A 57,671-nucleotide genomic window follows, 5' to 3' on the forward strand; every position below is an offset into this window, starting at 1 on the left:
TCCTGGCTCTCTTTAATTCTAATGTCATTTCTAAAGGGATGAAATCCTGCGAATAGACGAGCTTGCGTGAGATAATCAAATCATACCGAGGGAGCGTAATGACCTGTTCTAATTTATGTTACGGTTCACCGTAACATTTATAGGACGAAATCAAAAGGCACCTTCACAGGTGCCTTTTGACTGCCGAGAATGCCTCGATAGTTGCTATTATTTCTCATTTACCCATTCTGCATTCTGTTTGCAAGCGCAGCCGCCCAATAGCGTTCACCGAAAATTTTTGATTTTGCCCTTCTGCCTGTTTCGGTGCTCCTGTTCAGACGAAATAGCGTCTCTTATTTATCATTTAACTAACAGAGGAGTCAAATCACTGTCGATGAAATAATCCTTGTAGATCACATCGCCGCTTTCCGGAAAAATGCCAATAACGAGAATGACGACAAGTTTCCACATAGCTTCATCTCCTTTTTATTAAGGACAGAGTCAGGAAAATAAAGTTACATTAACTGGATATTTTATTATTATTGGTAAAAAATAGAATTCTGAGTAATGGATTCTTTGGCTCCATATCCATATACAACACATTCCATCGATGGCCGTCCAAATCGGCGAATCCGGCACCGTACATCCACCCGTCCTTGTATCCGAGCTCTCCATATACAGTACCACCCGCGTTAACAGCCTTGCGTACCATTTCATCTACTTCTTCCGGGCTTGCCGCATCAATGGAAAACAACACCTCGGTTCCCTTCGTTGTATCGGCAATCTCATTTCCCACAAAACCTTTGAAAGCGGACTCTGGAAAAAGCATCACCATCACCTTTTTATCACCTATGACTAAGCCGGCCATCTCACTGCTGTTCATATGACGCGGATGAAGCGAGAAATCGATTTTGCTGAAAAACTCTTTTGACTTGCTCAGGTCTTTGACTGGCAGATTGATCCATAATTCTTTGGTCATAGTAATTCTTCTTTACATTGGGATTGGTCAACAGTAAGCTTTCAACCTCAAAATTTTGAAGTTTCTATTTTCGCCAACTATTTATTACAGTTATTACATTTATTCTCCACTAAAGCTTTTGGGCCATTCAGCTACCCTGCGACTACTTTCTTCTTCTGACAAATCCTCAATCCTAGTCATAATAGTCCATCTTACTCCAAAAGGATCCAATATACTTCCGAATCGATCACTTGAAACAAAGCTTGCAACCGATCCCCTTACTTTTGCTCCTCTTGCTACCGCATTTTCAAATACCTGGTCAACATTAATTAAGTAAATTCCTAAAGAATAACACGCATTGTCTTCATCTGGCGGCAAGCCCAATTTATAAGTCGGATTCGCTGCTCCCAGCTGTAAAAAACCATTTCCAAAATCTAATTCCGCATGAACAATTATTTTTTTTCCTTTTCCATCAGGATATTCAGTAATATCCTTAACCCGTGCATTGAAAACAGTTTTATAGAACTCTATTGCTTCAGAAGGATTCTTCACTATACCTTCATTGTATTGAATTCATCAACTCATAGTAATATTTAGAATCACTAGTCTTATTAAGGCTATACCAGGCGTCTAATGTTTTTGGAGAAAACACATCCAAAGCTTTCAAGATGTGTACAGAAAATTCCAACGGAGCTATTCCAGATGCTGTGATCAGTTTTCCATCAGTTACAGCAGACTCCATTTTGTAATACTTTTCTCCTGTATAAGTGGGACAGATCATTTTAAGGTATTCCAGATCATTGCTTGTATGCCCACGTGAATTCAGCAATCCTGTCTGGGCAAGTCCCATTGTAGCACCACAAATCGCTGCAACCCATATACCTTCCCTTAAACACCTCTCAGCGATTTTTAAGAGGGGGTGGTGAATGTTTTCTGTCCATGTATCTCCACCGGGTAAAATCAATAGATCTGATCTTTCAATGCTGCACTCATCCAATTTGATATCAGGCAGTATTTTCAATCCGCCCATTGTAGTTACTGGAGTCTTATCAATTCCCACGGTAACTATTTTTGATGGGGCCAGCCCCTTTTTATAATATCTTCCCGAGTTCAGTTCGGCAGTTAAGTAGCCTATTTCCCAGTCTGCCATTGTGTCAAACACATAAAGATATACCGTATTATTCATTTGCAAGTTCTCCTTATTTTACAATTCATCAAGTGATACCAACTATCCATCGGTAATCAATGATTATCATCATTATAAAATGACTTCACTGACATCCGCTGTCAGTGAAGCTATTAAAGTTGATAATATTCCATTAACTCCGACACTACACCAACAAGTTTTTCCTTCAAACTCTGTGGTTCGATTACTTGAATGGATTTTCCGTAGGATAAGAGAAAATTAGGAACATAGGTATGAATTGATTTTTCCTCAAGTAAAAAGATTGCTTGATTTGATGTACGCTCTTTCAGATGATGCCCCAAAAACCAATGCAGGCATAAGTCATCCAACGCCTCTGACCTACCTTCGATAATTAATGCAATTAACCCGTCCTTGCCGACTAAATCAGGTAATAGATTTCGCAAAAAAAATTCCCGAGCCAAAAAAGCTTCGGAACGCTTAAATATGTTTTGAGTACGCTTGATTTGTAAAATCCGTTCTACCCGAAAGCTGCGGATCTCATTTCTCAGGTGGCAAAATGCAACAATATACCATTTATTGTTCCAGTAAACCATTCCATAGGGATCTATCACCCTAGTCTTGGGTTGATCATCACGGCGTGTGCGATAATCAATTTCTACAGAGAATTCGTTTGCTACAGCTTGCTCCAATTCCGCCAATACTGGCTGAATAGAAGGGTCTCCCATACGGTTTATAACTTCAAATCCGGCTAAATGACGGCTGAGAACACTTTCCTGTTCCTGATTCGAATACATTTTCAATTTGGATGTCGCATTACCTAATGCCTCACTCAAAGGGTATCCGGCTTCTTTTGCAAAAACAGCAGCATGAAGAAGTGCTTTTTTTTCTTCAATATCAAATAGCAGAGGTGCTCTGATAAAATTATTCAGCAAGCTATACCCGCCATTATGACCAGTGTCGGATATTATAGGCACTCCACTGGCACCTAGCGCATCAATATACCGATAGACTGTCCTTATATTTATTTCTAACTTTTCGGATATTTGTTTTGCGGTCATTTTAACGCCCGAATTCAGCATCCATAGGATTGCCAGCATATTATCGTTTTTTGGCATCACATATACCTCATCTTTTATTAGGATCGCTCTAAATTATTAGCTTTGCGAATCGCCTGCATCCCTTTATTCATCAATCTTTCAGCCTTTCAATCCTCACGTAGCATTCAATCTGTGTCGACTCCCGTAACTTAAACAACAATCTGCAATTTTTAACATTGCGGCTTCTACTCTCAACTCAACTTTCTGCTTTACCACAACTTGTGATACGGTTCACCGAGTATGATCTTAAACTGTGAATGTGCATCCCTGTTTTCTTACGCAGTACTTTAAATAAGGCGCGTACATCGTGGTCATTCATCGGTTGTCCAACTCGGTTTCCCCGCAGTTTAACAAATACAAAATTCGTATCGATTTCAAGATCATCAATCACGTTGTATAGGTAGTCGTCGTATAAATCCATGAGTCCCTGCGAAACAAACAATTCCCGTTCACCCGTCTTGAGTTTAGCTCTATTCTCCAATTCACCGCGGTCCGTTAAACGTATTCGATGGCCCTTCTTGTGATCGAATACGAAGTCTTCCATGAAGAGTGATAATGCTTCCCCGATACGTAGTCCCGTTTCAAACAACAGCTTAATCAACAATCGATCACGAATGTTCGTTGTGGACTCGTAGATGTGTTCGACCTCCTCCTTATGCAAAGCCCTAGGTTTTCTTCTGGGCTCTTTCAGCTTTAAAACGTTCTTATTCGTCGGTTTTCCTTCATTAATATGATGTAGGAATCCCTTATATTTACTATGACCACCTCTAAATACCTGTCTTATCAGTTTATCTACCATATCGTTTTGGATCTCTTGAATACGGAAAAAGTAATCATATAGGTTTGTTACCACTGTGATTATAAGATTCACTGATTTTTCTGTTCTTTTCGCTTCAATCTGTTGTAATGGAGTAACTTTCCCGCTTTCAAACGGATTACGCAACCAACCTACAAAGTCAGAAAGATCCTTAACTCCTACTTCTTTATAATCTATCTTCTGCTCTTCAAGATAAGTGAAATACTGTTTTAATGAATAGCAATAAGTTTTCAGTGTGTTGTTGCTTTTACCTGTCTGATCGAGGTATTTTAAATACTTCATCACAGGTACAACTGGAACACCTACCTCATCCAACAGCAAATATCTCTTTTTATTACCATTAAGAATTACTTCTTGTACTCTCACAACAACACTCCCAACGAAAGGCTTTTATCCTCAATATATTAAATAATTTATACTAAGCTTTAAAGCCATAGTTAATATTTCTTATAAACAAAAAATAGAGGAGATTAGCTCATATAATGAACTAACCATCCTCTATTTACTTTACTACAATTAACCTAGTCTAACACTTTATTTTTCAGTCTATAATTTTATTTTCTCCTGACACCTGTGAAGCCTTTTGTTCCTGCTGCCGTAATTCTATTCTACGAATCTTACCTGAGTTTGTCTTAGGGAGATCCTTAATGAATTCTATCTTTCGAGGATACTTATAGGGAGCCGTCCATTCTTTGACATAGTTCTGCAACTCTTTAACCATTGCCGGTGAACCTGCTATTTCCTCTTGAAGGACAATAAAGGCTTTGACCACATGCCCTCTGATCTCATCAGGACTAGCTACAACGGCACATTCTTTGACTGCATGGTGCTTCATGAGAGCTTCCTCTACTTCAAAGGGGCCTATCGTATATCCTGAACTTATAATAATATCGTCTCCACGACCCTCAAACCAGAAGTATCCTTCAGCATCCTTCCTTGCCCGGTCACCTGTCACAAAATAATTGCCGCGCGTAGAAGCTAGTTTGCGTTCAGGATCATGGTAATAGTTCTGAAATAATGCTGGCATATCTGAGTGTACGGCAATATCCCCCACTTGTCCCGGAGCTAACGGTGTGCCCGATTCATCTATGATTTCTACAAGACCATCGGCAATAGATCTCCCCATGGAACCGATCCGTGAAGGAGCATCTTTCAAAGTACCGATTAATAGAGTACTTTCTGTTTGTCCGTACCCGTCACGAATGGTCAAATTGAAATGACGCTGGAATTCCTTGATGACTTCCTCGTTTAAAGGTTCTCCTGCGGACACCGCACTTCGCAGGTTAGACAAGTCATATTGTTTCAATCCACTCGTCTTCGCCATTAGCCGATATTCCGTTGGGGTACAGCACAATACCTTAATGCCATAACTCTGGATTAGCTCCAAATAGCGGTTCGGTTGAAATGAACCATTGTATACAAATCCGGTCGCTCCACTTCCAAGAACGGATAAGAACGGACTCCAAATCCACTTTTGCCAGCCTGGTGCAGCGGTTGCCCATACCGTATCCGATTCCTGAATATCCAGCCAGAGAGTTGCAGCGATACGCAAGTGAGCATAACCCCAACCATGCGTATGGACTACGCCCTTAGGATTACCGGTTGTTCCAGAAGTATAGGCAAGAATCGCCATATCGTCTCGGTGTGTATCCACCGTAGTGAAAGTATCCGATTGACTTTCCATCATGTCGTGTATACCTATCCAATTCGCCTTTATCTCAGCTTTTTCTGCTGAAACTACGATGCGGTAAGCCAAGGAAGGTATATCCTCACCAATTTTGTCGACTTCTTGCGTAGCATCAGACCAGACTATAACGGCCCGAGCCTCAGAGTGTCGAAGACGATAAGCTAGATCCTTGGCCCGAAGCATCTCCGAAGAAGGTATAATAGCTAGTCCTGTCTTCAAACAAGCTAGATATATGACGTAAGTGATTATTCTCCGAGGGACCATAACCAGCACTCGGTCTCCTTTGCGAAGACCAAGGCCTTTTAGCCCATTGGCAAGCTGGTTAGCCTGTTTATGTAGTTCACCATATGTGATCTCTTCGTAATCACCATTACCATCTAACCATTTAAGTGCAATTTTAGCAGAATCTGAATGTTCCATTTCTGATGTCAGATTATAATGTTCAGGTGCAATCCATTGTGTGAAATCCAATTTAAATCTCCTCCTTTATTAACCTTATAAATAATTAGTGCAACATCTTATTTCTTATTATAGCATGAATTCCTAGTACCAGGTTCTAATCGAGTTTCCTATCGATAGGGCGAAGTTGATCCCCCTAACCAATTGTGTCCTATTTTGCAATCAATCACACCCTGATCTTGTAATTCGACTATAAAACGTAAAAACCCGATAGCGGACACTTTATTAAAGTGCCCCACTATCGGGTTCTCAGTTCTTTAGCAATAAATACTATGACATTCTAATTGTTAGAATACCTTAGTTGTCCAAGACTCACAATTCCATGTATCTGTTACAACGTCGCGATAGAATTCCGGTTCGTGTGAAATTAATAAGATGCTGCCTCTATAGGCTATAAGGGCGCGTTTCAACTCTTCCTTAGCATCCACATCTAAATGGTTCGTCGGCTCATCTAGCACAAGTAGATTCGATTCGTTATTGATCAGCTTACATAGTCGCACTTTTGCCTTTTCACCACCGCTAAGCACGGCTATCTTACTCTCAATATGTTTGTTGGTAAGTCCACACTTGGCCAAGGCGGAGCGAACTTCAAATTGAGTATAGGAAGGAAACTCCTTCCATATTTCTTCGATACAGGTACTGTAATTGGTGTCCTTCATCTCCTGTTGGAAATAACCTATTTCTAGGTTCTCTCCGAGGTGAACCGAACCCGATAGTGCCTGGATTTCTCCTAGTATGCTGCGCAGTAATGTCGTTTTACCAATGCCGTTCGCTCCGACAAGCGCAACTTTCTGACCGCGTTCCATACGGAGGTCGAGTGATCTAGACAGTGGCTCTTCATAACCAATGACAAGATCTTTAGCCTCAAAAATCAGTTTGCTCGAAGTTCTCGCATCCCTGAAATTGAATTGTGGCTTCGGTTTGTCTTTGGCAAGCTCAATGACATCCATCTTATCTAGTTTCTTTTGTCTGGACATCGCCATATTTCGTGTAGCGACACTTGCTTTGTTCCGGGCAACGAAATCTTTCAGCTCTGCAATTTCTTGTTTTTGACGCTTATAGGCTGATTCAAGTTGCTGCTTTTTCATTTCGTGAACCTGCTCGAAGTAGTCGTAATCACCGACATAGCGGGTTAAATCCTGATTTTCCATATGGTAAATCAGATTGATGACACTGTTAAGGAATGGAATGTCATGTGAGATGAGAATAAAGGCATTCTCATATTCTTGCAGGTAACGTCTTAACCATTCAATATGTTGCTCATCCAGATAGTTTGTTGGCTCATCGAGAAGTAGGATATCCGGCTTTTCGAGCAAGAGCTTGGCAAGTAATACTTTCGTACGTTGACCGCCACTTAGATCGTTGACATCTTTGTCCAGTCCAATATCGGTTAATCCTAATCCGCGAGCGGTTTCATCGATTTTGGCATCGATCAAGTAAAAATCCTGGTTCGTCAGCATATCCTGAATTGTACCCACGTCCTCAAGAAGCTGCTCCAGTTCTTCAGGAGTTACCTCCCCCATCTTACCGTACATATCGTTCATTTCTTGTTCCATATCGAATAGATACCGAAATGCGCCCCGTAGGACGTCACGAATCGACAGACCTTTGGTCAGGACAGCATGCTGATCGAGATATCCTGCACGCATACGTTTGGACCATTCAATTCTACCATCGTCGGGCTGAAGCTTACCTGTAATAATGTTCATGAAGGTGGACTTACCTTCGCCATTAGCTCCGATCAGTCCGATGTGCTCACCTTTTAGCAGGCGAAAAGATACGTTGTTAAAGATCGCCCGGTCACCAAAACCGTGGCTTAGTCGTTCTACATTTAATATACTCATGCATGACACCTTTTCTATTAGAATTATTATCCGTTTATTATAAACGCAAAACTCAACCCAACTCAACGTTGTTTTTAAATTTTTTTATTTTGTAATTAATTTGCTATTTGATAGAAACTATTTCCATATATTTATGTCTTTAATATATAGATATTTAAAGGAGGATAATTAAAATGAAAAAAAAGCTCGTAATTTCACTTTTTGCAGTCGTTTTTTTGCTAAGTGCAGTCGTAGGTTTAGCCTTTGCGAAGGGAACAATTAAGATCGTAGTAAATGGTCAAGCAGTCTCTCCAGATGTAGCACCACGAATGATTGATAATCGAGTAATGGTACCTATAAGTTATGTCTCAAAAGCGTTAGGCGCAAATGTGAGTTGGGATCAAAAAAATCAGACAGTTACAATTAAAGATAGAAATGTATCTTCTCAAGAAGATATATGGGAACAAGAACTTAATATAGGTAGCAGCAGTTGGGCCGGTTTTAGAAATCTCATTGCGATCCATATAGCTGGTTTTGATAATCGTAATGATGAGTTAATCAAGTCCGTTGCCGTGGAAGGATTTGATTTGATACCGATCGGTGGCATGTATCCAGCAATACTTGATTATGAGATTATAGATGCTCAAAGCACAAAAAATGCACTCAAGGTGAGAGTGAAAGTCATAACTTACGAAGATAAATTATTTGGAGAGATTTGGGATTATGAAATCGTTCAAGGCAAAATAAAAACATGGAAACGAGTAAAGTACTTTGATGTAAATAGTTATACTGTTTTCCCTGGACTTTCATACAAAAACAAATAGTAAGCAGTCTTTTTTATTTTGTTTATCGTGTAAAAGAATCATCAGAAGGGATATAGAAAGTCCAATCAGTACTTCACATACGAGCATATCTTTACTTTAATTAAGAAAATAAACATAAAAAGCGCACCGCTTAAATGCCGGCACGCGGTGAATGTCATCTATAGACCTGAAGAGCCTTCTTCGCTTGAATTGTTATTCTTAGCTTTAGCCTCTTTGCGGATTTCACGAACTGATTTTTGGACCCCATTCTCACGTTTCATCGGTTTCACACTGTTAATAGGATTATCGATCTCACTTTTGATTTCGGCCAATACAACTTCTATATGCTGATCAGCACCGATAATTTCAATCGGTTTTGTCGGCACATTCCCTTTACTAGCCTTTGGTGGACCACCATTTCGTTTCCCTTGGTTCCATACTCTTCCTTTACTCATCTTTACACTCCATTTCACTAACCTATTTCTCTGCTACATCTTACGCTGGTGTATTGTATGAACACTACTTAGCTGTATAGCTGTCATACTAGTATATCAACATCTTATAATACATACCAGAATTACAGAGAATAAACGTAAATAAGCTAATACCAGGTTCATTTATGCCGATCCTACGTACCCTCCCATTGAAACAAATAAAATAGCCGCTCCTTATCATAAGATAAGAGGCGACTACCCATGAAATGTATATGTTGTATAGAGATTACTTTATTCGAATACTTTAACGCGTTCTTCAAGAGGTTGAAATTGTTTCTCCCCTGGATCGGAAGTTGGTTTGCCGAACGGCATTTCAGCGATTAGCTTCCAGTGCTCGGGTATGTTCCATTCTGCTTTCACTTTTTCATCGATTAATGGATTGTAGTGCTGTAAGGACGCCCCTAATCCTTCTTGTTCAAGCGCCGTCCACACCACAAGTTGAAGCATTCCACTAGACTGATTAGACCAGATCGGGAAATTATCTGCATATGCCTCATAGTTTTTTTGCATATCAGCAACGATGTTCGTATCTTCGAAGAACAACACCGTACCATAACCACTTCGGAAACTGGCCATCTTCTCTGAAGTAGAAGCAAATGCCTTCTCATCCCCTACAACTACGCGTAGAATGTCTTCAGTCAAGTTCCATAGTTTATCATGTTGTTCATCAAGTAGAAGCACCGCCCGAGAAGTCTGGGAATTAAAAGAAGTCGGTGTATATTTCACTGCATGCTCGACAATTTCTTTAATCCGTGAATTGGCAACCACTTTTTCTTTGCTAATCCCATAGAATGAGCGTCTGTCTTGGATCGCTGTTAAAAAATCTTTAGCCATGATGTTAGATCCTCCCAGTAAGATATAGTTTTCATCGTAGTATACTATACCCTTTCTCACCAAAATAAATCGTATTCGAGAAAATACAAGTTCCTCTACCCAACTATATCCGCAACCTTCTCTTTCCTCCATCTAAACATGATTATGAGAATTCCCACTGCTACTAAACCTATGAAACACAGCGGTTGAAACCACTGTGGTAGCCGAGTATCACTTAACCATTCAAGGAGATACGTTAATCCAACACCAAACATCAGATAGGCAAGCGGAACCAGTATACCTAAGATTGTAATATAATGAACCGTCACACTAGACAGAAAAGCGACGATCGTCGTAATGAATAGTCCTAGAATATAGATGACTGCTACCGTCATGAGAATGTATTGAAAGAAAGTTATGTCGTACCAGAATACATGATAATTAAAAACTGAATTCACATTAGAAGCGAAGAACATGTCTGTTTTATTCCCCGCATACAGGACAAAGATACATCCAAGCTCAACTGTAATGATTAAAAAGACAGCGATAAGTGAAGCCCATAACTTTGATGTAAACAGTTTTCTTCCCAACTTAGAAGTGTATTGTATGTAATGTAATTTTTTTCTGCGATCGCTAATAAAGATGGGTGTGATCATGAACATGATGCTTATTAGAATCACTACAGCTGTGTAATAAATCAAATATTGATAGTTACGAAATACTTGTTCTGGAAATATGGGTGCATATCCTTGTTGATCTTGAACTTCCTGCAATCTTTGTTCTTGACTGGGAGTAATATTGAGATAATAATTTGTAAAGTATCGCTCATACGATTCCATCATCATATCCATTGTTTGTAATACCATGAAAAGATCATATTGATCGGTATAACCCAGTTTCCATAAATTAATAAGGACTGGACTATTTGGATCTGCTTCGATTTCTATCTGTAATTGTGGAAAGCTTGTAATTCCAGCACGTGCAAACCGCTGAGTTGACTGGATATATTGATTTGCAAGTTCCACGTTCTGTTGATAAAGACCTTTAAAGTGATCATACTCTTCTACTTCCATTGTGTTGCCATAATCTTTGATCATTTGTACACTTATATCGTAATCGTAACTTCCTGAGCCGTTGGGGAAATATATGAAATAGAATTGAATAAACATTTGGAAAATAATAAGACATATTCCAGTAAGGATGAGCACCTTCTTCCAGTGGAATATCTTTTTTAATTCATGACATATAATCGACATGGGTTGCCCTCCTATACAATATTCTGTCTTTTAAATCTTCTCAGACATAGACTACAGACGATAAGAAGCAAAACAGACCAAATGCCTATAGTAACGATCTCGTAGTATTTAAAAGTAGTGTATACGTCTCGTAGCATAAACCATCGATGTGAATTGAGGATGAGATAAAACGGGTTGAAAAAAGGAACAAATACGATATTCGTAGTTGGCGGGATAAAAGATGTTATCGTTACAATCACCCCAAACACTAAACCAAAAACAAAAAACACAAAGTAACTATTTCTTATAAATGCAGTAATGATAAAAGCAACCGTTACAAACAGAACCTGACAAATATAAATGAGGACGATGGTCCAGAGTAAATACGCTATGAACGACATATTCCACCACGAGATATAGGGGATATCATACTCCGCATTGAATGCAGAACTAATCGGCACCTGCCATAGTCCTGAATAATTAAATACCATGAAATAGGTCGCAAGCGTCACCCCGACAATAACCGTCGTAACGAGGATACTAGCGGCAATGGAGACGAGTAGCTTATCCAACATCAACTGCCGTCCTTTTCGTGTTGAGTATGTCAGTAGATGGGTCTTATTCTCAAACTCATAATTAAGTAAATGTGCGGTCATCAGAACAACAAGAATCATGAGTTGATAAATGATTAAATTCAATATGTTTTTGAATAAAAAGCTGTGCATCTTATAGACTTTACCCATGAAGAACAAATTTAAATGCTCGCCATTCCCCTTCAATTCAGCTAATCGTACGGACAGATCTGCATATTGCTTTTTAATCGTGTTGGCTACTGGGTTGCTGACTTTACGTGTCTGCATCGCTAGGGCTGACTCCGCGAGTTGATTCATATCTAGTGTGTCGTAATCGGTAATGATCTTTGGAATGGCAGTGTAGTAACTCTCGATAATGGAGAATTCTACAACGGTGTCAATTTCTTGCTGAGTGAAGGGATTGTTGTTATCTTTAAGGACAGGATTACTGGATGTAAATCCAGCTGCACTGTCGTATGTTTTTCCGATTTTCGCCTCGGTTATTTCATTCATCTGGCGTAAAGATTCCGCATACTCTTGGTCAAATGCAAGCTGCATCTCGTCTGTAACTGCATATCCGATGCGGTCCACAAGTCTGTTCAACACCGCAAGATCCTGGGTCATATAGGCTTTGCTAAAGATGAGAAACAAGTTAAAGCCGATGAAAACAACAATCAGACCGAGAATGACTGGAGATCTAAATATTTTTCTGAATTCATGTCCTTTAATACTCATGCTTCCTGTCCTATCCCTTCATCTCTATAGATATGTAGAAACACATCCTCTAGATTAGGCACAACCGCTCGCCAAGATGGATCAGAGGTCCCTTCTGTAATGAAGCGAACCTTCAGCTTGCCCTCTTCTTGTTTTTCCGATAGTGAGAAGTATTGCTCTCTAAATTCCTTGATTTGCTCATATTCAATCTCAGTCTCGTATACCTTTCCAGCGATAATGCTGCAAATATTACGTATGGTGTCTTGGAATAACACTTCTTGGTCTTTGATCATAATAATCTCATTAGCAATGGATTCTACATCTGATACAATATGAGTCGATAAAATAACGATACGATCTCTAGCGAGTTCCGTGAGCAAATTTCTAAATCGTACTCTTTCCTTAGGGTCCAGTCCGGCTGTAGGTTCATCCAAGATAAGAATCTTCGGATCATTTAACATGGCTTGAGCAATCCCCACGCGCTGGATCATACCTCCAGAGAACTTCTTCATCTTTTTGTGAACGACAGCATCTAATGCCACAAGCTTAAGAAGCTTATTGACCCGCTCCTTTGCATCCTTTTTATCGATTCCTTTCAGAGCTGCGATATACAACAAATATTGATATGGACTGTAGTTCTTGTAATATCCGAATTCCTGCGGTAGATAACCCAATAGATCGCGGTATTGTTCGTCCAATGTAATAATATCCTTACCATGGTACAGAATTTGACCTTCCGTCGGAAAAAGTAATGTTGTTAATATTTTGATCATGGTCGTTTTTCCAGCTCCGTTGGGGGCTAGTAGTCCGTATACGCCATTGTTGAACTCAAGATTGATATTTCGCAATGCGCAGAACTTACCGAAATATTTACTCACATTATGCATAACTAACATATTAAATAGCTCCCCCCACACCTTTGTGAACAATTAATTGCTTGAGATGTTTAATATAAATCGCGAAACAAATGAAGATGAATCCAAGATACACATAGATGGGAACACTGTTTAGAAGATGATAGTAGAAAGGTCTGCTATACATGTGTAATAACAAGTTAATTCCCAGCCAACAAGCTACAAAGATTGTCTTCGTAAATCTGACTTGCACCCGCACCATAATAAATAAAAAAGCTGTCGAGAATAACGCCAACGAAGCAAGCGAAATTAGATGGGCATACCACAGATTCAGTTCTTCGTATTGCAAGCCCAGGAAATAAATGAACAATACATTCACAACCATACACACTGCGCTAAATATGAGCATTCTTAAGGATGCAAGTTGATAGACATTGTATTTACAAGTCATTTCTATCTCAAAAGTATCCTTCAACTTGTCATTAGCAAAGAAAAAATAGGCAATCACTAAGTATAGGATGGGTGAGATCATGAAAATGAAGGGATAGATGCTGTCATGATCGAATTCAAAGCTCGATTGAAGCCCCATCGCCATCATCGCCAGTATTGAAATGACTAAACAAATAATAAACACGATCTCCGTTAAATCACGAAATAGATATTTAAAGCCAAGTTGCTTGTACATGGTTGTTACATAAGAGAGAAACGATACTTGGGGTGGTAAACCCTTAGCGATAATTTCGCTAATTTCGATAGAAATGGTACGCTCATCCGGGAACTCAACTGAAAATTGCTCCTTATCCATTCTCCACCTCCATAAACAGTCGGTTAATTTTACGAATCGCTGTATAGTAGTTCGTCTTGATGGTTGATTCGGGCAGTTCTAACTGGACTGCAATCTCAGAGAACGTATTCTCCGCAAATAACTTGAACCTGCAGATATGTTGGGTCCTGACATCCAAAGTGTTGATGATTTCCATCACCTTCTCTACATCCTCCCGGTATTCAAGGCGAATCGTAAAGTCACTATGGTCTGAGAAATCATTCTCTTCGATGGGATCCATCATCCGCGTTGTTTTGTAATATTTGGATCGGTAATAATCCACGATGCGATAGGTAGAAATTTTGTACAACCACGTTCTAAAAGAAGCCTTTCGCTCATCAAAGGACGAGATCGTTTGGAGCATGCTCGTAAAGATTTCCTGTGTTAAATCCATAGCTGTCTCTTTGTTCAATATCTGCTTGTACACAAACGCATAAATCTCCTTATAATACTTCAATACCAGTTCATTAGCGGCTGTCCTATCGGACTTTGTCTTGATCCGCCTAATCCATTTCTGCTCGTTTTCCAAGTCCCACCGCCAATTCCAACCTTCAACCCATGGTTTTCGTATGTATATTCGTAATTAGGACAGCAATAGTTTGAGTAAGACGATCTTTTTTTTAAATAGTGCTGATAAACGAACGCTGTGCGAAGGTTAATCCGTCTGCATAGCAGTCCATATCAACAAAGTTCATTAAGATGCAAACCGAAAAAGGGTTTGTAAATAGCATTTAGGGGCACTATAAGTTAGCTTGAGAAAAAATCAATCTGCCAGTGAATGGAGGAATCAATATGGATCACCAAACGGAAGATCAGGTTCGCAACAAAGAGAATAAAAGTGGCGATTCCTTAGCAGAAAGAAAAAAGATGGAGAGTGGCGTCGATATTGAGCCACAAGCCGATGAGTGGGTTGCTAAACCTGCTGCATTTAGTAGCGTAAAGTCCTCCTCAGAAGAATAACTTAACAAAGCTAAAACCGCTTCGAAATCATTCGGAGCGGTTTTAGCGATGCATTCAATGATATTGTTTAATACTTTGCAAATATCCGGGTAGCAGAAATCATCCACCCGACGTTTTTTCACCTCTAGACTCTATTTAGTTCCTTGTTAAATCTTCTGGACAGCAAACGTAATCGACTGGCAGCGAAATTGTGAGGGCTTTTCATACTTTTCCTCATCAATCGATAGCAGTGTCGTTTTTCGGTCAAGCACATTCCATCCGTCATAGACCTCTTCAAGAATCGAAAAAGCCTTCTCCGTCGGCAAGTTAAGCTCGATTAACGTTTCTAACGCACGACCCGTCTCTCGTTCAACCTCCTGAATATCTGTATTCATCGTGATACAATGGATGCCACCTAAGCGCGTCCCCATCTTCATTCTTTCTAACACCTTTATGAATGCTTCTTCTGAAGAAACGTGTTCTAGACAGCCGCATGCTGCGATGTAATCGTAAGCGTCTTCCAATATATCAACTTGCTCCGCATCGCCCTTCCTAGCTTCAATAACATCTGCCACATCGTATTTATTACTATTTTCACGTAATTTTTCAATGGCCTCTTCCAATAAGTCAATACCCACGACCCTACTGTTTGTCCCTTTAAGCCGCACCGCGAGGGGAATGGTGTTACGTCCAGCACCACATCCAAGGTCAAGAACAGTCACATGATCTTTGTGCTGTAGTATACGTTCTAACAGCTCCATCACAATGGGAACAGGTTTAGACATCCACGTGCCAGGTTCTAGGATCTCATGATCACTATAAAGTTCATTATGGTAGTTCGCTTCTGCTTTGCGAGCCTCGTCAAAATTAGCTTGATTCATACCATCCGCCTCCTGTATCTAAGCTATTACTTTGAAACCTCTCTAAAGTAATACCCCATTTACAGTCATCCTAAAGCCTGAATTAAAAAGTCTGGTTCTTTCACCATAATGGAATACGCGTTGTTATTTACACGTGATGCACACACTGATAACTTATAGTTCTCATCAAAATCAATCCTATGAAATGAATACCGCTCTTGTAAATGTAAAGGTAAAATACGTGCAGTTCCTTCACTATGGAGTTGGAACGAGAATGACTGGAGAGGGTGTGATAATCCTAATCCTATCGTCTTTACATAACTCTCTTTCAAAGTCCATATATCATAAAAATAATGAAGTTGCTCATCGCCCGTTATAGCCTCTACCGTTGCTTTTTCTTCATCCGAGAACACTAGACGTGACAAATCTGTATTCGTCGGTTTAATTTCCTCAATATCTATTCCTATAGGTTGGCTATCTATGGCGCAAACAACCCACGTTCCCGAATGACTAATATTGTAATGGAACTCCGGCATCTCCTCTACGAAAGGTTTACCGTAAGGACCCACATTAAACATAATTGGAACCGTTACTGGATCGATTCGCTGTCCTATCACAGCGCGCACCAGACATTCGGATATTACACTTCGAAGTCTATCCTTGTAGAACATAAATCGTTCGGTCTTCTTTCTTCGCTCATCACTAACGTACGTGAGCATCTGTGAATATAATGGATCTTCTATACCTTCAATAGACATTGCATAAATTTCAATCATAAAATTAAGCCCTCGTCTCCCTTAATATGTGAAGGATCTCGCTGAAACTATACTGGCAGAGTCCCTATCTGTTCAATAAGCTTAACTGCACCTTCATACGTATGTATCATCATTGTGTGTTATCTAGATCTATCATCTGTTTCCATCTCTATTCATTATGCACCTATTATGGTAGTGAATTCCATATAAATTTGATTCGGTCATATACAACCGTCTTAGACCATATACTGTAAGTAGAATATTTATATTATAGAGGTAGTTCAAAAAGCTATTGTCTGGATAAACTCATGGGGGAACCTTCCGGGGTCAGACTCATGAAGGAGGATACGTATGTCCCAGTTCTTCTATAAATTTAAGCAGGGTGTCTCTGACGTTGGCAAAAAGGCACATCACACTGTTGAAGCTGCCACACTCAAAATGCAATTAACTGCAAAAGAAAGAGAAATAGAAAAGAATTACACCGATATTGGACGGGTCATTTATTCATCTATGAAGCGCAAAGAAAGTACAATCCCAACTGTTTCTTTACAGAAATATCAGCAAGCCATTATGCAGTTAGAACATGAAATTGAACAAATGCAACGTAAACTCCAAAACAGTCAAAATTTAAAAGAGTGTGGATGCGGAAAAATGCTTCCAACTGACGCAACCTACTGTCCATTCTGCGGTCAGCAATTTCATCTAATGAAAGTGAAAACTGTTCCTATCACCTCTCCTGACCATTCCGAAATAAACATCAATCACTGTACACATTGTGGCACAGCTTCAGCCTCAACAGACCAATACTGCCGTGGCTGTGGCCAGAGACTTAGCTAGCTTCTCCCACCAATAATAGTAAAAGCACATATCTAGGATAAAGATATGTGCTTTTACTATTTAAGCAACACTATTTAATTAAGGTGAAGTCAAATAATTAATGTTATTAATTATTAATGCAGTATAAACGACTTGTTTCTTCCCAAATCTCTCCTGGTTCTAATCCAATCAAGCCAATCTCTTCAGCACCTTTGCCGCTTATATTGGGTGCATTCACCAGGTTCATTTGCGGTTCTGGGCAGAAGTATTGACCATTAGCACCATTGTTCCAGATCATCCAATGCTTATAAGATGTACCTACATCATAAATGAGCTTGTCGCCTGTTCGTGTATCTGTCAACACCATAGCGTTACGGCCATTTTGAGGTACAGCTGTGTAGTGGTTATCCATCCCATCAAAATAAGGATTCACTCCACTCCCCTTCATTAACTCTTCATCAGGTGTTAAGGGTTGGAATTGACCTAGGGGTAACATCCGTTCGTTCAGTTCATGACGCTCACCAATCGTGATCTTAACACGGTAATCAGATGCTTTACTATCAGGTGCAAAAGGAGCATTGATCGCCGTATGGAATGCAAGTAAATTCGGCATACGCTGTGTTCCTTCATTAATGATTGTAACCTGTTGTTGGAGTCCCGCATCACTCAAGGTGTAACGTAGTTTAATCGTGAAATCAAACGGAAAGTATTGCTTATACAGATGCCCCCCATTTACCTTCTGTGAGAGAATAACAACACTTTCATATGAATCGGAAGTGTAACGTTCAACAGCCCAGGGTAGAGTATGCATATAACCATGTAAATGATTACCTGTAGCCGGCTCATTTACAGGTAACTGATACACTTGCCCCTCCCAAGGAAACTTCCCATCTTCATAACGGTTCGGGGGAAACAACACAGGAATACCATAGACTCCCGGACTTGCCTTGAAATCTTCCATTTCTTCGGCGAGAGGCTCACGTAAGAAATGATAACCCTTTTCCGTATCTCTAAATAGAATTAGATTAGCTCCAATTTCCGGTAATACAGCTGCTTCATAACGGCCATGTGTAAGCCATATAGCCTTTTCTCCTTGAAAGTCTTTTTCAAATGCCGCATATTGATTATTCATTATTTCCTCCTATGTAATCGCTTAATTTGATGTCTTCTATCTATCATACCATGCCATATACATTACCAAAAGGGTTTACGTCATAGAAAAACAGCCTATTTATCTACATCGGTTGATCCAATTCTTACTCTGATTCCATACTCTTTATATACAACAAAGACAAGCTGCTATATCGCACCTTGTCTTTGTTGTACCAGCATTTCAGTATCTTTCCTTATGCTCCCGCTTCTTCAGCCATAAATTGGCTCTTTAGCAGCTGTATTCTCGCGATGCGTTTGTTATCCGTCTCTTCTACGATATATATATAGTTGTCGAATTCCACTGATTGGCCCTTTTGAGGAGGGATCGTCTCGAGTCGTGAATAGAGCCAGCCGCCTATAGTATCATAATCAGTTGTATCCATATCCAATCCGAAACGTTCATTAATTTCATCAATGGGCATTAATCCATCGATAGAATATTCGTCATCTCTTATATTCTCTATGCCGGGTCGTTCTTCATCGAATTCATCTTGAATCTCCCCAACAATCTCCTCCATAATATCTTCCAACGTTACAAGTCCTGATGTACCCCCATATTCATCTATTAATATGGCAATCTGAGTCTTACCACGCTGCATCAGCTTAAGTAATTCACTGATCTGAATCGATTCTGGAACCGTTATAATCGGGCGGATGATGTTGGGATATTCGATGTCATTCGCTCTAAGTAAGTCTTTGATATGAATAAATCCGATGATATTATCCTTATCACCCTCACATATGGGGTACCGTGTTCGCATTCCATCAAAAGCCAGTTCGAGGTTCTCTTCTCTTGGAATATGATTGTATAAACAGATCATTTCCGTTCGTGGGATCATGATCTCCCTAGCAGTCGTCTCCGCAAAGCCAAATATATTATCGACCAGCGCAAGTTCTGTGTTGTTAATGAGTCCATTCTTATTACTTTCTTTCATCAATATACGTATTTCTTGCTCTGTATGAGCTGAATCCTTCTCTGACACCGGTTCAATGTGTAGCATTCGCATTAGACCATTAGCCAAACCGTTAGATAACCATATAAGCGGGTACATGATCTTATAGAATAAAGTCATAGGTGCTGCTGATAATAATGTTACCGTGTCTGACTTCCGAATCGCAAATGTCTTGGGTGCTAATTCACCTAGAACGATATGCACAATAGTAACTAACAAAAAGGCGAGGACAATGGAGATTACCGTTACGATCGTATTATTGAATCCTATAATGCTCAATACAGGTTTAAGCCACCCTGAAATAGCCATTTCACCAATCCAACCGATCCCTATAGAGGCAAGTGTAATACCCACTTGGCAAGCAGAAAGATAAGCATCCAAATTGTTGGTAATCTTTTGAGCAAATAAGGCGCCTCTTCGTCCATCTGTCACTAACGTTTCGATTCGATTTCGTCTTGCGTTAACCATCGCATATTCAGCAGATACAAAAAATCCATTCAATAAAACTAAAATAAATACACATAATAAATAAAATAAACTCGGTAAAGGGTCGTCCAATCTTGTTCCTATTCGCCGTAATCCTTCTTTGACGAATAGGTACACCTCCTTCGTATGATTAGAATGGTCTGAACATTTACATCGATCAATTGTTTAGCCAGCATCAATTTCCCAAGCGACTCATCTCCTTCAATCTAACGTTGACCTTCTTCACTTAATTATATAGTTCTACAATACACAGTCAAACGTTGACGTATGACTATATCCTACAGAAACAATGTGTTTTCATGAAAAAACAGCGTTTTAACACCCCAAAAGGGACGCCTTCGTCAATTGTGACGATAAGAGCGTCCCTGCTTGGTTTAAAACTGCGATGTTATCTACCTGGGTTACCGATTACTCCAGGATACGTATAATTAAGAGGCTCATCAAATGTTACATAATCTAAATTAAGAGTTAAAAGCAAATACCTTTTTCCCGTAGCCCGATCGCTAATAATAATATGGTCACGACCCGCGGCTTCAATTACCCCTTTGAATATCTTCGCATTCCATTCCGAGTTGTTCTCGTATGTCATGTAGAATGTTCCTGTTTTCCCTAAGTTAGCACGTAAGATGTTCTCTACATAAGACTGTTCAAACACCGGTGGAGGCGTACTCACTACGTTTCCTGTTGGCGTCATAGGACTCCCACTAGGGACTTGGGGAGGCATCATTCCCGCTCCCATACCCATATAAGGCATATTATTATTATTATGCGGTCCACGATCACCTCCAAATTGAAAATGTGCCAATTGAGGTTGATAAGGTTGTTGTGTAATCACGATTAAATTCCTCCTTATAATACACTGCAGTCATACTTATCTTTTTGCAATCATCGATTTCAGTTCATCCCTAATACACTGTAGGGCAATCCCCCGGCGTTGGGCTAAAGAAACAATGTGATTTGAATCTACCTGTATTCTGTTGGTTGTACCATGTACTTGGGCAATCTCCTTCAGGTCTGAAGAACCAAAGAGCATTACTAGCAGGCCATACTCGTTCCCCATTGATGACTCGTTGCGCTAGCCTTATATCTCTTTCACGTGCCCTTTGATAAAAATATCCTTTTTGAGTTGCCTCAAATCCTCCAGGGCTTTGGTATACCATTTGCGTAATCGAGCGAATATTGGGAAAGTCCAGACAATCTCCTAATACGCGATTAACGCCAACGTTTCCGACCATTAACATGCCTTGCTCACCTTCACCCTCAGCTTCGGCTCTCATTAACCTAGCCAGTAGCCTAGCTTCTTCTGAATTTGTTTTAATAACAGCCAACTTCCGTTCACCTCCCTAACAACCAGCATTTCGCATTCTCAAACCCATCTTATGTTCATTAGCCCAGTAAGGTGACTCTACAAAAAATAAACACTCCGTTTACAAAAACAAGAATCCCCGCAAACATGTGAATTTTATACTCATCTTGAGAACGAACAGCCGAAAGCGAGGGAACAATATTCATGGATAAAGAGGTTACCTTAAATCCTACTTTCACATCTTCTGTTAAGCACAAAATTTATAAGAAGGCGCTTGGGAATTCATTAAATTTCTAGCTACTCCAGCGACTCAAGCCTACTGGCATGTAAATACAGGTTACTTCCCCATCACGTTAAAAGCTTATGATGAGCAAATTGTAAAAGATAATCTTACGAAATATCCGCAATTTCAGACAGCTGTGGATCAACTTCATGCGACAATACCAAGTCAAGCTACACAAGGAGCTGTAATGGGCGTATTCCCCGAAGCTCGTCAATTAACAGAAACAGCTATTGAAGAAGTGCTTAACAACAACAAATCTCCAGAGCAAGCGTTAGATAACGCTGCCATGGAGATTACACTAAAGATTCAAGAATATAATCAGACCGTTAGTAAATAAATAGGTATATTCTCAACCCCGGTACCCCTGCAATTACAGGGTTACCGGGGTTTTATTCTTCATAAATCATTTGGACATGCTCTATCCTCCTAGAGTAAATCTGCTGTGATGTACCTAAGATAACCAATACAATCATATTAACCTAAGCATCCTCTTGTACTGTGAATTTCTTTCTATGAAACCCCATATAACGTGTGCCTTGGAATGTTAATCGTCCCATATCCCCTTCTGCACACATCCCATATTCTTCACCATCTACGCTGAACTCTATCCGATCTCCGCTCTCGACCTCAAACGTAATATAATAAGAAGTTCGGGTATAGCTGGACATTTGATCATTCTGCTGTTGATGTTGCCGTACTTCATTCCTTTTACTCACAATTTGAGAGCTTACAGTTAGTATTGGCTGTTTGTTGTTCCGAGTCCATTGTCTCACACCCTTACCCATACTTAATAAGAGAATCCCTATAATCACAACGAGAAAGATTGGAATCACCGTACCTACAAAATCAAACATCCAAAATGAATCCATTCCCAAGTGGATATCCCCCTTTCTTCTTGCACAAATCGTTATCTAAGTATCCGTCCTTATCTCTTCTCAATGTATATGCCACTTTTACCGAAAATTGAATACTTCTTATGTATAGATATATAGATAGCAAAGAAGAGACTAGAGGATACTCCCCTAAGTCTCTTCTTATGTACAATCTATTCAATCATTAGTTTCTCAGCTATACAACCAACTAAGCGTGTATCATTTGTAGAAATTTCTGAGTCTCAGACATGTCATCTTGTTCGATTAGCATACCATGTTCTTCCCAACAATTCTGGCATTTCTCTTCAGAATCACAAGTATGAGCATCTTCACATGTATAGCAAAATTGAAGTAATTTTTTACTAGTTAGGTCTACCGTATTATTATCGAAAGTTGTCATCTGTAACACTCCCTCTGGGTTTCTTTCTTGTTTACACACTAAAGATACCATATATTCTAAACAATCATTGTGATTTAATTCACATTATAGCGAAAAATTTTAATTTTTATTTATTTAGTTTTGATATTCTATTTTAAATTCAGGCAGTGTTAACACAATACACACTGCCTTGTAATCATCAGAGCACTTCCCAGGTACTTCCACCATCAATCGTTTGAAGCAAGAGGGAACGCTTAGTATCGCTGTTCTCGAGCAAAATCCAACCTATATTGGAATTGATAAATTCCAATTTGACAACTACGGGATGGATGACTAACTGTTCCTCTAGAATACTACTCTGAGGTAAATGAATCCATGACTTCCCTCTGTCAAGCGTATGGTATAAGAATGCGTCTTGTAACATCCAACCTTCTTTATCGTTAATAAATACGGGCGGAAGGAATTGATTAACACCTTGAGTCCAGTCCAGATTAAATACTGTGAATTCCCAATTAAGACCACCATCTGTGGTGAAATAAGCATTATTTTTAGAAGTATTACCAAGTGAACAGCCTATAGGCATCCAACCTTTTAAGCTAGAACCCGCAAAGAATTGGGGACCTTCTGTATAGAAGCTGGAGCAACTACCAAATTTATTTCTATTGAAAAATTTAGATTCAGACCAAGTCGTACCCGCATCCTCTGTGCGGAATAACTTAGGTACACCGAGATCTTTCGTCGTTATATACCCATGAAGTGAATCTATGAAGTTCAACCCCATCACATAGCCACTATGAGGTATAGATCCAGCGGTATTGCTAGCAATAGCCTTCGGTCCAGCATTCTGCATTACCTTGGTCCACTTGGTTCCGCCATCAACCGTACGGAATAAAGTCTTTTCTTCCTTGCCCATCGCCGTTTGGGAAGATGCCATAATCCAACCATGATCTATAGAGGTGAAAGATATATCAATAATATTCTCCACACCCGGGATAGAGGATATTTTCCAATTACGTCCTCCATTTACTGTTCGTAATAACATCGTTTCTGTTGTCCCTTGAGCATTACGAATGATCCAGCCATTCTGAGAATCCAAGAAAAAAATATTAGATCCATATTTAATATTTGCTCCAAATTTCACATTAGCAGCGGGTGAAATATTAACCCAAGTCTCCCCGTTATCTTCCGTCTGATACATACGTAGTGCGTTTTTTGTTAAACCCCATGCAAGACCTGTAGTTCCATTAATCAGATGAAAATCAGTCAGACGAGTCTGGATTTGATATTTAGGCTCAGTATCACTTGTGGTCGTCACTTTGTCTGGTGTAACTACATTCAGGACTTGCCCTTGTTCAGCCAAGTCTTCTACGGGTTCTGGCGTGGTAACCACTCCAATATTGGAGGGAGACGAAGAACAAGAACTGAGAATGATACTACATAAGAATAGAATCCATAGATGTGTATACCTTATTTTCAAATAGAGTCCTCCTAATCTATACGAATCTCTCTAAGATAATCATTATATCATAATGCAACTAGCCACAAACAAAAAAACAGTCGAACTCCGACTGTTTTTGTATATTTAAGTCTATTAACTTCTCACTTAATTAACAACAATTTCAACTTTACAATACCTATTCTTATCTTTCTCAAGTAGTGTAAAAGATATATTATCGTATTGCCATTGTTCACCTTGTTCTAATTCGGAATTATGACCATACAGCCAACCTCCGATTGAATCCCATTCTTCCGTGTCTAAATCAATGGGAAGAACATTGTTGATATGTGTTAACGATGCTTTACCATCAGCAATAACATGGTTATTATTGACACGAACAATCTCTTGCTCTTCGTCACTATCAAATTCATCTCGAATTTCGCCCACAATCTGCTCCAAGATGTCTTCGATGGTCACCATGCCTGAGGTACCCCCATATTCATCCACTAGAATAGCTATGTGTGTACTTTCCCTTTGCATCCTTTTCAATAAGGCATCAACGGGAGTCGTTTCAGGTACAGACATCACGGGTTGAATCAGAGACGTAACTTCTACATTTGGATTATCATTATAAGCTAAAAAGAATTGCTTCGTATTAATTGTCCCTATAATGTTATCTTTGTCTTCAAGTGCAATAGGGAATCTAGTATATTGTTCCGTCTTAATAATCTCCATGTTCTCTTGCTGAGATTTATCACTGTATAAGCACACCATATCAGTACGAGGGACTAAGATATCTTTAGCCATCAAATTATCAAAAGCAAATATGCGATTAACATAACCGTATTCATTTTTGTTAATTTTGCCACTTTCGTAACTCTCATTAATGATAAAGTGAAGTTCTTCTTCCGTATGTGCCTCTTCACTTTCTGAGGCAGGTTTAATGCCGAATAATTTAACTAACTGATTCGCTGAACCATTAAGAGTCCATATAAAGGGTCTCATTACCTTGTCAAACCATATAAGCGGTTGTGCAGTCAAAAGAGCAATGGTTTCTGTTTTGCGAATAGCGATCGTTTTAGGTGCCAATTCACCTACAACAACATGCAAGTAAGTAATAGCTACAAATGCAATGATGAAAGAAAGAAAACTGTTGATAGATTCTGAGATTTGCATTTTCATAAATAACGGATGAAGAATATGTTCTACCGTAGGCTCACCAAGCCAACCTAATCCCAGTGAAGTTATCGTTATCCCGAGCTGGCATGCGGATAAATAACCATCTAGATTTGTAACAACCTTCTTTACAGCAAGTGAATTCTTACGGCCCTCACTGACCAACTGATCCACTCTGCTCGTACGTAGCCTTACCATTGCAAATTCCACCGCTACGAAAAAAGCTGTTAAACCTATCAAAAGTGCGATTAAAAATAAACTCATTCCTGTACCTAAGCCTGCCCTGTCACTCTCTCCCACTACTACATCTTCTCCTTTAAAATGATGATATAAATAATTACATATAGTTGATTATACATTGAAATTATAACAAAACAAAGTCATTGGTGAATGAGAACACAAAATACCCCTTATACAGATGCAATAAGAGGTATTCATGGGTCCGTTATGAGGCTATATTTCTTTGTTAAACAATACCCATTGAATCTATTGTTCCTCTTCCTCTTCTAATTCTACATCTTGAGATTGAAGTAATCTTTCAGCTACGGATCGAAAACTCTCAGGTTGAAGTAATTCAACAGGTGAATAGCTTTTATCAAAAGTAAAGGCATCGCCTTCAATCACAACAGCATAACCATCGCGTAACTTCGTTAGATGAATTTTATTACCATAATCAGCAAGAAACCCTTTGATATAGGTATCACCCAATTTAAATTTGATTTCAATTTCTGGTTTAATCTCAACAATTCGGCTAGCAGCCTCCACGACTTGCTCTGGCTCCCATTTCTCCTGTAACGTACGTTTATCACTTGCCGCCCATAACTCTAACTCACGTTCTTCTTGATGGCGCTCTTCATGACTAGCATCTGGCCATTTGTTCTCCACATAAGTCTGCACGAATTCCATCACATGCTCATTCACAATTTCAGGAATGGATTGCTCATAGGTGATAAATCTCAGGAACTCTTCAAAATATCTAGCATGAGATGACTGATGGATCTTAAGCTCCCGTTCCTCAAACATTCCTTCTTCGGGCATGTATGGATATTGGATGGATTTCATATTACGTGCACTAATAGCCATCTCAATCTCTCTTACTAGATTTTTCTCGGAGATCCGGGCGATTTTATTCTCAAAGTCACATTTCAGCACAAAAATAAAAGGATCCTCTGGATGAGTCGTTAATGCTGCTTGTACGACAATTAACGCGCCACCACGCACCGAACTGGTATCCAAATAAATTCTTACTAGATCATCGCAGGCATTCTTATAATCATCTTTGTCATCTACCGTCCGCAGTCGAACCAACATATTAAAGTTCGGATTGCTGGTGAGCTCATGCCCAGGTTCAACGATAAAACGACCGATTTTGGTAGGTGATTGCTCCGTATTTGGGTTCTTCTCTACCTTCCGCTTACTAATCCTTGTGAATTCTCCATCCAGAAACTTCTTAATATCGCTGTCCAAATATTCATTTCCATCCATGGTCTGGTAATGTTTATATGATTTATCCGTCTGGCCTTCTTTACTGTCTACCTTGATTACAAAAAAAGATAAAAATTGCACATCAAATTTCATCGTAAAATCTCCTTTTATACGCAGTCGGTTATTCCTCAGTATTACAGCACATTTCATCCGCTAATAAACCGCAAACTCTTTTTTCCTTATTTAAAAGTAATATGACGATATATCAATGTTAAATATAATAAATCAAGAATATAGTTTACATAATATTTTTTATGTAAACTATAAATCTAACCCACGTAGATATTATCATTATTGGACTACAATATGGGCAGCTCTACATTCAATCTAGCCATAGCCTCTTCCTTCTCACGACTCGTAATGTGGGTATAGACTGTCGTTGTTTGAATCGAGGAATGCCCTAGTAGCTCCTGCACCGTGCGTAAGTCTGCCCCTTTACGAAGTAACATTGTAGCAAAGGAATGCCGCAGCTTATGACTTGAATACGCCTTACGTCGTGCCGAAGGAAATTCGCTCTGAAAACGATCAAATGCGATAGTAGCTATTCCCTGGATACCTCGTATGGATAAACGCCGGCCCTTTTGCGAGATGAACATCGCATCCTCCTTGCTGCGCCATGGGTCTAGCCGTTCTTCTAACGCACGTTCAAGGAATGGAACAATCACTTCAGGAACAGGTACATTTCGCCATTTCCGACCTTTACCGAACACACTTAGCGATCCCCGCTCCGCATCATAATCGCTCAGATTAAGCGTATGTACCTCACCCACACGTAGTCCCATATAAGCCATCAACAAAAATACCGCCAGATTGCGGTTCTTGTATTTTCCGTCCACGACAGACAAAAACCGCTGTAGATCGCCTTCGTCCAGAAAGACTGGCTCGCGGTTTGATTCTGTTTTTGACTTCTTAATGCCCGAGGCGGGATTCGTAGTATACAGCTCCAGTTCGTTCAGCGCTCGAAAGAAACAATTCACCGACGCATGCTTACGATTCCGAGTGCCATCACTTGCACCCCGCTCTCGCACAGATGTCAGATAGGATACAACATGCAATTTCTTAACTTGATCCAACCGCTTATCATTTAGACTGGCCAGGAATTGTCGTACATCGGCAAGATAGGATTTTTGCGTATAAGCCGTGTAGCCCGCATCCTTCATCCAGATTGAGAAAGCTTCAAGCTCCTCTTCATAATCCTCTATGTCCATACAGTACGGACCCTCCTTCACCTCAAGTTGTACAAGGATATAACAACCTATTCTACCATAGAATACGAAGAGCAGGTGATACCTTTCTCCCGCATCGAGAGGTGTATCATTCACCCATTCTGACGAATAACACATTTACATCCCCTAACATTCAACTAACTGAACCTAGCAAGCATTCGTTTCAGAATGGGACGAGGTGGTTATGATTGAAGAGAGTGAGCTTAACTACAATTTAACTATGATAAGGCAAAGGAGCCGATATAACATGACACAAAACAATAAAATTGTCCTAGAACCTGCAGCGCAAAAATTTGCTGACGATAATGCCAAGCCCCCCTTCCTTTCAGACCTAGGTCCAGAAAAAGGACGCGAAACCGTAGATAAAGTTCAATCCGGCGACATATATAAACCTGAAGTAGATATCGAAGATATCATGGTGCCAGGAGGTCCAACCGGCGAAGTATCCGTACGGATCGTCCGACCTCCTAATTCCTCTTCGGCAAACTTACCCATTATTCTTTATGTTCATGGTGCAGGTTGGGTATTCGGTAATGAACACACGCATGACCGCTTAATCCGCGAGTTGGCTGTCGGCGCTGAAGCCGCAGTTGTGTTCCCGAAATATAGCTTATCTCCGGAAGCAAAGTATCCGATCGCTATTGAGGAAATCTATACTGTGCTCTTGTGGGCAGCAGACAAAGGCTCGGAACACGGACTTGATCCAAGTAAACTATCAGTAGGTGGTGATAGTGTCGGCGGGAATATGGCCGCAGCCATTACTTTGATGGCCAAAGAACGCAGCGGTCCCAAGATTGCTAAGCAACTATTATTCTACCCTGTGACAGATGCTTCCTTCGATACCGAATCGTATCATCAATTTGCCGAAGGTTACTTCCTACAGCGCGATGGCATGAAATGGTTCTGGGATCAATATACCACTGATCCAGAAGAACGGGCACAAATTACCGCTTCTCCTCTTCGAGCTACGATAGAACAATTGCGTGATTTACCTGAAGCTTTGGTTATTACAGGCGAAGCGGATGTATTACGTGATGAAGGCGAAGCTTATGCTACCAAATTACGTGAAGCAGGTGTGAACGTTACCGCAGTCCGCTTCCAAGGGATCATTCATGATTTTGTGATGTTAAATGTGTTAGCTGATACCCATGCCAAAAAAGGAGCTATCAAGCTGGCCACTGCTTGGTTAAAGGAGTAGAACCCGAGTCTACGTAAATTCCCAGGTTACTCTCCTGCTAATCAGCTAAATAATGGATCCTCTTCTATTACAAATCTTAACATGTTGGAACAGATAGTTTACATAATATTAATTATGTAAACTATCTTTCTTTTTGTGATTTCGGAACTAATCATCCAATATGTCGTCTATATCATATGGATATAAATAGGAGATGATTTAATTGAAGAAATCAATGTTAATTGTTAAAACAATGCTTACTACCTCCCTTCTTATTTCGGGAACTAGTCTTTATTCATCTAACGAATCTCCGGTAGAAGCCGCAAATTCAACACTAGCGAGTTCTACCCCTACAACACACGACTCCACAACCTTTATTAAGTCGAAATGGCAAACTACAACAGACGGTATGGGACTGTACGACTCCAAGCCGGCTATCTCGAATGGGATCATCTATTATTCCTCGGGTGGTACGTTGAATGCCGCAGAAATGGCAACAGGTAACATCATATGGACATACAAAAATGGCTTACATCCGCAAATCGTAACTAACAATTCCGTCTTTTTTATCGATACCAATGGATATCTGGTAAAAGTGAACGCCAAAACTGGAAGGTTACTGTGGAAGGTCAAGGCTGCAACTGCTCCGATTGAGATTGGTGCATATGCTGAACTGATCAACGGTGTATTGTACTTTACCAATGAGAGTGGTGGAATTGCCGCATACGACCCAGTTTCAGGCAAGCAAATATGGGATAATAATAAAATACCCATGTATGCGGGAGGCTTACTCGGCGAATATGACGGAGTGCTTCTAGTCTATGGTACGGTCGATAATATTCGTTCGCAATTTTTCGGTCTCGACCCTACTTCTGGCAGAAAACTCTGGAGAACGGAAGGTGACTATACATTCCTCAACTATCAAGACGGTCAGTTCACATTCCGGGACCACTCAGATGCTACTTACCAAGCCGTCAATGCGCCGGTCCCTGGTTATCTGATAACTCTTGTTAAAGTGGACGTAACTACAGGAAAGGTAACAAAGAAAGAAAACTACCAGTCACTTGAGGATATCAGCAGAATAGGCAACTCCTATACGTCACTTCAAGGATCTTATGTTTATACAGCAGACGGAAATCTGGACCAATCTGATGATTATCTAACTCGTCTTACACTTGATCAAGCTGCGAACACCCACTCAATAAGTTATGAAGAATACGGAGACTGGCTGGTCGGCCCCGTGAACGGAATGGCCTATTTCCAAAAAGGCACGCAGATTACCGGTGTTAATGTTAACAATGGTAGTATAGTGAAATTAACGGGTCTTGGCAGTCCTATTCTAAGTCTCCAACTGATCGGTAAAGGTGTGTATATTGGTTATAAGAATGGCTATTACTCCATCATGAATGCCGATACAGGTTCAACCCTAGGTATACTTAAGACCGGTGACATGCAGTTTGGCAAAACATTTGTTACCCATGGACAGGTATTCATCCCAACAGAAGACCACTTATTTACAGTGTCGTTGCCCCAAGAATTACAATAATCAGCAATAAAACACACCTCTTAGATGCATAGGATCAACCGCGAGGTCAATCCATGCTTTGTCTAAGAGGTGCTTTTGATGTTTAGCGCTCATTCTTGTTTGGATACATCTACCCTGTTAATCTCACTGATCACGCTTCTAAGGTCAATGGAATCGGAACTACCGATCTGAAAGGTCGTCCCGCTTGAGATCGACAACACTTTGACGTGTTCCATCCTTATAACAGGCTCCAACGAATGGTTTAGTATCTCGCACTCATCTTCTTTATCTCCACTGTACTGCCAGACCGAAAGTGTCTTTACAAAGGGAGGGTCATCCCTATCCCTAGGGCTGTCGTTTAGCTTCAGGTTGGATTCGGAAGTCTCTTTTCTTCCTACAAAACTGGAACTGATGCAGCCGACATTCCCGCAAACAAATATAGAACTGTTGGATAAGTTATTAATGTAGACATTCTGTATGCTGGAATTCCGCACGATTTAACAGCCTTTATTCGAGAGAGTGGAATTAGCTGACTCTACGCTAGTATGGGGTGAGCCATTCATGATATATTCCGTTGTGCTGTCATATACTGATGAACAGTTAATCGTCTGGGTATCTCCCACTAAAAAAACCGATGATCCTGAAATTGAATTCACTTTCACTGCGCTCACATTCAGTTCTCTGTTAACGACTGTCACTTTCAATCTGATCCCGCCTTTCGGATATATTCCATTCCATATGCCGTATCACGGCCGTATCAATATCACGTTTCATCTGTTCAACGATCGATGCACTAATCTCATCGTCGTTGTTACGCTCCTCCTGTACAGTAGGAAGCTGAGCAAGGTACTCGTTAATTCGCCCGTCCATCTGCTGCTGGAGGTCCTGAGTCACCATATGGACGTACTGCGTATTTACAATCAAATTCCTTTCTTTTGCCTGACGGTAAAACTGTTCTGGAACCTCTACCTGTATATAATTCACAACCTGAGGACGAATTCTCTCAAATAACGCGGTTTTTCTCGTGTCCTTTGTCCCCATCTGTTGTCCGTTAACCATTAACTCTTCCAGGTTATTTTCCTTGTTCGGTGTTATCCCTATATTTAAAGTGCCTTCCAGCTTTTCTATTTTCAACTGTTCAAAATGGTAATTGATAGGCCCAATATTGGCAGATTTGTTATTTTTAAGACTGTCTACGTCACTTTGTAGCTCCTGAAGTGTCTTTTCTAACTGCTGAATCTTCTCAGATTGCACTTTTAACTCATTTAGAAACTGTTGAACGTAATATGGGTGCATACAACCCCCTCCTATGGTTTATTGTATGCGGCGTTCGAGACCCTAATTCAACGCGGATAAAGCTTGGCTGGTTCCGGCAATGGAACCAGACGTGATTCTCCTATGTTTACAGACGATGAAGGGGGTATTTTTTCGCCTTGGGTCTGATAGTTGTGAGACAAAGCATTGATCTTTCCGGATGTGCCGATCTGGAGCACCGAGGAATTAGTGACTGTTCCGATGTTAAGATTATGGACCGAAATGCACTGATATACCGAGATATTGATTTAAATCACACCCTTTAAGGAGGCGATATTTGATCCACCACATCCGAATCCATCGTATTGGTGCTACTAGCTTGGTTATTCGTAATATTCGTACCGATCGAGTCGCCTATGGAGAAGGAGTTGGCACCGGCATAGATCTTAGAGTTGCTGCTTAATATTACGGAGGCTGTATTTCCTACTAAGACTGTGGAACTGGGGCCCACGTTGTTGATCTTTATGTTGCCGATGATTGAAACCACCAATCCAGTCCTCCTTTCAGAAAATGATTGATACGCCATTCTATGTAGATATTAGCCCAAGTGTCACTGAAAAAGTCATACGCCCATACAATGGATAAAAACGAAGGAGGCACGGACTTCATGAGTTCAAATAAGTCTAACCCTTTGGATTGGCTAAATGAGGATCCATTTTTCAAAAAACGAATTTCATTAAAAGAGCTTGAGGAGCAGTCGAAGCTGAACCCTGACCAGATCGACAGCTATGTTGAAAAGATAATCAGGGAGGCTACCTCCTCCTCTGCAGTGACAAACGAGGACACGAGCCTACATTATGAACATGTCGATACTCACAACTTCTTAATTACCAAAATTCGCATTCCCAATCGGATCCACCCTGAAAATTTATGGGTGCAGCTAAACCGAACAAAGATAAAAATTCATGGTCTTGGAAATGAACAAAGTGAAATCATCACACTACCTTTCCCTATCAATCCTGATCAGAGCAAAGGGACTTTTAAGCAAGGATCATTACAGCTCAAAATGCCCAAGATGCCCTCCGGCAGATTCAAAGATATCAATGTCCGTTTTTTATAATTTTTTCTATAAAAATACAAAAAAATCCGTAGGTTTTCTTGTCCACTTACCCGAGTGAACCAACAAAAACGTATTTAAAGTGAAACAGCGTATAATATATGTTATACGCTGTTTTTTTAGTACCGAAAACCGCTGTATTACGGTGATTTAATGCGTGACAAAAACAACACTATTAACGATTTAGGCGCATGCCACTTTCACACAGCTATATTTCTTGTTGCGGACTACTCTCAAATTTATTCTTTTGTTTAAGATCATGTTCATTCTTGTAGTAAAATGATTATTAAAAACCGCTATCCTAAATTCGGATAACGGTTTTTTTGCTTCCTGTAAACTAGACAACTTTCCCTTTTACATTTATGCTTCTTTATCAGGTCGTTTCACTTGAAGTGGTGGAGGAATTAGCCACCCTTTTTGCTTAATCATTTTAAGAACTTTAAATCCTTGTGCAGCTTTTGTTGCATGATATTTCGCAAACAGTGCACCCACGTCTTCTCTAATTGAATTACCCATAATAGCACTACAAGACACCAATCCCAATGAGATATCCGCGGCAACCATTGCAGCAATTTCCTGATCCGTAAATCTCACACCTACAGGAATTTCCTCTAATTTCACTTCCGGTCTTTCCGGAAGTTTAGGTGTCGGAACAATTCCGTTATGAGTAAGAATTTCATCACACTCAGTAACCTCTAACTCAGATTGGTCAATAATCTCGCCAATTGTTTTTCTGAGTTCCTTATCTCCAACATGATATTGATAGGCCCGATAAGCTGAGATACAGCCCTTGGCTTTTAATGAAAATACCCAAATCTCATAAATCTCACCATAATGTAGAGGCTCATCTTTTGGATTACCATCTAAAATCCCCATTAAAATATCTCTCCTTTGTTTATATTTCAATATTTAGGATGACCTCATGCGTCAGAATCTATGCTCTAAATTTAATTCGTGAACTCAAATAAGTTCAAGTGATCATCAATGATCATGATATGTCTAATTGAGATTGTATCCATCCAACCGCTGCTAAATAGATACACCTATAAATGATGATGTTGGAGGATGTCTCCATCCCTTTTTATGTATTGATATTATTGGCATAACTTCAGTTAACATAACTAAAGTTATGTTAACTGAATCAATCATATATCTGTATTTTTCTAATATCCCCTCTTCATTGGGAGATAAAGTACAAAGAATCGATGCTTCCAGTGCGTGCCATTGTATCATCATTTATCTGTATATTTATCACGATCAAGAGCAAATTAACTATAGTTGTAATATGGACTATAGAAGTTTGGATAGTTGTGTTTTTCTACCCTAAAGGAGAACTATTCTACATGCACAAGAATAACAACCTAAATAAGAAAATCCTCTCTAATCCTAACGAAGATAAACTTCAGTGGTGGCAATTATCCCTACTTGGTGTTGCTTGTACCATAGGAACAGGCTACTTCTTAGGATCCGCATTAGCCATCACCCTCGGCGGACCCGCCGTGTTGATTTCTTTTATCATTGCTGCGATCGGCACTTACCTCGTGTTTGACGTACTTGCGCAAATGACTGCTCAACATCCAATAGAGGGTTCTTTTCGTTCATATGCTAAACAAGCCTATGGGCGCTGGGCTGGCTTTAGTAGTGGATGGGTGTATTGGTCCTCTGAATTATTAATTATGGGCAGCCAATTAACTGCTTTGTCTCTATTTTCTCGGTTTTGGTTTCCAAATATTCCTATGTGGATTTTGGCATCTATATTCGCCGTTCTAGGGTTAGCGATTATTTTCGCAGGTACAAAAAGTTTTGAACGTATGGAGAATTTATTTGCCATAATCAAAGTGTCAGCCCTCGTTATGTTTATCGTACTCGCCATTCTCGCTTTGTGTGGCATTCTGGGACAAGGTAAGTCTACCCCTTCATTTCCATTTAATAATTTTTTAGAAAAAGGGTTCATTGGTTTATGGTCGTCCCTGCTTTTTGCTTTCTATGCTTTTGGAGGAATTGAGATTATGGGCATTATGGCTATACGCCTTCACAATCCTAAAGATGCTCCTAAGTCAGGAAGAGTTATGCTAGCTTTAATCGCCATTATCTATGTGGTTTCATTAATACTCGCAATGAGTATGATCTCCTGGAAAATATTAAACACCAAAGAAAGTCCATTTTTGCAAGCTCTTAATCAATACAATCTCCCTTTCGTACCGCATATTTTTATTGGAATTCTGATCATTGCTGGCTTTTCTACCATGGTTGCTTCTCTATTTGCCGTAACCCGTATGCTTGTTACATTAGCAGAAGATCATGATGCCCCCTCACTTTTTGCCAAGAAACGAAAAGACCGTCCTCTATTCGCTATCGGAATGACCACTGTCGGTCTGATCCTATCCATTGTATGTGCTATGCTGTTACCTGGAAAAGTATATATATATATCACGACTGCTGCTGGTTTAATGTTACTTTACAACTGGTTTTTCATTCTAATCATGTCAGGGACTGTATTAAAATTGACAAAGTGGGGACAAACGAAACGCATTCTAGGCATGCTAATACTCCTTACCGCTATTAGTGGGTCATTATTTCATCACACCAGTCGGACTGGTTTTTGGGTAAGTCTGGGTTTCCTTTTTCTAATTGCACTGGTTACGCTACTGGTGGGAAAAAACGGAAGAACGATAGGAAGCAAATAAACATCGAACCTTGAATCCCAAGGGTGAATAAGCTATTCATATAGAGCTCCGCTCCTCTATTACCATCTCACACTCTCACAATGATCCCAGCTATTATTATCTTATTATTCATGGAATAGACCATTGGTTTACATAATATTAAATATGTAAACTAGTAGTTCCCCATCGATTCAATTCATATATTGGTAAATATTGAATGGATTTTTCCCGCTACTGAACCCTGACAGACATTTCTTATGTATAAAAGAATCGTAAAACTCTACTAAACTCTCTTTTTCTGTTAGAATAGAACATGTTACAGAACGGAGGGCCATAACTATGGACTATATTATTCTAGATATTGAATTCAACGGCCGCAAATTTGCCAGTGACTTACCTATGGAAGTAATCGAAATCGGAGCTGTGAAGTTAGATTCTTCTTTTCGTCAAATCGATCGCTTCTCATCCTTGATCAAACCCGTATATTTCTCCAAGCTAAATAGTTTTATTAAGAAAAAAACCGGAATCCCTCAAGAAGGGATTGATCAAGCAGATGGTTTTCCTAAAGTAATTACAGATTTCATCCATTGGCTCACACAAAGTGATCAATTCCTCCTTGTTACCTGGGGTGGTGAAGATTTAAAACGGATCGTATACGATACTCGGATGCACAAGCTGGATGATTCAATATGGATGTCAGCGAACTATTTTGACCTATTGAAGGGCTTTGTACGCTATAAAAATGTGACCAACGACGTAAGTGTGGAAGCTGCCTTAATAGATCTAAATATCACAGCGTCTGGTTCGGCACATCGTGCATTAGATGATGCTATAATGACTTCCGATGTGTTTATAAAAATCTTTGATTCGTTAGATTTCAATCGTGTACAACAATATATAGATGTCTACTCCAATTCAAAGGAGCGACGTATCGTCAAGAATGCGATCCGAAACATGGTAGCTCAAAAGATCACACCCACTTGGGAGTTTCTACTAGAGCATTACCTCACGAACAAGGTATCCTTAACAGATTCTCGTAAGTTGGAAGAGCTTCAAACCTATTTTGCTACAGAAGTTGCGAAACAACCGCGTGCTAAAATCGAAGTTGCACAATCATCTGCCTAGCAAAAAAGAATGGATAGAGACGTCAGACATCATCTGATTCTCTATCCATTCTTTTTATTATTGAGGTTTCGACAATAAATCTAGCACTTCCCCAGTGATGACTGTTTATGTAGTTTCCCACTCATACCCCAATATATCCAACATTCCATTGGTTTCTAATGGAGTAGTAATCAACGTTTCTTTAGCAATACTTATTGTTGTGCTATAGCTAACCTGCTTGTTTGTTGAATCTTTCAGTATCTGTCGATGTCCTTTTCAAGTTGTTTTATTTTATCGGAAGTTACGACATAGTTGAACGTTGAACTCATTTGGGGTCCTTCCCCATTCTTCGGCTCACAATCCTGTTTCATTGTGATTAAATAGCCCTTTTTGTTCTCTTTGACTCCTACAACATTGTTAATCGTTTCTAACGTTTTCCCACATTTGGGTACGCTGTCCAGAACCTTATTTATTGCCATATCTTTAGTAAGATTCTGCTGTTCAGATGAACACCCGGTTAATAATATGAGCATCATAAGTACAGTTAATACACGACGAATAGTAACCACTTCCTTCCAGCAGTAAATGTACAGCTATAATATAGCATGTAATTCCGTTGATACGGTATGAGATCACTCTATAAATGTATTCATTCGAATTTCAGCCTCATGTTACTTCACCTCCCTGTACAATCACTGTCTGTTCAAGCGATCCCCTCTCCTTAGTAACTGTCCCATATACTAATGTAATGTAAGTTTGATCTAGCTTCTATGTTCTTCTTCACTTCAGGGTAACTATGTAATTATACCTATATATCATTCAAAATAAGCTAATCGTGCAATACATATCTAAATTGTAATGCATCTATCGTTACTTCCTCCTTTGAATCACGCTATTCCAACTTATTCCGACAACACTTTCGACATAATCTGAAAAACCACAAGAATTGTTAGGTAGTCTCTTTGTCTCATATCAAACGAATGTAAACAAAGTAAAATAGAAGGTGCATTTCAATTTATTCAACCTTTACTTAATAATTGAAGGAGGATCGATAGATTTAGAGTGTGATTAATAAAGAATTAGCATTATCTATGCTACAGGAGGCGGTATTTTGGAGAAAAGTGTACGTACAATTCGTAGTTATTTCATTTACTTACTAATCTTTATTTTAGTTTTAGGAGTTTCCGCACCAGAGTCCTATGCAGCAACAACCAAGGATTCTACAGACCCATCCCTTGAGATTAAATCGAAACTTGAACCTCCAAGCGATTCAGATTTACTTCATCAACTTCCAGTACCAGACTTCCAACTTCCTCAACTTCATAAGCAAAAATCACTATCTACTCAACGTAGTGGGTCTTCAGTGCAAGCTGAGAACTTCGTCGAACCTAGTGAAAGTAGTGAGCCTATTACAGTTATAGTAGAGTTGGCTACGGATCCTCTCAAAGTGTTTGAGGCTAATTCACCATTCAGTATGAAATCTAAATCAAGTGTTAACAGTCACACGAATACGCTTCGTCAGGAACACTCAGCATTTAAGTCTGCTGCCATCCTTCAAGCTGGAGCTACGTTTAACCGTGAATACTCAAACATATTTAACGGGTATTCCATTACATTACCAGCTGATGAAGTAGATCAGCTTCTGTTAATAGCTGGTGTCAAAGCCGTGTATCCAAATATCGAATATAAAGCGTTAGAATTAGATCAATCAAGTGAAGGCTACACCCCTTATATGGATGTGAGCGCACCTTTCATTGGAGCTGACACGCTCTGGGCATCCGGATATACCGGTGCCGGGATTAAAGTAGGTGTCATAGATACGGGTGTTGATTATAATCACCCTAGTCTCAAAGATGCTTATAAAGGTGGGTACGATTTCGTGGATAATGATGATGATCCTATGGAAACCTTACCTGATCCTACAAAGCCAATAAAAAATGGCGAACCTTATAATACTTTACATGGGACACATGTCTCAGGAACTATAGTTGGACAAGGAGATCCAGAACACCCATACGCTGGCAAAGGTTGGGTTAGAGGCGTCGCTCCTGCAGCTGACTTATATGTCTACCGTGTCCTTGGTCCTTATGGTAGCGGGACTTCTGAGAATGTGATCGCAGCCATAGAACGTGCTGTTATCGATGATCTTGATGTAGTCAATCTATCTCTCGGTTCTGATCTTAATAATGAATACAGTCCAGACTCTATCGCTGCAGACAATGCCACACTTGCTGGGGTTACTGTTGTATTAGCGAATGGAAATACAGGTCCAAATGATCAAACTGTAGGGAGTCCAGCTGCATCAGAATTATCCATCTCGGTGGGAGCCTCTGTTCCCCCAGTGTCAACTCCTATTTTTATATCTTCCGCAATAGGAAATATATATGCTCAGATATCAACGTTCTCACCTGATCTAGGCGAACCGAATCAAGAACTTGATCTGGTTTATGCTAACTACGGACAAGAGAGCGATTATAGTAACCTTGATGTTAGTGGGAAAACCGTTATTGTCTCCCGTGGTGCGCTATCTTTCGGCGAAAAATCCATGAATGCGACGGCCGCTGGAGCAAAAGCACTTATCATTCATAATAATACGCCTGGAGAGTTCGGTGCTACTTTAGGTGAGCCAGGAATGTATGTGCCTACCTATACCATTTCGCAGGAAGATGGTCTCGCATTAAAAGATCAAATAGATCAAGGTCAACCAACAATCACCTTCTCCAAGATTGAAGAACAGGATCTGTTAGCTGACTTTAGCTCAAGAGGACCTGCGCTACCGAACTATTCGATTAAGCCTGATTTCTCAGCTCCCGGAGTGGGAATTCGTTCTTCTATTCCTGCATTTAATGGAGATTATAGTAATGCTTATGAGGATTTGAACGGAACCAGTATGGCAGCTCCGCACGTTGCAGGAGCGGTAGCTCTGATCCTTGAACAAACAGCACAAGCAAATCTCGACCTAGACCCCTATCAAATTAAATCCATCTTAAGTAATAACGCGGTTCCTCTGAGTGACCGACACGGGATAGCCTATTCTGTTAACCAACAAGGTGCCGGTCGTATTGATTTAGTTAAAAGTACTGAAGCTGACGCTATTGTCAAAGTTAAGGAGCCTCTCCCAACTCAGCTAAATAACCAGAACATTACAGATTACTACACAAGTAGTTTGTCATATGGACAACAACAGGCTAATAGCGAAGTATCCAAACAAATAACGATCGATAATATTAGGGATACGAACCAAATCTATCACGCATCTGTTGATTGGTATAGTAACGAGGGTCTTACGATTCAACCCACTCAGGACACGGTTTATGTTAATCAAGGAGCACTAGAAACCGTATTCTCAGTGGAACTAACCATTCCTGATGGAACACCCGATGGAATGTACGATGGTCAGATTGTACTCACCGAGGAAACAACATTACATGAGTTAAGAGTTCCATTTAGTGTGTTTGTAGGTCAGAGCTTCGACTTGAGTCCAATCACGGCTGTTGATTTCTCATCGGTTGTATTCTCCCCGAATGGAGATGGCGTATCGGATACAACGGATGTATCTTTCGCAGTAAATGATGACCTTGAGTACTTCTTCTTCTTGATATTTGATGGTTTAACTGGCGATGCCATAGGATACACTTATGACTCGATAGCTATTCAGCCTATACACGAAAAGAACTATTACAAATATACGTGGGATGGAACTGTGACTACAGAAGATAGTGAAATCACGTTACCAGAAGGTGTTTACGCAATGGTTCCTGTCATTGTGGATACGAATGAATTGCTAGAAGGTTCTGCTGAATTCTTCTTCGTAGATCTCAATGCGCCTGAAATTTCTCTAGATAGTGATAACGTCATTCTTCTTCCAGATCAACCTGGAGTAGGTTCAATATCTGGCGACATCTTGGATGACTTGCAACTGAATTATCTATATGATGGTACGAATCTAGATGAACTCGTAGGAATCAGTGCACTTGTACAATCGGATCAGGGACTACAGCAAATAGATGGAACCATAGATGCTACAGGCCATTTCAATCTAAACCTTCCTATTGTTAAAGGTGAGAATACGTACTCTATATTTGCATATGATTCCGTAGGTAATGGCACACAGACTCCTGCTAAAGTTATTCATTACACTCAAGTTAACCTCTTTTCCGCTAAATCTCAGGTGGCAGCGGGTGAAGCATTTGATGTCGTCGCAAACTATTCTGTTACTGAAGATGTTTACTCTGCATCCTTCAGCTTGACGTATGATTCGAAACTACAGTTAAATTCAATCCAACCCAGTGTGTTAGATGCTGTCTATACTCACCTGGATCAAGTTAGTATTGATCTTGGTAATGGACTGAAACAAGTGAATTATACAGGTACACTTCCTGAAGGACAAGGTACATTTGCAGCCTTTAATTTCACAGCTACACAAGCAGGCTCTTATCCGTTTACTATTTCAAATGTAGAATTATTAAATGAGGAAGGTAAGGATATCCCAGTATTTGGATTATCTCCTGTAACGGTTAAGGTTGCTGCACCTGTTCCAGGAACAGGACCGGATCCAGACCCCGTCGTTACCAATCCTAACTCGGGATCATCCTCTTCTGGATCTTATAGTGGGAATACCACATCCACACCTCAAGATAACTCAAAGAAATTCAAAGCTGGTTCTTTGAATGAATTTACAATTAACGATATTTTGGGTGCGACATTAACGGTTACACCTTCACTCTTAACTAAACAAATCGCGAGTTCTACTTTGAAGGCTATTACGCTAGATTTATCAGATATCCCCGTTGACACTTATGATCCTTTTCATATTTCGATATCTAGTGCATTAGTTGAACAACTTCAACAATCTAAGAAAGATTTAATCCTTGTTGGTTCAAATTTTGAAATACGCATCCCCTCTCAATCTATTAGTAACTTTGTAAGTAAAGATGGATTCCGTATTTCAATGACGTTATCTAAAAAAAGCGTCGGAACGATCCAAGCTCCTGATGGAGCAACCGGGAAATTTGCAGCTCCAACACTTATGATTCATGGACAGTTGAAGGAATTCTCTGCACCGATCCAAGTTCAACTCCATTTGGCTGCTTCAAGCTTTACGGATATACAAAAAGTAGGCATATATAGTCTGAGCGGAGCCAGTCAGTGGTCTTACTTCGGTATTCCTAGACACAACAGCCAAAAGAACACTATTCAATTCTCAATATCTGCACCAGGATCATTTACAGCTATCGAAACTTTAAAGAGTTTTGTAGATACTTCTAAACACTGGGCTAAACATGAGATTGAAGTATTAGCAGCTCATTTCTTAGTGAAAGGTAAGCCGTCTAGTACAACGTATAAACCTCAAGATCATGTGAATCAAGCAGAATTTAATACCCTTCTAGACCGTCTGCTTTCCAGAAATGTAACATGGGATCAACGTATTGCTGAGTTAGGAGCAAGAGATCAACTTACGCGTGAACAAGTTGCTATCTTGTTACACGAAGCACTGGGTAACACCCTATCTGATGTTTCTCAGCAGCTTGATTTCAAAGACCAGACAACCATTTCTCCCGATGCTCGTGCAGCTGTTGCCTTCGTTGTAAGTAAGGGGTATCTACAAGGAAATCCAAATCACTCCTTTAACCCTCAGGGTACTTTAACAAGAGCAGAAGCGGCAGTAATTTTGTATCGGATAGGGTTGGAAGCTAATACGTATTAATCGGTAGTAAAGGACTCCATATGAAAGGCAATCACTTCCGCGTAATTTCGGAAGATGATTGCCTTTTTCTCTTGTAGCGGGTATGCGTTCTATTGTTCAGATTAGATAGCAGAACATGTTGTATATGGTCGTAATAAGTAGATTCATCTTTTTAATACTGTTATGAATTATTCATATGATGATATATTGTCTATAGTGGTTGTACAAACACTGATTATGACAAAGAGCCTTAATTATTCCCAAAAAAAATAACCGCCTTAAAATTTAAGGTCGGTTTACAGACAGACATTACATAGCATGTTTGTTCATAATGAGTCCATTACTTGGACAGCTCTCTGTTTATTTCTTTTTAAGATATGCAAATATCAAGATCCATAAAATACACCCCAGTAGAATTTGAATTGAACTTTCTTGTATATGTATACGTTTTATTCTTCAATCAAGTGATAGATATCCATCTTCCAAACATTGTTATCCAACTTCAATCCATAGGCTATCGATCCTGTGAAACGTTCAATAGTTGCGGTAATCATAATCGTTAGTTCGTTTTGCTTAACCGTATCCTCTTGTACTTCAATAGAATCATAATATCTATACTGCAAAGCTGTCTCCATATCTCGATGCGCTAATTTGTCGTTATATTCTTCCTTAAAGGTGTCCAGATCAGGTAATGAACCACTATCATATGTGAGCGCATAAATGACTTCTATATCACTCATAGCTGTAGCATGAATGTAAATCAGCAGTATCTCTTCCGGAGAAAAGGTTAGTAAATGACTTGTCTCTTTGTCACCCGCAAATCGTTCATACTTCTTTTGCTTCTCTAACGGTAGCTGTTCCAAATAAGAGAATTTCTTCTTCTGATCTTCTTTCACTTCAACTATATCCTCTTGAGTGGGCTTAGCTTCCTGTGCTGTTGGTTGCTCGATTGTATTTTCAGAACACCCAGTTAGCAGTACTGAACAAACCAACATACTCACGGCTGCCATTAAAATTATTTTTTTCATAAGTTCTCCCCTTTTGATCTTTACCTTAATGACATATACGTTTATGTAAAACTTCCGTTACATTTCATTTCTGAGTAGTTGAGGTTCGTAAAATCCTATGACAACTCTAATTAGGGTTCGAACGCAGGAATTTGTTGATTCATGTCGAAATTAATGGTATGTAAAGCTGTAGTATAGAGGGGGGAATCCTGATGTGGGACTGGCTGAAATCATCCAAAACAGTAGCGAACGAACAGAAGCTAAATCTTGAGCCAATTGAGACAGAGCAGAGTGAATCTTCCATAAACAAGGTCATCGTAATAACCGGAACGAGCGGATCAGGACGCAAGAATACGGCCAAACAACTAAGCGCACACCTAGGTATTCCCTATGTGCTTCCGTACACTACACGCGCCATTCGCCCAAACGAACGAGATGGGGATCATTATCATTTCATCTCCGATGAGCAATTTCAGACCATGGCGGATAGACTTACATTCTTCCAGACGGTACATCTAGAGAGAGGCAACTACGGAATCTCCAAGGATGAGCTAACTCAAGCCTTTGAGATGCAGCAAGCTGCCATAGTTGTCGTAAATCATGAAGGGACTAGAGCGTTCAGAGAGCATTTCGGGCAGGGAGTCATTCGGGTCTTTATTTACGTCACCAAAGAAGACATTCAGTCACGGCTGGAACGTGAATCAGCTCCGTATGAAATCGTGGAAGAGTATTTACGAACTTACACAGAGCAAGTCATAAATAAGAAAGAATCAGAGTACCTACTACAGAATATTGATCCGGTTACTACCGTAGATAAAATCAAGGGATTTTTACAAGAAAAACTTAAAAATAATGGTTAGAGACACCAAAAAGCAAGACAAGGATAACAACCTTGTCCTGCTTTTTGGTGCATCAGTCTCTTTATGAGCACATTAACTTCTCATCAGAATATTAATCTACTTATCGACAGTTCAAATTATGGTTGTTCGAATTTCTTCGATAAAACGCTCTGTTATTTGTTGAGGACGTGTAATAGCTCCACCAACCACAACCGCATGCGCGCCATAACTTAATACCCTCGCAGCCATCTCAGGGGTAATGACATTTCCTTCAGCAATGACCGGAATATGAACTTGACTCACTACATCTTTTAAAATCTGAAAATCATTATCATGCAATTTCTTACTGCTTGTATCCTCTGTATAACCATGTAATGTCGTTCCAACGCAATCAAATCCTAACGTCTCGGCCATGATACATTCTTCTACTGTTGCACAATCTGCCATCCATTGTTGGTTTGGGAATTTGGACTTAATTTCTTTCACGAAGGTTGGTAAGTCCACTCCACCTGGACGTATACGGTCTGTTGCATCGACAGCAATTAATTCCACATCAAGTTCAACTAATGCTTCTACCTCTTTCAAAGTTGGTGTGATGTAAACATTCGAATCTTCATATTCTTGTTTAATGATAGCAATGATCGGTAGACCTACATATTCTTTGATCGCACGAATATCTTTCACGCCGTTCGCACGAATGGCAACCGCCCCTCCTCTTTTTGCAGCATCGGCCATTCGACTCATGATGTCTGAACCATACAACGGTTCATCTTCTAATGCCTGACAAGATACAACTAATCCTGATTTAATTTCTGTTAACATGACTCAACTTCATCCTTTCTAAATTGTAATGTCATCCCACATTCAAACATTCGATTCCATGGTGCAGAAGTGTTTATTTCTAAGAGTTCTATTCCTTTGAAGCTATATAAAATCATGGCATGATAACGTCTATATAACCTTTCATTTCGCTCCTGATTCACAAGTGCCACTTCATTCTTCAAGTCAAAATATGTTAGATTATATTTCGGTAGAAAGTCAGCCGTCATATCCATTCGAATTTCTGCTTGATAGAAATAATCATCTAATAAATGATAAATGACATTATGTTGAATGATATCTGGCTTCCCATGAAGAGCAACAACGCCCTGGCATATCGTTGAACCTAGCGTGTTACAATTGGTGTTCCAGCCTTTATAGGATACCAATTGATCAAGGATTCGCTCCTCATCTAATAAGGTGATTAATTCATTATCTCCACCGTTTGCATAAGCGGCATCTGCAACCATCACTTTTTTACCGGATTTGATATGCGTTTTAATATCCTTAACGAATGTTAACATATTGCGAAAACTTGTGTACGTAATGTCCCTTTTATGTTGATCCCATGATTCTTGCATCACACGTCCTGGTGTATTATATGCAAGAATTAAATCTGCTTCGTCAGCGCTCGCTACGAGTTGACAGCCAGCAGCTAATACATGTGCTTTTAAGCTTTCAGCGTATGGACGATCTTCATACATTGGAATTAGCTGCGGTCCAAGTGTACTACTCCAAATCGGATAAATTTTAGGGCTCATTTTCTTCAAGTCATTATACACGCGAGCAAGTAATGTCGCTCCTACTTCATCCGCTCCTGGATACATATGAACTTTTGTATACAAGCGCAATTGTTCACGCTTATTCACAACTATTCTTTGGTCCATTGTCGTGTAACCATATTCTGCACTGTCATCTTGAGGAATAGATAAGAAAGTCAGTACCCCCTCATGGACAAGCTCAAGCATACTAGTGTTGATCATGGAATTAAACTTTCGTCTTGTTTCATAATCATGTATGTATTGCTCTGGTAGTATGGATACAATCTCTTGTAATTGGCTCTGCTCGTCCTCAGATAACGTCTCGCGATCCTGTTTATCTTGTAAGTAGGCACGTGTAAATAGTTCACAACCCCACTGTTTATAGTAATCAGGTTCTTCATCACTTGAACTATATCTCGGTGTCCGCATGATTAGATTCGATGCATAAATGGCTACATCTGGGAATGATTTGTGAAGTGATCGCAATCGATCAATCCACATAATCGCTGTATCTTCTGACAAATAATGTAATCTAGAAGGCAGTAGGCCGCCGTACACGACCATATCAATGCTTACGATAAATGCATCCACATCAATGGCAACTTCATTTAACCAATCCCATAAACGATTCGTATCAGCTGCCACTTTTTTAGCTCCGAGCAACTCTTTACTAGGTATTATTAATTCAATTTCAGATGACGATTCTGCCATCATTTTGACGAAATCAACATTACAGGGTCGCTCATCAATAGGTAAGTAAGCAATTCTCATGTTATCTCCCCCTCTCGGGATCTAGAGTCTCAATTTTGCAAAGGAAAATCAGATGTCGTGATAGAACTGGCTAACGCAATATCCTTATCCTTACCTTGTAGTTCTTTAAACAAGACGTCCAACAAGTAAAATACAGATACTTCACTAATCGAACTACTATGACCTTCTATTTCATCCGTTGTCGGTACAAGCAAGCGAATATCAGAAACATCTGCTATTGGAGAGTTCTGTTGGCTCGTAATCCCGACTGTTGCTGCACCCTTTTCTTTAGCCAATACCATCAGGTTTACAATATCTGGCGCATATCCGGATGTACTTAGACCTATTACAACTGTCCCTTGACCCAATAAATGCGTAGACATTTCCATTTGATATTGATCTGAGAATGCATCCGCTGCCATACCCAGTTTCATTAATTTATATTTTAGTTGATTAGCTACAAGTGACATCTCACCTGCACCAAATATACAAATGTTCTTAGCTGAAACTAATTTGTTTTTAAATTGTAGAATTTCATCTGACTCATAGAGCGTATCGAATTTCTTCAACATACTGCTATAGGTTTCTTTAACTGCAGTCATGCTCGTTGTTATTGTTTGTTCGTATAATCGAGTGCTAACAGTAGCCTCTTTCGCCACTAAGCGCAATTTACTGTAGGAACCGAACTCAAGTTTCTGACAAAATCTTGTAATCGTTGCTTCAGATACATTGATTTGACGCGACATTTCAGATATCGTCATATTAGGCACACTTTCTAGATTCAAAACAATAAACTTTGCAATCATTTGTTCTCGTTTTGTTAATTTATGCGTATTAGACTCTAAGATCGTTGTAATACTTTTTAAAGGTCTGAACGATTCTTGAAGCAAAAAGTGACGAAGTGCTCCAATCATCCCAGCATCATTAAGATTACGTGCAATTTCAATTTTGACTTTATCTAATACAGTAGGAATAATGTCTTTCTTCAACTGTTCCATAATGAGGGGATATAGATACTCTTTTTGCGCTGTAATACCCCCGCCAATAATAATCATTTCCGGATTCATCATATAAGCAATAGTTGCGATTCCTTTAGATAGATAGTAAACGAGCCTGTTAATTTCTTGAATACAGACCTCATCATTATTCGCAGCAAGTGCAAATATTTCTCTACCATCAATTTCACTTTCAAGAATTCCTTTTAGTCTCGCAACATTTCTCACTAATATCCTTGTAGAAGCTAATTCTTGAAATTGGCCACCTTCAATTGGAATGTAACCGATCTCTCCTGCACTGAAGCTGTATCCTGTGTGCAACTTATTATCAAGAATATAGCTACCCCCGATGCCCGTCCCAATCGTAAGACAAAACAGGCTTTTCGCATCCTTACCCGTACCCACCCAGGACTCTGCTAATCCTGCGCAATTTACATCATTCTCTACTTCAATAGGCAGATGAAAATATGCCTCTAACTCCTTCTTCAACTGTGTACCTGTGTACTCAGGAATTAGGGACGAGGCATATAAAATTTCTCCTTTATTCGAATCTACTTGACCCGCGGTGCTGATACAAACACTACTGATCTCATACTCATCCATTAGTTTACTCCCGAATGTTTTCACCTTATCAAGAATGGCAGATCCGCCTAAGCTTGCTTCTGTTGGGCATTCATTCTTCACAATAAATGTTCCATCTTCAGTCAACACGCCATATTTAATTAATGTTCCGCCAATATCAACAGCTAAAAATTTCCTCATTAAGTTCACCGTCATTTCTATGGGGAGAATCGTATTTATTCATTTCAATATTCTCTCCTTTTCATATGGATTGTTATTATTTCCATTCACTCCTTGGATTACTGAGCGTCGTTATCCTTTCACTGCCCCGTCCGTTGCACCCGAAATGAAGTATTTCTGTAACCAGATAAATATCAATAATGTTGGGATCGTAGTTAATATTGAAGCTGCACTAATTAACTTCAAGTTTGAGCCATCGAAGTTCTGTGAGAGCTGAGCTAATCCAATCGATAACGTATACTTGCTGCTTTCAGTTGAGTTTAACAATGGCCACAAATAATCTCCCCACGTACCCATGAAAGTAAAAATAGCTAGTGTGATTAGTGTTGGCTTCACAAGCGGTAAAACAACCATGTACCACACTTGAAATTTATTCGCCCCGTCCAAATATGCTGACTCTTCAAGATCTTTCGGAATTCTTAAATAGGCTTGACGCATTAAGAAAATTCCGAATGCAGTGGATACTTGCATTACGACCAATCCAATATACGAGTTTTGTAAGCCTAGCACACCCGAAAGCTGTAATAATGGCGCCATGAACAGTTGGAAAGGTACCATCATCGTTGAAATAATTAATGCTAGAACAACGCTTCTTCCTCTAAAATCCATACGTGCAAGTGGATAAGCAGTTAAGCTACAAAAGAATACATTTAAAGGTATCGCAATGATTGTAATAATCGCAGTATTCAAGAAGTACAACCCAAAATTTGATTTACTAAAGGCATCTATAAAGTTCACCAACGTCGGGTCTGATGGAAGTACACTGCTATAAATCCCTTCGCTAGCCGATTTCAATGACATAAACAGGGTAGTTAAAAAAGGTCCTACTGTGAGGACTGTGATAAAGATCATCAGAGCATAGAGCCACATTTTTTGACTAAGTTGCTTCGATTTCATCATGTTCTCTCCTATCTATTTAAGCTCTTAAATCATCTTCGCGCTTACTCGTCAATTTCATTTGAAGTAAAGATGCTCCAATGGCGAGAATTAACAAGACTACACCTGCTGCTGATGCCATACTAACATCTAAATTCATAAAGCTATCATAAATATACATTACAAGAGTTGTAGTCGCGCCAGAAGGTCCACCGCCTGTTGTTAAGGCAATTTCTTCAAACACTTTCAAAGCCGCAATAATCGTCATGACAGAAACTAAAGTAATAGAAGGTGCTAACATCGGAAAAGTAATGTTCTTGAATTTTTGAAAAGAAGAGGCGCCATCAATACTTGCAGACTCATATACATCGTTAGAAATCGATTGTAAGCCTGCTAAATATATGATCATATAATAGCCTAGCCCTTTCCAAACTGTAATCATCGCTACTGCTATTAGTGCTGTTGACGATTGAACAAGTAAGTTGGTTGGTGAATCAAAGATCCCTATAGTAACAAGGAAAGACGAGATTAAGCCACTTTGCGAATACAACATTTTCCACATTAGAGCGGCAACAACCATGGGTGTAACAACCGGTAAATAATAGAAGATTCGGAATAGAGAAACTCCTTTTATCTTTTGGTTCACTAGTACCGCTAAAAACATAGGTAACAATATATTCAATGGTAATACGATGATTAGAAAGATTAACGTATTCATTAGTGATTCCCAAAAATATCCATCTGAAAACAACTCTTTGAAGTTACTTAATCCGACGAACTCACCCGCACCCTCAATAATTTTATAATCTAATACACTCCATTGAAGAGCTTGTAAGATTGGATAAACGAGAAATATCCCCAGAATTAAGATGGATGGAATTAAAAATAACCAAGGTGTGATTCGCGAACTCCATTGGAGCTTTCTTTTCGAAACAACTTTCAATTGTGTATGGGATGGTTCGATCGCTTTCTCACTCATTTTAGTCTCTCCTTTCAAAAAATAGAGAGTAGTTTTTAATCAAAAGCTACTCTCTTTCTCATTTACTAGAATGTCTGTTTTTCACCTGACTTTTCAAATGCTTTGTTCCAATCTGCTGCTAACTGTTTCACAGCCTCTTCCGGTGTGATCTTACCTTGTAGGTTCTTAACAAAGATATTCATGGTAGATTTACGTAATTCTGCACTGTTTTCTGTTGGTGGAATGGATACTATTGAACGACTTAATGACAAAGATGCTTGTAACAGACCAAGCGATTTAGATGAATCTCCTGGGTTCTTGAAATAATCGTCTTCTAAGGACTTCACCGTTGAGGGTAATACAGTACCTGCTATTTTCGCAAATTCTAATTGATTTTCAGCATTTGTAACAAATTCAGCTAGAGCAACTGCAGCTTCTTTATTTTTCGTCTTTGACGGTACTGCGAAGTTCATCACAGCAACGTTTACTGGAGCATCTACTGATTCTAGGGGTTGTCCCGCTTTCGATACTTTATATATTTCTGGGGCACCTGATTCAACAGGTCCTAAGAATGTGACTCCACCTTCTAGGAATGAGGTATTACCTGCCATATACAACTCTTGCCCCGTTTTTAATGATCCTTCTGCTGCCTCTTGAGGAATCAATCCCTCTTTATACATGGTTTGTGTTACTGCGAAATATTCAATAATGTCTTTATTATTTTCAAATGTGGCCTTACCTTCTTCCACAATTGGAGTTCCTTTTGATAATGAGACCATTTTTTCCATAATTACATTGCCATCATTGATTACTGGAAAGTAGGAAGGTTTCCCCGTCTTCGCCGTTATAGCTTTTGCTGTGTCATAAATACCTTGTGTTGTTGTAGGTAACTCTTTTATACCTGCTTGTTCAAAATGATCGCTATTATACCAAGATATGGTTGTATCTAAGTACCACGGCAGTGCGTACAATTTATCTTCATAAATACCTGATTTGTAAGGACCTTCTACGAAAGAAGATTTCGTCTCGTCACTTACCATCTCTGTTAAATCTAATAATCCACCTTGTGCCACAATATTAGACATATAGTGTGGATTTAAATTAACAACATCTGGTACAGCGCTACCCGTAAGTGATGTTAGTACTTTTTGTTCCATTGCATCTTGTGGAATATCTTCAATAAGGACATCTACATTAGGATGGAGATTCTCGAAATTCTTCTCAATTTCATCAAAATAGGTGTCAAATGGTTCGCCCGCTAACGAAGCTGTCCATAGTGTTACCTTCCCAGATAATTCCCCTGTTTCTGATACCGGGCTATTGCTTGCTTCTTCATTACCACATGCTATTAAACCCATGGAAAGTGCAGCTGCCATCGTACCCGTTAACCATTTTTTTGTATTTTTTTTCATTTTCAATCCCCCTATGAAAGTATTTAGAAAGCGCTCTCTAATGTCATGATACAAGTTCTTATATCATTTTTCAATGCTTTTTTAAAATAATTTTTATTATTTTAATATTTCTGAAAATTAATTTCATTTATCGATATTTGTAATTGCACTTCAGAGCTCACAAAAACATATCCAAACTTATGATAATGGAGACATTATCATAAGTTTGGATATGTAAAGGATACCCATCTAGGCGACTTTTTCCATTATTCAATGGCAGTACAATCTAGTTTTTTTCAGCCAAATTGTAAATTGGGATTGCTACGTGCTCGTATTAACGAATCAAGTCTTTCAAGAAACTCATTCGGTATTGTTGTCTTGGTCGCCCCCGCGACGTCGTCAACCCCGCAATAAATTAACCTGCCGTTGCTTGTTTTATTGTAGCTTATAAACGATATGAAGTGTCCCCTTTACCTATTTAAAGACAATTTATTCACCACCGACCCCTGAATACGTGAAAAATCAGTTATGTAATGTCATGTAAAATAACGCAAAATATGTAATCGCTTTAATTCACAATTCGGATACATAAGGTTTAAGTTGCTTATAATAATAGTGATAAATGTTGCTTCCATAGAAAAGTTATATTATGATGAGTTTGAAAATAATTTTCCTTAAAATAGACATATTTACTGAAATAATTTTAACGGTAGAAATAAATAATACTATCAAGGAGGTGTTCAATGGCTGCTATCCTTCATACCATCCAAGGTCAGTTAAATAAACTGTCCCCTTTAGAACGCAAACTTGCGGAACACATTCTAGCTGCTCCTAGTGAAATTGTTCATATAGGTATTACGGAATTATCAGAACAATGTGCTATAAGTCCAGCTACGATCACAAGGTTCTGCAAGGTTTTCCATTTCAAAGGGTTTCCTGACTTCAAAGTACATCTAGCCTCCGAAATAGCACAAAGTGGATCGGACGATCCCTCTCACTCTTCTGCATATCAAGATATTGTTGCAGGGAATCCATTATCTCTTATTGTTGAGGCCATGCAAGCGAATCATCTAGCATCCATTAGGGACACAACTTCTCTTTTAGACCTAACTAAACTCACCAAAGTTGTAGATCTGCTATGCGGAGCAAAGAGAATTGATCTCTATGGGATGGCAACTTCCTCTGTTGTAGCTCAGGACTTCTATCAAAAATTGATTCGTATCGGTGTGAACTGTACTGCCTTTGCAGATTCCCATATGCAGATTACTTCAGCATCTACCCTAGGAGCGAATGATGTCGCTTTTGCTATATCCTATTCTGGGGAGACGCCTGAAACGATTGATGCTTTACGTTGCGCATCCAATCATGGTGCATCTACGATTTCCCTTACTTCTTTTGGCAGTAATACACTAGCTTCACTTGCTAATCTCCCTCTCTTCTCATCTTCACTAGAACACGGAATGAGACGCGGGGACATGGCATCGCGCATTGCACAATTACACATTATAGATATCCTATTTACCGGAATGCTCAGTCAACAATTTGGCAACTTTATACCTAAGCTCGAACAATCTTATAACGACGTTCAACATTACCGCAATCATCGAGGAGGCAATTCATAATGAATATACTTACATTCAATCAAGAGGAAGATTTCGTACAAGCAGGCACCAATCTGATCGTTAGTCTTTTACAAAGTAATCCGAGGGCTGTTCTCGGGCTCGCTACAGGTAGTTCTCCCCTAGGAATCTATGCAAGATTGGCGAAAATGTATGCCAAAGGCCTCGTTAGTTTTGCCGAAGCTTCTTCTTATAATCTTGATGAATATGTAGGGCTCTCTGAGGATCATCCGCAGAGCTATCATAACTTTATGAACCACAATCTGTTCCAGCATATCGACTTGGATCCAAGTCGAATTCATATCCCTAACGGAAACGCTGAAGATCTGGAAGCAGAGTGTCAATCTTACGACAACCTACTTGAGGAGAACGGACCTATTGATCTACAGCTTCTAGGAATCGGTCATAATGGGCATATTGGATTCAATGAACCGAGTGACCATCTTAATGGTAGCACCCATGTAGTCGATTTGTTAGATGAGACACTTGCTGCGAACGCTCGCTTCTTTACTTCCATGGATGATGTACCTAAACAGGCCGTGACGATGAGTGTAGGTAGCATTTTGAAAGCTCGACAAATTGTGTTACTTGCCCGTGGTGCTGAGAAGGCAGAAGCGATCAAAGCCGCAGTTCACGGCCCAATCACAACGCAATGCCCTGCTTCCTTGCTTCAATGTCACCCTAACGTCATCCTTTTACTAGATCAAGCTGCTGGGAGACTACTCTAATGACACATGTTACGGAACAGCTTCTATACGGAAAAGTACTGACGCCGCATGGACTGATTGAAGATGGAGTTATCGCCATATCTGGAGCAACCATTTGTTATGCCGGCGAGAAAAAAGATTTACCCTCAACTTATACAGATTGGAAGTCCCTATCAGATGACGTGGGAGGGCTTCTCATCCCTGGATTCGTAGATGTACACGTTCACGGTGGAGCGGGACATGACTTCATGGATAGCGACCGTGAGACCTTAAATGCCATCACACGCTTCCATAGTTCGCAAGGAACGACAACGATGCTAGCCACAACGATGACTGCTCCTAAACATGCGATTGATCATGTGCTACATGAAGTGAATGCTTACCGATCAGAGTTCATGCCTTACACCCAATTAGCAGGAGTTCATCTGGAAGGACCCTTCATCAGTCCTAAATGGCCAGGAGCACAAAATCCTGATCATATCGTCCTTCCTACCGTAAGCTGGCTAGAAGAATGGGAACAGCAATACCCTAATCTTATTCGTCAAGTCACGCTTGCTCCTGAGCGTGAGGGCGCTCTTGAAGTCATCTCATGGTTGCGAGACAAAGGTATAACTGCCGCTCTTGGTCATACGGATGCAACATACGAACAAGTCATTCTAGCTGTTGAGGCAGGTCTTAATCAGGCTGTACACGCCTTCAACGCGATGACACCCCTACATCACCGCAAACCCGGTACTGCAGGAGCAGTCCTGAGCGATAACAGGATTGCAGCAGAAGTGATTGCAGACGGTATCCATGTTCATCCTGCTGTTATGTCTATCCTGGCACGACTGAAAACATCAGCTAATCTGATCCTTATCACTGATGCTATGTCAGCAGCTGGCCTTGGTGATGGCGAGTATACACTAGGTGATCAACCCGTGAATGTATCTGGAGGAGTTGCGACACTTAAGGATAACGATGGAGCACTTGCCGGAAGTACATTAACCATGATTCGTGGATTTCGTAATCTGATATCTGAGGTCGGATTAACCCTAGAAGAAGCTTCCCAAGCTGCCAGTCTAAACCCTGCAATCTCACTTGGATTAGATCAACAGATTGGAACGCTTGAATCTGGGAAACAGGCCGATATTCTTTTGTTGGATGGCGATCTAAACATTCGTAACGTATATGTTCAAGGAAGACAAATCGTATAAACGTCAATCCATCGTTTTCATGACAAAAAATAATGAAACTATCTCTCACCAGTGGGTGGACGGATGGTTGTGTTTTTTTCATGGATGGGGTACAAGATTCCTTTATTCAAACTAGAGACGAGTATCAGATGATTGCGTTCGAAATGATTAGATACTGATATATAAACTATTGTGAATTATTCATATGATGATATATGGTCTATAGTGTGCGTAGTCTGCTGTCCGACATAACCAAAAACAACAGCCTATAACCTAATTACAAAGGTTCAGACTGTTGTTGTGCAGTTATTTAACATTACATTTAAATTTCAGGCAACCGTCACAATGATAGGTTGGCTTTTTGTTATAATTATGGTGTGTTCATGCTGTGCTACAAAGCTATTGTCAGGAACACTTAACGTCCATCCATCATTCTGTTCAACAGCGTACTCAGCACCGGTTGATAGGAACGGTTCAATCGTAATGACTAAACCTTCTTTCAATATGCGTTTATCGTGTTTATTATAAAAGGGGAGAATTTCTGGTGATTCGTGTATAGATCTTCCCACGCCGTGACTACACAAATTTTTGATCACTTTATACCCCCCCTTTTCAGCTTCGGATTGCATGATCCTGCCAATTTCGTTTAGCTTTACACCATGCTTAAGTGAGGATATCACTTTCATCATCGTATCATGAGTGTACTGGCAGAGACGAGTTAAAGACAGGTTATATGGAGCTATTTGAAAAGAGTGCCCTGTGTCCGCGACATACCCATCCTTTTCAGCGCTAACATCGATGTTTATTAGGTCACCTTCTTGAATTTTCCTTTCACTCGGTATTCCATGAGCTACTTCCTGATTAATACTAATACATGTGTAACCTGGAAAGTTGAATGTTTTTTGGGGCGAAGATACAGCACCACGACTCTTCAAATATAAGCCGCCCAGCTCATCCAATTCCTGTGTAGTCATTCCAACACGTACATTACGTTTCATTTCTTTAATCGTCGAAGCCACGATATGGCCAATTTCCTTAAGTCTATCTATGTCATTCTGCGAATCTACGGTCATAAAACAAACCTCCATTATTTATATTTATTGTAATACACTATACTCTGTAACTCTCCACATTCCAAGATCTCGCCAAAAGGCGATAACGACCTCTTTAGCCTTTCATTTAGTTTGCGTAATTATTATTATGTAAACTAAATGATTATTTTCTTCTTTAGAATCTCTTGAAGGAAAACCCACCTTTTCATAACAAAACACCTAAATATGATGATTATCATGAAAATAGAGTAGATATCTCCGGTTTTGTTGTTATGAATTTTTCATATGATGTATTTTTATACTACTGTCACGAGACATTGATCATTAATTATTTTGCATAATAGGTCGCGTCGTGATATAGTCATGTTATGACATATTCCATTGTGACATATATTATTATAATAACAAGACAGCAAGACTAAAGGAGTGATCGTCGTGGACATGATTGAAAAGGTACTGAAAAAATATGTACCCATGACAGAAACAGCATTTTATATTCTCCTCTCCTTAACAAAACCACTTCATGGATATGGAATTGTTAAACATGTAGAGGAAATTTCGAGATCACGGATTCGATTAGGATCTGGTACGGTTTACGGAACGCTAACAAAAATGCAGAAAGATGGGATTATTACTGTATTTGCTGATGAGGAGCGAAGAACCGTTTATGAAATTACAGAAACCGGAAAAAAGTTAATCACGGTTGAGATAAATAGACTCAAAGAGCTTCACCAGAACGCGTTAAAATACGAGGAGGATTTTAATGATTAAACAAGTATTTAGACCCTTCTGGAGCTATGATGTAAACAAAACAGAAGCATGGCTCTCGTCTATGGCGGAAAAGGGTTATTATTTGGTGAAATTGAATCGAGGCACGCGTTATTTCTACTTTATAAAAGGCGATCCTAAGAGAATAACCTATCGTATAGGGTTCAATAAAATGCACAGTGATTCACTGTCAAAGGCTTTATTAGATGATGGTTGGAACAAG

At 39.7% G+C, this 57,671-nt stretch carries 54 protein-coding genes and 1 pseudogene (1 of these 55 running past the window's edge); 16 read left to right on the forward strand and 39 right to left on the reverse strand.

What is annotated here, in order from left to right; translation table 11 throughout:
- Positions 1 to 499 precede the first annotated feature (499 nt).
- The 7 genes from J2T13_RS09250 to J2T13_RS09280 form a co-directional block, all read right to left on the reverse strand.
- On the reverse strand, positions 500 to 958 hold the full coding sequence (locus tag J2T13_RS09250) for a VOC family protein (RefSeq protein WP_429370520.1): 459 nt from the start codon (positions 956 to 958) through the stop codon (positions 500 to 502).
- Between the two features lie 99 nt (positions 959 to 1,057).
- On the reverse strand, positions 1,058 to 1,489 hold the full coding sequence (locus J2T13_RS09255; RefSeq protein ID WP_429370522.1) for a VOC family protein: 432 nt from the start codon (positions 1,487 to 1,489) through the stop codon (positions 1,058 to 1,060).
- Positions 1,490 to 1,496: 7 nt separating this feature from the next.
- Positions 1,497 to 2,123 (reverse strand): type 1 glutamine amidotransferase family protein, encoded by a 627-nt coding sequence (locus J2T13_RS09260; RefSeq protein ID WP_429370524.1) that lies wholly within the window; start codon positions 2,121 to 2,123, stop codon positions 1,497 to 1,499.
- Positions 2,124 to 2,236: 113 nt separating this feature from the next.
- Complete coding sequence (locus J2T13_RS09265; protein WP_429370526.1) at positions 2,237 to 3,199, reverse strand: helix-turn-helix transcriptional regulator; 963 nt, start codon at positions 3,197 to 3,199, stop codon at positions 2,237 to 2,239.
- A gap of 178 nt (positions 3,200 to 3,377) precedes the next feature.
- The gene (locus tag J2T13_RS09270) at positions 3,378 to 4,364 is read right to left on the reverse strand and encodes a tyrosine-type recombinase/integrase (RefSeq protein WP_429370528.1); all 987 of its coding nucleotides are present in this window, start codon (positions 4,362 to 4,364) and stop codon (positions 3,378 to 3,380) included.
- Between the two features lie 175 nt (positions 4,365 to 4,539).
- Positions 4,540 to 6,105, reverse strand: coding sequence for an acyl-CoA synthetase (locus tag J2T13_RS09275; RefSeq protein ID WP_429370817.1), 1,566 nt, complete (start codon positions 6,103 to 6,105; stop codon positions 4,540 to 4,542).
- Between the two features lie 326 nt (positions 6,106 to 6,431).
- Entirely contained in the window at positions 6,432 to 7,988 is a 1,557-nt protein-coding gene (locus J2T13_RS09280; protein ID WP_429370530.1) for an ABC-F family ATP-binding cassette domain-containing protein, read from the reverse strand.
- A 173-nt stretch (positions 7,989 to 8,161) separates the two neighbouring features.
- On the opposite strand from J2T13_RS09280, the gene J2T13_RS09285 reads away from it, so the two are divergent.
- On the forward strand, positions 8,162 to 8,791 hold the full coding sequence (locus J2T13_RS09285) for a copper amine oxidase N-terminal domain-containing protein (protein WP_429370532.1): 630 nt from the start codon (positions 8,162 to 8,164) through the stop codon (positions 8,789 to 8,791).
- Between the two features lie 158 nt (positions 8,792 to 8,949).
- On the opposite strand, the gene J2T13_RS09290 is transcribed toward J2T13_RS09285, so the two are convergent.
- The 7 genes from J2T13_RS09290 to J2T13_RS09320 form a co-directional block, all read right to left on the reverse strand.
- The gene (locus J2T13_RS09290) at positions 8,950 to 9,225 is read right to left on the reverse strand and encodes a hypothetical protein (RefSeq protein ID WP_429370534.1); all 276 of its coding nucleotides are present in this window, start codon (positions 9,223 to 9,225) and stop codon (positions 8,950 to 8,952) included.
- Positions 9,226 to 9,495: 270 nt separating this feature from the next.
- On the reverse strand, positions 9,496 to 10,098 hold the full coding sequence (locus tag J2T13_RS09295) for a nitroreductase family protein (RefSeq protein WP_429370536.1): 603 nt from the start codon (positions 10,096 to 10,098) through the stop codon (positions 9,496 to 9,498).
- 95 nt (positions 10,099 to 10,193) lie between these two features.
- Complete coding sequence (locus J2T13_RS09300; protein WP_429370538.1) at positions 10,194 to 11,333, reverse strand: hypothetical protein; 1,140 nt, start codon at positions 11,331 to 11,333, stop codon at positions 10,194 to 10,196.
- Between the two features lie 11 nt (positions 11,334 to 11,344).
- The gene (locus tag J2T13_RS09305; protein WP_429370540.1) at positions 11,345 to 12,619 is read right to left on the reverse strand and encodes a hypothetical protein; all 1,275 of its coding nucleotides are present in this window, start codon (positions 12,617 to 12,619) and stop codon (positions 11,345 to 11,347) included.
- On the reverse strand, positions 12,616 to 13,494 hold the full coding sequence (locus J2T13_RS09310; protein WP_429370541.1) for an ABC transporter ATP-binding protein: 879 nt from the start codon (positions 13,492 to 13,494) through the stop codon (positions 12,616 to 12,618). The genes J2T13_RS09305 and J2T13_RS09310 overlap by 4 nt, the downstream gene beginning before the upstream one ends.
- Before the next feature lies 1 nt (position 13,495).
- Positions 13,496 to 14,257 carry a hypothetical protein gene (locus J2T13_RS09315; protein WP_429370543.1) on the reverse strand — a complete coding sequence of 254 codons (762 nt, stop codon included), beginning with the start codon at positions 14,255 to 14,257 and terminating at the stop codon, positions 13,496 to 13,498.
- Positions 14,250 to 14,804 (reverse strand): RNA polymerase sigma factor, encoded by a 555-nt coding sequence (locus tag J2T13_RS09320; protein ID WP_429370544.1) that lies wholly within the window; start codon positions 14,802 to 14,804, stop codon positions 14,250 to 14,252. The genes J2T13_RS09315 and J2T13_RS09320 overlap by 8 nt, the downstream gene beginning before the upstream one ends.
- 263 nt (positions 14,805 to 15,067) lie before the next feature.
- On the opposite strand from J2T13_RS09320, the gene J2T13_RS09325 reads away from it, so the two are divergent.
- On the forward strand, positions 15,068 to 15,235 hold the full coding sequence (locus tag J2T13_RS09325) for a hypothetical protein (RefSeq protein WP_429370546.1): 168 nt from the start codon (positions 15,068 to 15,070) through the stop codon (positions 15,233 to 15,235).
- 146 nt (positions 15,236 to 15,381) lie between these two features.
- Here the strand turns inward: J2T13_RS09325 and J2T13_RS09330 are convergent, their stop codons facing one another.
- Both J2T13_RS09330 and J2T13_RS09335 read right to left on the reverse strand, forming a co-directional pair.
- The gene (locus J2T13_RS09330) at positions 15,382 to 16,095 is read right to left on the reverse strand and encodes a class I SAM-dependent methyltransferase (RefSeq protein WP_429370548.1); all 714 of its coding nucleotides are present in this window, start codon (positions 16,093 to 16,095) and stop codon (positions 15,382 to 15,384) included.
- Between the two features lie 65 nt (positions 16,096 to 16,160).
- The gene (locus J2T13_RS09335) at positions 16,161 to 16,850 is read right to left on the reverse strand and encodes a 4'-phosphopantetheinyl transferase family protein (RefSeq protein WP_429370550.1); all 690 of its coding nucleotides are present in this window, start codon (positions 16,848 to 16,850) and stop codon (positions 16,161 to 16,163) included.
- Between the two features lie 330 nt (positions 16,851 to 17,180).
- On the opposite strand from J2T13_RS09335, the gene J2T13_RS09340 reads away from it, so the two are divergent.
- On the forward strand, positions 17,181 to 17,666 hold the full coding sequence (locus J2T13_RS09340; protein ID WP_429370552.1) for a hypothetical protein: 486 nt from the start codon (positions 17,181 to 17,183) through the stop codon (positions 17,664 to 17,666).
- 106 nt (positions 17,667 to 17,772) lie between these two features.
- Here J2T13_RS09340 and J2T13_RS09345 read toward each other — a convergent pair whose 3' ends face one another.
- From J2T13_RS09345 to J2T13_RS09360, 4 genes are all read right to left on the reverse strand, one after another.
- Complete coding sequence (locus tag J2T13_RS09345) at positions 17,773 to 18,777, reverse strand: aldose 1-epimerase (protein ID WP_429370554.1); 1,005 nt, start codon at positions 18,775 to 18,777, stop codon at positions 17,773 to 17,775.
- Positions 18,778 to 18,991: 214 nt separating this feature from the next.
- Entirely contained in the window at positions 18,992 to 20,308 is a 1,317-nt protein-coding gene (locus J2T13_RS09350; protein WP_429370819.1) for a hemolysin family protein, read from the reverse strand.
- Between the two features lie 316 nt (positions 20,309 to 20,624).
- Positions 20,625 to 20,990, reverse strand: a complete 366-nt coding sequence (gene gerQ, locus J2T13_RS09355; protein ID WP_429370821.1) for a spore coat protein GerQ — start codon at positions 20,988 to 20,990, stop codon at positions 20,625 to 20,627.
- A gap of 151 nt (positions 20,991 to 21,141) precedes the next feature.
- Complete coding sequence (locus J2T13_RS09360; RefSeq protein WP_429370556.1) at positions 21,142 to 21,564, reverse strand: cell wall hydrolase; 423 nt, start codon at positions 21,562 to 21,564, stop codon at positions 21,142 to 21,144.
- Between the two features lie 244 nt (positions 21,565 to 21,808).
- Between J2T13_RS09360 and J2T13_RS09365 the strand changes: the two are divergent.
- A pseudogene (locus J2T13_RS09365) lies at positions 21,809 to 22,162 on the forward strand (extracellular solute-binding protein); the annotation flags it as partial.
- Positions 22,163 to 22,304: 142 nt separating this feature from the next.
- Here J2T13_RS09365 and J2T13_RS09370 read toward each other — a convergent pair.
- The 5 genes from J2T13_RS09370 to J2T13_RS09390 form a co-directional block, all read right to left on the reverse strand.
- Entirely contained in the window at positions 22,305 to 22,700 is a 396-nt protein-coding gene (locus J2T13_RS09370) for a DUF2500 domain-containing protein (RefSeq protein ID WP_429370558.1), read from the reverse strand.
- A gap of 575 nt (positions 22,701 to 23,275) precedes the next feature.
- Positions 23,276 to 24,553 carry a WD40/YVTN/BNR-like repeat-containing protein gene (locus tag J2T13_RS09375; protein ID WP_429370559.1) on the reverse strand — a complete coding sequence of 426 codons (1,278 nt, stop codon included), beginning with the start codon at positions 24,551 to 24,553 and terminating at the stop codon, positions 23,276 to 23,278.
- A gap of 126 nt (positions 24,554 to 24,679) precedes the next feature.
- The gene (locus J2T13_RS09380; RefSeq protein WP_429370823.1) at positions 24,680 to 25,954 is read right to left on the reverse strand and encodes a hemolysin family protein; all 1,275 of its coding nucleotides are present in this window, start codon (positions 25,952 to 25,954) and stop codon (positions 24,680 to 24,682) included.
- A 222-nt stretch (positions 25,955 to 26,176) separates the two neighbouring features.
- A complete protein-coding gene (locus J2T13_RS09385) occupies positions 26,177 to 27,268 on the reverse strand; it encodes a DUF3900 domain-containing protein (RefSeq protein ID WP_429370561.1) in 1,092 nt (363 codons plus the stop codon).
- Positions 27,269 to 27,474: 206 nt separating this feature from the next.
- Positions 27,475 to 28,383 (reverse strand): tyrosine-type recombinase/integrase, encoded by a 909-nt coding sequence (locus tag J2T13_RS09390; protein WP_429370563.1) that lies wholly within the window; start codon positions 28,381 to 28,383, stop codon positions 27,475 to 27,477.
- 265 nt (positions 28,384 to 28,648) lie between these two features.
- On the opposite strand from J2T13_RS09390, the gene J2T13_RS09395 reads away from it, so the two are divergent.
- Positions 28,649 to 29,599, forward strand: coding sequence for an alpha/beta hydrolase (locus J2T13_RS09395; protein ID WP_429370565.1), 951 nt, complete (start codon positions 28,649 to 28,651; stop codon positions 29,597 to 29,599).
- Between the two features lie 202 nt (positions 29,600 to 29,801).
- Positions 29,802 to 31,124 carry a PQQ-binding-like beta-propeller repeat protein gene (locus tag J2T13_RS09400; RefSeq protein ID WP_429370567.1) on the forward strand — a complete coding sequence of 441 codons (1,323 nt, stop codon included), beginning with the start codon at positions 29,802 to 29,804 and terminating at the stop codon, positions 31,122 to 31,124.
- A gap of 89 nt (positions 31,125 to 31,213) precedes the next feature.
- Here J2T13_RS09400 and J2T13_RS09405 read toward each other — a convergent pair whose 3' ends face one another.
- The 4 genes from J2T13_RS09405 to J2T13_RS09420 all read right to left on the reverse strand — a co-directional run bounded on the left by J2T13_RS09405 (position 31,214) and on the right by J2T13_RS09420 (position 32,904).
- On the reverse strand, positions 31,214 to 31,339 hold the full coding sequence (locus J2T13_RS09405; RefSeq protein WP_429370569.1) for a hypothetical protein: 126 nt from the start codon (positions 31,337 to 31,339) through the stop codon (positions 31,214 to 31,216).
- Between the two features lie 448 nt (positions 31,340 to 31,787).
- Positions 31,788 to 32,399: a spore germination protein GerPC gene (gene gerPC / locus J2T13_RS09410; protein ID WP_429370571.1), complete on the reverse strand. Its 612-nt coding sequence runs from the start codon at positions 32,397 to 32,399 to the stop codon at positions 31,788 to 31,790.
- 47 nt (positions 32,400 to 32,446) lie between these two features.
- Positions 32,447 to 32,665: a spore germination protein GerPB gene (locus J2T13_RS09415; RefSeq protein ID WP_429370825.1), complete on the reverse strand. Its 219-nt coding sequence runs from the start codon at positions 32,663 to 32,665 to the stop codon at positions 32,447 to 32,449.
- 14 nt (positions 32,666 to 32,679) lie between these two features.
- Positions 32,680 to 32,904, reverse strand: coding sequence for a spore germination protein (locus J2T13_RS09420; RefSeq protein WP_429370827.1), 225 nt, complete (start codon positions 32,902 to 32,904; stop codon positions 32,680 to 32,682).
- 90 nt (positions 32,905 to 32,994) lie between these two features.
- On the opposite strand from J2T13_RS09420, the gene J2T13_RS09425 reads away from it, so the two are divergent.
- Positions 32,995 to 33,477: an Hsp20/alpha crystallin family protein gene (locus J2T13_RS09425; RefSeq protein ID WP_429370573.1), complete on the forward strand. Its 483-nt coding sequence runs from the start codon at positions 32,995 to 32,997 to the stop codon at positions 33,475 to 33,477.
- A 357-nt stretch (positions 33,478 to 33,834) separates the two neighbouring features.
- Here J2T13_RS09425 and J2T13_RS09430 read toward each other — a convergent pair whose 3' ends face one another.
- Positions 33,835 to 34,350, reverse strand: coding sequence for a DUF3231 family protein (locus tag J2T13_RS09430; RefSeq protein ID WP_429370575.1), 516 nt, complete (start codon positions 34,348 to 34,350; stop codon positions 33,835 to 33,837).
- Between the two features lie 467 nt (positions 34,351 to 34,817).
- On the opposite strand from J2T13_RS09430, the gene J2T13_RS09435 reads away from it, so the two are divergent.
- Both J2T13_RS09435 and J2T13_RS09440 read left to right on the forward strand, forming a co-directional pair.
- Complete coding sequence (locus J2T13_RS09435) at positions 34,818 to 36,161, forward strand: amino acid permease (protein WP_429370577.1); 1,344 nt, start codon at positions 34,818 to 34,820, stop codon at positions 36,159 to 36,161.
- A gap of 318 nt (positions 36,162 to 36,479) precedes the next feature.
- Positions 36,480 to 37,265 (forward strand): exonuclease domain-containing protein, encoded by a 786-nt coding sequence (locus J2T13_RS09440; protein ID WP_429370578.1) that lies wholly within the window; start codon positions 36,480 to 36,482, stop codon positions 37,263 to 37,265.
- A gap of 233 nt (positions 37,266 to 37,498) precedes the next feature.
- Here the strand turns inward: J2T13_RS09440 and J2T13_RS09445 are convergent, their stop codons facing one another.
- A complete protein-coding gene (locus tag J2T13_RS09445; RefSeq protein WP_429370580.1) occupies positions 37,499 to 37,813 on the reverse strand; it encodes a hypothetical protein in 315 nt (104 codons plus the stop codon).
- A 542-nt stretch (positions 37,814 to 38,355) separates the two neighbouring features.
- Here J2T13_RS09445 and J2T13_RS09450 point away from each other — a divergent pair.
- Positions 38,356 to 42,951: a S8 family serine peptidase gene (locus J2T13_RS09450; protein ID WP_429370582.1), complete on the forward strand. Its 4,596-nt coding sequence runs from the start codon at positions 38,356 to 38,358 to the stop codon at positions 42,949 to 42,951.
- Between the two features lie 428 nt (positions 42,952 to 43,379).
- Here J2T13_RS09450 and J2T13_RS09455 read toward each other — a convergent pair whose 3' ends face one another.
- On the reverse strand, positions 43,380 to 43,958 hold the full coding sequence (locus J2T13_RS09455; RefSeq protein WP_429370584.1) for a hypothetical protein: 579 nt from the start codon (positions 43,956 to 43,958) through the stop codon (positions 43,380 to 43,382).
- Between the two features lie 191 nt (positions 43,959 to 44,149).
- Here J2T13_RS09455 and J2T13_RS09460 point away from each other — a divergent pair, with 191 nt between their 5' ends.
- The gene (locus J2T13_RS09460) at positions 44,150 to 44,797 is read left to right on the forward strand and encodes a guanylate kinase (RefSeq protein WP_429370586.1); all 648 of its coding nucleotides are present in this window, start codon (positions 44,150 to 44,152) and stop codon (positions 44,795 to 44,797) included.
- 111 nt (positions 44,798 to 44,908) lie between these two features.
- On the opposite strand, the gene J2T13_RS09465 is transcribed toward J2T13_RS09460, so the two are convergent.
- The 6 genes from J2T13_RS09465 to J2T13_RS09490 form a co-directional block, all read right to left on the reverse strand.
- Positions 44,909 to 45,598, reverse strand: coding sequence for an N-acetylmannosamine-6-phosphate 2-epimerase (locus J2T13_RS09465; protein ID WP_429370588.1), 690 nt, complete (start codon positions 45,596 to 45,598; stop codon positions 44,909 to 44,911).
- The gene (locus J2T13_RS09470; RefSeq protein ID WP_429370590.1) at positions 45,592 to 47,127 is read right to left on the reverse strand and encodes a DUF4127 family protein; all 1,536 of its coding nucleotides are present in this window, start codon (positions 47,125 to 47,127) and stop codon (positions 45,592 to 45,594) included. The genes J2T13_RS09465 and J2T13_RS09470 overlap by 7 nt, the downstream gene beginning before the upstream one ends.
- Before the next feature lie 29 nt (positions 47,128 to 47,156).
- Positions 47,157 to 48,863 carry an ROK family protein gene (locus J2T13_RS09475; protein ID WP_429370592.1) on the reverse strand — a complete coding sequence of 569 codons (1,707 nt, stop codon included), beginning with the start codon at positions 48,861 to 48,863 and terminating at the stop codon, positions 47,157 to 47,159.
- 111 nt (positions 48,864 to 48,974) lie between these two features.
- Positions 48,975 to 49,802 (reverse strand): carbohydrate ABC transporter permease, encoded by an 828-nt coding sequence (locus J2T13_RS09480; protein ID WP_429370594.1) that lies wholly within the window; start codon positions 49,800 to 49,802, stop codon positions 48,975 to 48,977.
- Between the two features lie 16 nt (positions 49,803 to 49,818).
- On the reverse strand, positions 49,819 to 50,757 hold the full coding sequence (locus J2T13_RS09485) for a carbohydrate ABC transporter permease (RefSeq protein WP_429370596.1): 939 nt from the start codon (positions 50,755 to 50,757) through the stop codon (positions 49,819 to 49,821).
- Positions 50,758 to 50,822: 65 nt separating this feature from the next.
- Positions 50,823 to 52,148, reverse strand: coding sequence for an ABC transporter substrate-binding protein (locus tag J2T13_RS09490; RefSeq protein ID WP_429370598.1), 1,326 nt, complete (start codon positions 52,146 to 52,148; stop codon positions 50,823 to 50,825).
- Between the two features lie 722 nt (positions 52,149 to 52,870).
- On the opposite strand from J2T13_RS09490, the gene J2T13_RS09495 reads away from it, so the two are divergent.
- From J2T13_RS09495 to nagA, 3 genes are read left to right on the forward strand one after another with little or no spacing between them, the layout of a single operon-like run.
- Complete coding sequence (locus tag J2T13_RS09495; protein ID WP_429370599.1) at positions 52,871 to 53,749, forward strand: MurR/RpiR family transcriptional regulator; 879 nt, start codon at positions 52,871 to 52,873, stop codon at positions 53,747 to 53,749.
- A complete protein-coding gene (nagB, locus tag J2T13_RS09500; RefSeq protein WP_429370601.1) occupies positions 53,749 to 54,474 on the forward strand; it encodes a glucosamine-6-phosphate deaminase in 726 nt (241 codons plus the stop codon). Before J2T13_RS09495 ends, nagB begins: the two co-directional genes overlap by 1 nt.
- Positions 54,474 to 55,649 carry an N-acetylglucosamine-6-phosphate deacetylase gene (gene nagA / locus J2T13_RS09505; protein ID WP_429370603.1) on the forward strand — a complete coding sequence of 392 codons (1,176 nt, stop codon included), beginning with the start codon at positions 54,474 to 54,476 and terminating at the stop codon, positions 55,647 to 55,649. Before nagB ends, nagA begins: the two co-directional genes overlap by 1 nt.
- A gap of 308 nt (positions 55,650 to 55,957) precedes the next feature.
- On the opposite strand, the gene map is transcribed toward nagA, so the two are convergent.
- Positions 55,958 to 56,701: a type I methionyl aminopeptidase gene (gene map / locus J2T13_RS09510; protein WP_429370605.1), complete on the reverse strand. Its 744-nt coding sequence runs from the start codon at positions 56,699 to 56,701 to the stop codon at positions 55,958 to 55,960.
- 420 nt (positions 56,702 to 57,121) lie between these two features.
- Here map and J2T13_RS09515 point away from each other — a divergent pair, with 420 nt between their 5' ends.
- Both J2T13_RS09515 and J2T13_RS09520 read left to right on the forward strand, forming a co-directional pair.
- Positions 57,122 to 57,451, forward strand: coding sequence for a PadR family transcriptional regulator (locus tag J2T13_RS09515; protein WP_429370829.1), 330 nt, complete (start codon positions 57,122 to 57,124; stop codon positions 57,449 to 57,451).
- Positions 57,444 to 57,671, forward strand: the start of a protein-coding gene (locus J2T13_RS09520) for a DUF2812 domain-containing protein (protein WP_429370607.1). 996 nt of this gene lie beyond the right edge of the window; the window shows 228 of its 1,224 coding nt (coding positions 1-228); its start codon is at positions 57,444 to 57,446; the stop codon falls past the right edge of the window. The genes J2T13_RS09515 and J2T13_RS09520 overlap by 8 nt, the downstream gene beginning before the upstream one ends.

Source organism: Paenibacillus sp. DS2015 (assembly GCF_050433705.1).
Lineage (GTDB): Bacteria > Bacillota > Bacilli > Paenibacillales > Paenibacillaceae > Paenibacillus_AQ.

What these genes read in the sequence shown, in the direction of transcription:
- map (WP_429370605.1), bottom strand. Translation starts at nt 56,701, where the DNA reads ATGACCGTAGATTCGCAGAATGACATAGATAGACTTAAGGAAATTGGC.
- J2T13_RS09285 (WP_429370532.1), top strand. Translation starts at nt 8,162, where the DNA reads ATGAAAAAAAAGCTCGTAATTTCACTTTTTGCAGTCGTTTTTTTGCTA.
- J2T13_RS09305 (WP_429370540.1), bottom strand. Translation starts at nt 12,619, where the DNA reads ATGAGTATTAAAGGACATGAATTCAGAAAAATATTTAGATCTCCAGTC.
- gerQ (WP_429370821.1), bottom strand. Translation starts at nt 20,990, where the DNA reads ATGCCTTATATGGGTATGGGAGCGGGAATGATGCCTCCCCAAGTCCCT.
- J2T13_RS09425 (WP_429370573.1), top strand. Translation starts at nt 32,995, where the DNA reads ATGGATAAAAACGAAGGAGGCACGGACTTCATGAGTTCAAATAAGTCT.
- nagB (WP_429370601.1), top strand. Translation starts at nt 53,749, where the DNA reads ATGAATATACTTACATTCAATCAAGAGGAAGATTTCGTACAAGCAGGC.
- J2T13_RS09265 (WP_429370526.1), bottom strand. Translation starts at nt 3,199, where the DNA reads ATGCCAAAAAACGATAATATGCTGGCAATCCTATGGATGCTGAATTCG.
- J2T13_RS09485 (WP_429370596.1), bottom strand. Translation starts at nt 50,757, where the DNA reads ATGAGTGAGAAAGCGATCGAACCATCCCATACACAATTGAAAGTTGTT.
- J2T13_RS09440 (WP_429370578.1), top strand. Translation starts at nt 36,480, where the DNA reads ATGGACTATATTATTCTAGATATTGAATTCAACGGCCGCAAATTTGCC.
- J2T13_RS09460 (WP_429370586.1), top strand. Translation starts at nt 44,150, where the DNA reads ATGTGGGACTGGCTGAAATCATCCAAAACAGTAGCGAACGAACAGAAG.
- J2T13_RS09250 (WP_429370520.1), bottom strand. Translation starts at nt 958, where the DNA reads ATGACCAAAGAATTATGGATCAATCTGCCAGTCAAAGACCTGAGCAAG.
- J2T13_RS09300 (WP_429370538.1), bottom strand. Translation starts at nt 11,333, where the DNA reads ATGTCGATTATATGTCATGAATTAAAAAAGATATTCCACTGGAAGAAG.
- J2T13_RS09260 (WP_429370524.1), bottom strand. Translation starts at nt 2,123, where the DNA reads ATGAATAATACGGTATATCTTTATGTGTTTGACACAATGGCAGACTGG.
- J2T13_RS09490 (WP_429370598.1), bottom strand. Translation starts at nt 52,148, where the DNA reads ATGAAAAAAAATACAAAAAAATGGTTAACGGGTACGATGGCAGCTGCA.
- J2T13_RS09335 (WP_429370550.1), bottom strand. Translation starts at nt 16,850, where the DNA reads ATGATTGAAATTTATGCAATGTCTATTGAAGGTATAGAAGATCCATTA.
- J2T13_RS09475 (WP_429370592.1), bottom strand. Translation starts at nt 48,863, where the DNA reads ATGAGGAAATTTTTAGCTGTTGATATTGGCGGAACATTAATTAAATAT.
- J2T13_RS09495 (WP_429370599.1), top strand. Translation starts at nt 52,871, where the DNA reads ATGGCTGCTATCCTTCATACCATCCAAGGTCAGTTAAATAAACTGTCC.
- J2T13_RS09315 (WP_429370543.1), bottom strand. Translation starts at nt 14,257, where the DNA reads ATGGATAAGGAGCAATTTTCAGTTGAGTTCCCGGATGAGCGTACCATT.
- J2T13_RS09330 (WP_429370548.1), bottom strand. Translation starts at nt 16,095, where the DNA reads ATGAATCAAGCTAATTTTGACGAGGCTCGCAAAGCAGAAGCGAACTAC.
- nagA (WP_429370603.1), top strand. Translation starts at nt 54,474, where the DNA reads ATGACACATGTTACGGAACAGCTTCTATACGGAAAAGTACTGACGCCG.
- J2T13_RS09435 (WP_429370577.1), top strand. Translation starts at nt 34,818, where the DNA reads ATGCACAAGAATAACAACCTAAATAAGAAAATCCTCTCTAATCCTAAC.
- J2T13_RS09275 (WP_429370817.1), bottom strand. Translation starts at nt 6,105, where the DNA reads ATGGAACATTCAGATTCTGCTAAAATTGCACTTAAATGGTTAGATGGT.
- J2T13_RS09340 (WP_429370552.1), top strand. Translation starts at nt 17,181, where the DNA reads ATGTCCCAGTTCTTCTATAAATTTAAGCAGGGTGTCTCTGACGTTGGC.
- J2T13_RS09280 (WP_429370530.1), bottom strand. Translation starts at nt 7,988, where the DNA reads ATGAGTATATTAAATGTAGAACGACTAAGCCACGGTTTTGGTGACCGG.
- J2T13_RS09310 (WP_429370541.1), bottom strand. Translation starts at nt 13,494, where the DNA reads ATGTTAGTTATGCATAATGTGAGTAAATATTTCGGTAAGTTCTGCGCA.
- J2T13_RS09325 (WP_429370546.1), top strand. Translation starts at nt 15,068, where the DNA reads ATGGATCACCAAACGGAAGATCAGGTTCGCAACAAAGAGAATAAAAGT.
- J2T13_RS09380 (WP_429370823.1), bottom strand. Translation starts at nt 25,954, where the DNA reads ATGAGTTTATTTTTAATCGCACTTTTGATAGGTTTAACAGCTTTTTTC.
- J2T13_RS09345 (WP_429370554.1), bottom strand. Translation starts at nt 18,777, where the DNA reads ATGAATAATCAATATGCGGCATTTGAAAAAGACTTTCAAGGAGAAAAG.
- J2T13_RS09515 (WP_429370829.1), top strand. Translation starts at nt 57,122, where the DNA reads ATGATTGAAAAGGTACTGAAAAAATATGTACCCATGACAGAAACAGCA.
- J2T13_RS09405 (WP_429370569.1), bottom strand. Translation starts at nt 31,339, where the DNA reads ATGGAACACGTCAAAGTGTTGTCGATCTCAAGCGGGACGACCTTTCAG.
- J2T13_RS09295 (WP_429370536.1), bottom strand. Translation starts at nt 10,098, where the DNA reads ATGGCTAAAGATTTTTTAACAGCGATCCAAGACAGACGCTCATTCTAT.
- gerPC (WP_429370571.1), bottom strand. Translation starts at nt 32,399, where the DNA reads ATGCACCCATATTACGTTCAACAGTTTCTAAATGAGTTAAAAGTGCAA.
- J2T13_RS09385 (WP_429370561.1), bottom strand. Translation starts at nt 27,268, where the DNA reads ATGAAATTTGATGTGCAATTTTTATCTTTTTTTGTAATCAAGGTAGAC.
- J2T13_RS09470 (WP_429370590.1), bottom strand. Translation starts at nt 47,127, where the DNA reads ATGAGAATTGCTTACTTACCTATTGATGAGCGACCCTGTAATGTTGAT.
- J2T13_RS09455 (WP_429370584.1), bottom strand. Translation starts at nt 43,958, where the DNA reads ATGAAAAAAATAATTTTAATGGCAGCCGTGAGTATGTTGGTTTGTTCA.
- J2T13_RS09395 (WP_429370565.1), top strand. Translation starts at nt 28,649, where the DNA reads ATGACACAAAACAATAAAATTGTCCTAGAACCTGCAGCGCAAAAATTT.
- J2T13_RS09430 (WP_429370575.1), bottom strand. Translation starts at nt 34,350, where the DNA reads ATGGGGATTTTAGATGGTAATCCAAAAGATGAGCCTCTACATTATGGT.
- J2T13_RS09390 (WP_429370563.1), bottom strand. Translation starts at nt 28,383, where the DNA reads ATGGACATAGAGGATTATGAAGAGGAGCTTGAAGCTTTCTCAATCTGG.
- J2T13_RS09465 (WP_429370588.1), bottom strand. Translation starts at nt 45,598, where the DNA reads ATGTTAACAGAAATTAAATCAGGATTAGTTGTATCTTGTCAGGCATTA.
- J2T13_RS09480 (WP_429370594.1), bottom strand. Translation starts at nt 49,802, where the DNA reads ATGATGAAATCGAAGCAACTTAGTCAAAAAATGTGGCTCTATGCTCTG.
- J2T13_RS09290 (WP_429370534.1), bottom strand. Translation starts at nt 9,225, where the DNA reads ATGAGTAAAGGAAGAGTATGGAACCAAGGGAAACGAAATGGTGGTCCA.